Below are 42,725 nucleotides of genomic sequence, written 5' to 3' on the forward strand. Positions count from 1 at the left end.
CGGACCGCCTTCCAGCGGACCCTCCGGGCTTCGTTCTTTCGTGTTTCCAGCTTATCAGATGTTTTCCGCTCCGTTTTCCGGAGTTTCATTCATCGGATTTGGCTTTCGCCTTTCGGCGCTCCCGAACTCTACCAGAGTCTTTCGGGCCGTTTTCCGCGGCAGTTCTCGAATTCAGATTCGAGCCCGTTCCGCTGGGCCGTCCCGTGGGGCAACCCGGAGAACATTACGCACCGGGTCGCCCCACGTCAAACCGGCCTCGGCTCAGCCTCGGCCGGGGACGAACGAGCGTCAGAGCTCGACGACGACCGGCAGGATCATCGGCCGACGGCGGTAGTTGTCCGCGACCCACTTGCCGATGGTCCGGCGGACCAGCTGCTGCACCTGGCGGGGCTCCAGCACTCCGTCGCCGGCCGAGCGGTCCAGGGCTTCCTGGAGCTTGGCGACCACCGGCACGAACGCGTTGTCGTCGATGCCGGAGCCTCGCGCCTGGATGGTCGGGCCGCCGACGATCTTGCCGTTGGTCGAGTCGACCGCGACGAAGACCGAGATGAAGCCCTCCTCGCCGAGGATCTTGCGGTCCTTGAGCGAGGCCTCGGTGATGTCGCCGACCGAGGCGCCGTCCACGTAGACGTAGCCGGCCCGCACCTTGCCGACGATCCGGGCGACGCCGCCCTCCAGGTCGACGCAGACGCCGTCCTCGGCGATCACGACGCGGTTGCGCGGCACGCCGGTGGCGATGCCCAGCTCGGCGGCGGCCCGCAGGTGGCGCCATTCGCCGTGGACCGGCATCAGGTTGCGCGGCTTGCAGATGTTGAAGAAGTAGAGCAGCTCGCCTGCCGAGGCGTGCCCGGAGACGTGCACCTTGGCGTTGCCCTTGTGCACGACCTTGGCGCCCCAGCGGGTCAGGCCGTTGATCACGCGGTAGACGGCGTTCTCGTTGCCCGGGATCAGGGAGGACGCCAGGACGACGGTGTCGCCCTCGACGATGCGGATCTGGTGGTCGCGGTTGGCCATCCGGGACAGGGCGGCCATCGGCTCGCCCTGCGATCCGGTGCAGATCAGCACGACCTCCTTGTCCGGCAGGTCGTCCAGCTGCTTGACGTCGACGATCAGGTTGCCGGGCACCTTCAGGTAGCCGAGGTCGCGCGCGATGCCCATGTTGCGGACCATCGAGCGGCCGACGAAGGCGACCTTGCGCTTGTATTCGTGCGCGGCGTCCAGCACCTGCTGGATGCGGTGCACGTGGCTGGCGAAGGAGGCGACGATGATGCGCTTGTCCGCGTTCGCGAACACGTTCCGCAGGGCCGCCGAGATGTCCCGCTCGTGCGGGATGAAGCCGGGGACCTCGGCGTTGGTGGAGTCCACCAGCAGCAGGTCCATGCCCTCCTCCGCCAGCTTGGCGAAGGTCGGCAGGTCGGTCAGGCGGCCGTCGAGCGGCAGCTGGTCCATCTTGAAGTCGCCGGTGGCGACGACCATGCCGGCCGGGGTGCGGACGGCGACCGCGAGCGCGTCCGGGATGGAGTGGTTGACCGCGATGAACTCGCAGTCGAAGGGGCCGATGCGCTCGCGCTCGCCCTCCTTGACCTCCAGCACGTACGGGCGGATCCGGTGCTCGGCGAGCTTGGCCTCGATCAGGGCGAGGGTCAGCTTCGAACCGATCAGCGGGATGTCCGGGTTCTCCCGCAGGAGGAAGGGGACGGCGCCGATGTGGTCCTCGTGCCCGTGGGTGAGGACGATGCCGTCGATCTTGTCGAGGCGGTCCCGGATGTAGCTGAAGTCCGGGAGGATCAGGTCGACGCCGGGCTGCTCGTCCTCGGGGAAGAGGACACCGCAGTCGACGATCAGGATGCGGTCCCCGTACTCGAAGACCGTCATGTTGCGGCCGATCTCGCCGAGGCCGCCGAGCGGAGTGATGCGGAGGGCGCCCTCCTTGAGGGCCGGGGGCGCGCCGAGCTCGGGGTGCGGGTGGCTCAAAAGACTCTCCTCACGACGCACGCCATATGCCTGGGGTCCTCCCCCTGGAGACATATGGCGTGCGTACTCAGTGTCGTTTTCCTACTGGGTCTGTGCTTCCGCGCCTTCGGTCCGGTCCAGCGGCAGACCCCTGGAGGTCCGGCGAGCCGGGGCGCGCACGTCTTTGTCTGCTACAGGTGTACCCCGCCGGCGGCGAGATCCTGCTTCAATCGGGCAATCTCCTCGGGCGTCGCGCCCACCAGCGGCAGCCGCAGCGGGCCGGCCGGCAGTCCCCGGAGTTCCAGTGCGGCCTTGGTGAGGATCACGCCCTGGGTCCGGAACATACCGCTGAACACCGGCAGCAGGCCCTGGTGGACGGTGGTGGCCTTGGCCACATCGCCGGCGAGGTAGGCCTCGACCATGGTGCGCAGCTCGCCGGCCGCGACGTGCCCGACGACGCTGACAACGCCGACGGCTCCGACGGACAGCAGCGGCAGGTTGAGGATGTCGTCGCCGGAGTACCAGGCGAGGTCGGAGCGGGCGATCGCCCAGGCCGCGGCGCCGAGGTCGCCCTTGGCGTCCTTGTTGGCGACGATCCGCGGGTGCTCGCCGAGGCGGACCAGCGTCTCGTGGCTCAGCGCGACCCCGCTGCGGCCCGGGATGTCGTACAGCATGACCGGCAGCCCGGTCGCGTCGGCGAGGGCGACGGTGTGCCGGTACAGGCCTTCCTGCGGGGGCTTGCTGTAGTACGGCGTCACCGCCAGCAGACCGTGCGCCCCGGCCGTCTCGGCCTGGCGGGCCAGCTCGATGCTGTGGTGGGTGTCGTTGGTGCCGACGCCGGCCACCACGTGGGCGCGATCCCCGACCGCCTCCACCACGGCGCGGACCAGTCGGGCCTTCTCGGCATCGCTGGTGGTCGGGGACTCACCGGTGGTGCCGTTGACGACGAGGCCGTCGTTCCCGGAGTCGACGAGGTGCGTGGCGAGGCGCTGGGCGCCGTCGAGGTCGAGTCCGCCGTCGGCGGTGAACGGGGTGACCATCGCGGTCAGGACCCGGCCGAACGGCGTCTGGGGGGTGGAGGTCGGAGCCATGCGTCCAAAACTACTCGTAGGCGGTGGGGCGGTATCCACACCGGTCCAGGGTTCGGACAGGGTCAGCCCCGCGGGAGCGGTGGAAACAGGCGGTGAGATGGGATTCCGGTGCTGCCCGCTCGGGGGTTCGGGCAGCACCGGAATCCGTGCTCCTGAATGTAGGGAGCGGCCGGAAGAGCCGCAATCCAGACATGCCAGGCACTCTGCCCGTATGCCTGTCGTCCCAGGTCAGGGGGCGACTCGGCCGTGCTTGTCGAAGGCCGCATGGGTGAGCGGCATGAGCTGGGCCCACTGCTGTTCCATCTGTTCGGCGACCATCTCGATCTCGCGCTGCGGGAAGGACGGCACCGCCGAGTTCTCCCGCTTGGTGCGCAGCGACAGGAAGTGCATCAGCGAGCGCGAGTTGCAGGTCGCGTACATCGAGGAGAACAGGCCGACCGGCAGCACCGCGCGGGCCACCTCGCGGGCCACGCCGGCCGCCAGCATCTCCTGGTAGCGGGCGTAGGACTCGCGGTACGCGGCCTCCATCGCCCCGGTGGTGGTCCGGTGCTGCTCGGGGGTGCCCTCGTGGAACTCGTACTTGCCCGGGCGGCCCTGCTGGACCAGCTTGCGGTCCTCGGACGGGACGTAGAAGACCGGCTCCAGCTCGCGGTAGCGGCCGGACTCCTCGTTGTACGACCAGCCGCTGCGGTGCCGGTGGAACTCGCGGAACACGAAGATCGGCGCGCTGATGAAGAAGGTCATCGAGTTGTGCTCGAACGGCGTGCCGTGCCGGTCGCGCATCAGGAAGTTGATCAGGCCCCTGGACTTCTTCGGGTCCTGCCGGAGGGCCTCCAGGGACTGCTCCCCCGCGGTCGACACCCGGGCCGCCCAGATGACGTCCGAGTCCGCGGCGGCGCTGCGGACCAGCTCCACCGTCACGTCGCTGCGGAAGCTGGGGGCCGTCGGTTCGTCGCTCACGCGTTACTCCTTGCGGGTTCGGTGCTGTGCAGCTTGATGGCGTGCTGCATGGTCTTGCGGGCGCGCGGGGTGTCGCCGGCGTCGGCGTAGGCGACGGCGAGGCGGAACCAGACCCGCCAGTCGCCGGGCGCGGCCTCCGCCTCGGTCTGCCGGCGGGCGAACACCGCGTCGGCCGAGGCCCGGTCGATCCGCCCGCCGGTGGTGCGCTTCAGCTCGTCGACCGGCAGGCCGCCCTCGGCTTCCAGCTCCCGGGCGAGCTGCTCGCTGGCCCGGCCGAAGCGGACGGTCTGACGCAGGAACCAGACGCCGATCAGCGGGATCACGAAGGCGCACAGGCCGATGCCGACGCCGAGCGGCTTGCCGGTGGCGATCAGCTGGACGCCCTCCCCCACGCAGAGCAGGGCGACCAGCAGCAGCACGCCGGACAGGACGAAGAAACCGGTACGGGAGGTCATGAGGGGCTCACAGGTCCAGGAAGTGTTCGAGACCGAAGGTCAGCCCCGGGGTCTCGACGACCTTGCGCACGCCCAGCAGGATGCCCGGCATGAAGCTGCTGTGGTGCAGCGAGTCGTGCCGGATGGTGAGCGTCTCGCCGGTGTCGCCGAACATCACCTGCTGGTGGGCGAGCAGGCCGCGCAGCCGTACGGCGTGCACCGGCACGCCGTCCACGTCGGCGCCGCGCGCGCCGGGCAGGCTGTGGGTGGTCGGGTCCTGCTGCTTCGGCCGGCCGGCCTCGGCGCGGGCGGCGGCGATCAGCTGGGCGGTGCGGGTGGCGGTGCCGCTGGGGGCGTCGGCCTTGCGGTCGTGGTGCAGCTCGACCACCTCGACCGACTCGAAGTACCGGGCGGCGATCTGGGAGAACTTCATGCCGAGGATCGCGCCGATGGAGAAGTTCGGGGCGATCAGCACGCCGACGGGCAGCGGCGGCCGGCCGGTGGCCTCGGCCGGGACGAGCCAGCCCTCCAGCTCGCCCAGCCGCTCGTCCGTCCAGCCGGTGGTGCCGGTGACCACGTGGATGCCGTTGTGGACGCAGTAGTCGAGGTTGCCCATCACCGAGTCCGGGTGGGTCAGTTCGACGGCGACCTGGGCCCCGGCCTCGGTCAGCTCCTCCAGCTTCGACCCGCGGCCGAGGGTGGCGACCAGCTCCATGTCCGGCGCGGCCTCGACGGCCTTGACCGCCTCGGAGCCGATCCGTCCCCCGGCGCCGATCACGGCGACACGCAGCGTCATTGCGAAAGTCCTCTCACCAGCAGTCTCGGGCTTCACACCAGCAGATCGGCGAGCTTCGCGGCCCGCTTGTCGTTGACCGGGCCGATCAGCGCCAGCGACGGCCGGTACGCGCCCAGCACATCACGCGCCACCGCGTGGACGTCCTCCAGGGTCACGGCCGCGATCCGCTCCAGCATGTCGTCCACCGACAGGTGGTGGCCGTAGCTGAGTTCGGCCTTGCCGATCCGGTTCATCAGCGAGCCGGTGTCCTCCATGCCGAGCACGGTGGAGCCGGAGATCTGCCCGATCGCGCGCTGCAGCTCCTCCTCGGTGATGCCCTCGGCGACCACCTTGGCCAGCTCGGCGCGGCAGATCCGCAGCACCTCCTCGACCCGCTTGGGCTGGCAGCCGGCGTAGATGCCGAACAGGCCGCTGTCCGCGTAGGACGAGGAGTACGAGTAGACGGAGTACGCCAGGCCGCGCTTCTCGCGGATCTCCTGGAACAGCCGGGAGCTCATCCCGCCGCCGAGGGCCGCGTTGAGCACGCCCATCGCCCAGCGGCGCTCGTCGTGGCGCGGCACGCCGGGCACGCCCAGCACGAGGTGGGCCTGCTCGGTGGAGCGGTTGAGCACCTCGACCTTGCCGGCCGTGCGCAGCGCCTTGACCCCGCGGCGGGCCTCGGCGGGGGCCGCCGTGGAGCGGGCCAGCACCGGTGCGAAGGCCTGCTCGACCTGCTTGACCAGCTTGCGGTGGTCGAGGTTGCCGGCCGCGGCGACCACCAGGTGCTCGGGCCGGTAGCGGCGGTGGTAGAAGCCGGCGATCTGGTCCCGGGTGAGCGCCTTGATGGTCTCCTGGGTGCCGAGGATCGGGCGGCCGAGCGGGCCGCTGCCGAAGATCACCTTGGCGAACAGGTCGTGCACCACGTCGCCCGGGTCGTCCTCGGCCATCGCCATCTCCTCGAGGATGACGCCGCGTTCGGCCTCCACGTCCTCGGTGCGGATCAGCGAGCCGGTGAGCATGTCGCAGACCACGTCGACGGCCAGCGGCAGGTCGGTGTCCAGGACCCGGGCGTAGTAGCAGGTGTTCTCCTTCGCGGTGAAGGCGTTCATCTCGCCGCCGACCGCGTCCAGGGCGGCCGAGATGTCCAGCGCGCTGCGCCGCTCGGTGCCCTTGAAGAGCAGGTGCTCCAGGTAGTGGGTGGCGCCGTTGAGCTGCGGGGTCTCGTCCCGCGAACCGACGCCGACCCAGATGCCGAAGGTGGCGGAGCGCACCGTCGGCAGGGTCTCGGTGACGACCCGCAGGCCGCCGGGGAGCACGGTGCGGCGCACCGTGCCGGCGCCGTCGACGCCCTTGAGCAGGGTCCGGGTGGTGCCGGGGCGCTGCATTACCGCCGGGGCCTGCGCCACGGGGGGTACCTCCAGGGGAAACGCACGCGCGGAAGGGCACGTGCGGACGAAAGCGTGGACAACTGGGTGCGGCCCGCACGCCGCGAGGCGTACGGGCCGCAGGGAGTCAGCTAGCGGCGCTTCACTCGGAAGCGGCCTCGCCGTCTTCCTCGCCCTCGATGACCGGGATCAGGGAGAGCTTGCCGCGCGGGTCGATCTCGGCGATCTCGACCTGCACCTTGGCGCCGACGCCGAGGACGTCCTCGACGTTCTCCACGCGCTTGCCCCCGGCGAGCTTGCGGATCTGCGAGATGTGCAGCAGGCCGTCCTTGCCCGGCATCAGCGAGACGAACGCGCCGAACGTCGTGGTCTTGACCACGGTGCCCAGGTAGCGCTCGCCGACCTCCGGCATGGTCGGGTTGGCGATCTGGTTGATCGTGGTGCGGGCGGCCTCGGCGGCCGGGCCGTCGGCGGCACCGATGTAGATGGTGCCGTCGTCCTCGATCGTGATCTCGGCGCCGGTGTCCTCCTGGATCTGGTTGATCATCTTGCCCTTGGGGCCGATGACCTCGCCGATCTTGTCCACCGGGATCTTGATGGTGATGATGCGCGGCGCGTTCGGGGACATCTCGTCCGGGGAGTCGATGGCCTCGTTCATCACGTCGAGGATGTGCAGGCGGGCGTCCTTGGCCTGCTTCAGCGCGGCGGCGAGCACCGACGCCGGGATGCCGTTCAGCTTGGTGTCCAGCTGGAGGGCGGTGATGAAGTTGCGGGTACCGGCGACCTTGAAGTCCATGTCGCCGTACGCGTCCTCGGCGCCGAGGATGTCGGTCAGCGTGACGTAGTGCGTCTCACCGTCGATCTCCTGGGAGATCAGGCCCATGGCGATGCCGGCGACGGCGGCCTTCAGCGGCACACCGGCGTTCAGCAGCGACATGGTCGAGGCGCAGACCGAGCCCATCGAGGTGGACCCGTTGGAGCTGAGCGCCTCGGAGACCTGGCGGATGGCGTACGGGAACTCCTCGCGCGAGGGCAGCACGGGCAGGATGGCCCGCTCGGCCAGCGCGCCGTGGCCGATCTCGCGGCGCTTGGGCGAGCCCACGCGGCCGGTCTCGCCGACGGAGTACGGCGGGAAGTTGTAGTTGTGCATGTAGCGGCGGCGCGTCTCCGGGGAGAGCGTGTCCAGCTGCTGCTCCATGCGCAGCATGTTCAGCGTGGTGACACCCAGGATCTGGGTCTCGCCGCGCTCGAACAGGGCCGAGCCGTGCACCCGCGGGATGGCCTCGACCTCGGCGGCCAGGGTGCGGATGTCGGTGACGCCGCGGCCGTCGATGCGGACCTTGTCCGTGATGACGCGCTGGCGGACGATCTTCTTGGTCAGCGCGTTGTAGGCGGCGCTGATCTCCTTCTCGCGGCCCTCGAACTCGGGGAGCAGCTTCTCGGCGGCCAGCGCCTTGACGCGGTCCAGCTCGTTGTTGCGCTCCTGCTTGCCCGGGATGGTGAGGGCCTGGGCGAGCTCGTCCTTGACGGCGGCGGTCAGCGCGGCGAGGACGTCGTCCTGGTAGTCCAGGAACACGGAGAACTCGCCGGTCGGCTTGGCGGCCTGGGCGGCCAGCTTCGACTGCGCGGCGCAGAGGACCTTGATGAACGGCTTGGCGGCTTCCAGACCGGAGGCGACGACCTCCTCGGTCGGCGCCTCGGCGCCGCCCTCGACCAGCTTGATGGTCTTGTCGGTGGCCTCGGCCTCGACCATCATGATCGCGACGTCGCCGTCCGGCAGGACGCGACCGGCGACGACCATGTCGAAGACGGCCGACTCCAGCTCGCTGTGGGTCGGGAAGGCCACCCACTGGCCGTTGATCAGCGCGACGCGCACGCCGCCGATCGGGCCGGAGAACGGCAGGCCCGCCAGCTGGGTGGAGGCGGAGGCGGCATTGATCGCGACCACGTCGTACAGGTGGTCGGGGTTGAGCGCCATCACGGTGACGACGACCTGGACCTCGTTGCGCAGGCCCTTGACGAAGGACGGGCGCAGCGGGCGGTCGATCAGGCGGCAGGTGAGGATCGCGTCCTCGGAGGGCCGGCCCTCGCGACGGAAGAACGAGCCGGGGATGCGGCCCGCGGCGTACATCCGCTCCTCGACGTCCACGGTCAGCGGGAAGAAGTCGAAGTGCTCCTTCGGCTGCTTGGACGCGCTGGTGGCCGACAGCACCATGGTGTCGTCGTCCAGGTAGGCCACGGCGGAGCCGGCGGCCTGACGGGCCAGACGGCCGGTCTCGAAGCGGATGGTACGGGTGCCGAAGGAACCGTTGTCGATGACGGCTTCGGCGTAGAACACGTTCTCTTCCACCTGGAAGATCTCCTCTTTCGTACGTCTCCGGGAGAGCGTCCCCGCGTGCTGCTGCCTGCCGGTTGGCCCTGGGCCCTCGTCAGGGAGGGCGGCAGTCGGGCCGGTCTTCGATCGAAGCCCCCGGAGTGCCCCGCTCGGTCTGCGGGGGTTCCGACGGCCACTACCGAGGACCGGCGCCTCACGGCTGCCGGGCCGGAAGGGCGGTCCGCGTCTGGACGCTCTCTCGGATGCGGGCGGCTTCCGTTTGAAGCCTTCGTCCCGCGGGGGGTTCGGGTCCTCGTGCCCGGGTGGCGCGCTGGTGCGCCATCACCCGGCATGCCCACAACCCTACGGTGCAATCCTCGGCCACCTGGGGAGGTGCGCGCGAGTTGTTATGTGCGGGCGCCGCGGCTCAACGGCCGCGGCATACGCGCGAGGGGCGGCTCCCCGGTGTGGGGAGCCGCCCCGAGCGGCGTGGTCAGCGGGCGCCGCCGGCGGCACCGCGACGGATGCCCAGGCGGTCGACGAGCGTACGGAAGCGCTCGATGTCCTTCTTGGCCAGGTACTGCAGCAGGCGGCGGCGCTGGCCGACCAGGATCAGCAGGCCACGACGCGAGTGGTGGTCGTGCTTGTGCAGCTTGAGGTGCTCGGTCAGGTCCGAGATGCGGCGGGAGAGCATGGCCACCTGGACCTCGGGGGAGCCGGTGTCGCCCTCCTTCTGGCCGAACTCGGCGATGATCTGCTTCTTGACGTCAGAGGCGAGAGCCACTGCAACTCCTTCGGGGTCTACCGAGCGGTCCTGGTCGACAACACAGGACTCATCGAGAACTCGGTGTCGTGAGCGCGGCCCGCACTCTGCGGCCCACGAGGGGGCGGCGGGCACACGGCTGCGCTCGAAGGCCAAGCGTACCAGTGCCGCCCACCCCGCCCGTCGGCGGGTCCGGCGGGCGGCAGGAGGGCGGCACGAAGGCGACGCGGGGGGGCCGGGCGGGTCAGCCGGTGGCCCCGCGGACCAGCCGGTAGATGTCCAGGACGGCGAGCGCCAGCGGGACGAGCGAGATCAGGGTGAGGCTGTCGACCAGGTCCAGGATGCGCCCCCAGAACGGGGAGACGCCGAGCCGGGGCACCACCAGGGCGATGGCGACGAGCAGCGCGGCGCCGAACGCGATGGAGACGGTCATCCAGATGGTGCGCAGGTCGAGTTCGGTGGTGGAGCCGGCCACCCGCAGGAAGAACTGCGGGGTGTGCAGGGACAGCCCGACGATCAGCAGGCACAGGCCGAGCAGGCCGGCCACGGTGAGGCTGAGGACCTGCGCGGTGTAGCGGAACAGCCGGGCGCGCAGCATGGTGGCCAGGCCCAGGGCGAGCGCGAGCAGTTCGGGGAAGGTCTCGTCGGTGAAGCCGAGGACGGCGCAGGCGCCGACCACGACCGCGGCGCAGCCGCCGACCAGGCCGACCAGCACCTCGTGACCGCGACGGGCCTGGTGGGCGATCTTCTCGTACTGGACGGCCTCGGCGCGCTCGGCCTCCTCGTCGTAGTCGCGGCTGCGGGTGCGGGTCTGGCCGGGGGCGCTGAAGCCGACCGGCAGCCGGGCGAAGCGGGCGGAGAGGCCGGGCAGGAAGCCGACGGCGGCGACGGCGGCGACCCCGGTGACGGCCGCGATGTGGCCGGCCGGGGTGCCGGGCATCAGGACGGCGGCGAACGTGGCGAGGGCGCCGGCGGCGGCGACCAGGGCGGCGGCGACGAACGCCGCGTCCTTCTCCGGCAGCAGGCCGGACAGCAGCACGGCGACCACCAGGGCGCAGACGCAGCCGGACAGGAACTGGAGCCGGCCGGGGCCGTCCCACGGGTGGGCGACGGCGATGATGCCGCTGCCGCCGATCATGGCGTGCGGCAGCGCGCCGAGGCCGAGGGCGAGCGCGGCGTGGGCGTCCTGGTAGACCCGGGCGCGGACCCCGGCGAGCGCGGTGAGCACGACGGCGGTGACGCCGGCCAGGACGCCGGGCAGGCCGTGCATGTCGTGGCGCAGGTCGGCGAACCAGAGCGCGAAGCCGAGCAGGGTGAGCAGCACCCCGGCGCCGATCAGGCCGAAGCCGCGCATCAGCTCGGCCGTCCAGAACCGGCGGTCGGCCTCGACGGCGCTGGCGATGGCGTCGGCGACGTCGTCGTAGACGGCCGGCGGGAGGGACTCGGCGAAGGGGCGCAGCGCGAGCAGGTCGCCGTCGCGGACCTGCTGGGCTGCCAGCGGCAGGCCGCTGTCGAGGACGGTGCCGTCGCGGCGGACCAGGTGGAAGCCGGTGGGAGTGCCCTCGGGCTGGCTCTGGTTGGCCAGCCGCAGCACCTCGGGGTAGACGTCCGCGAGCGGGATGTCCTCGGGCAGGGCGACGTCGATCCGGCGGTCCGGGGCGACGACCGTCACCCGGCAGTAGCCGGTCGCGGTGGCATTGCTCATGCCCCCACCTCGATCCTTCGACGCACTTGGCGCTCCCCCTTGTTGACGGTGCCGAGGCCGGGCGGCGCTCGGTGTGGCTGTGGAACCGGCCCGGCCGGGCCGCGAGTTGGCGCGGCGTTACCCTACCGGTTCGGTCCGTGCCCGGCGCCGCTGCGGGTCGGGGTCCGGTGCCGGTGCGGCCCGGGCGCGAGGCCGGTACGGGCCGGGGCCTGGCGGGCGGTACGGGAGCGACCGTTAGGATCGGCGCCTGCGCGAAGGTGCGGGGGCTGCGCTGTGTGGGGCGTCCTCAGCCGCCGGATTCCCGTACGGACCGTACGCAGTCGCGTGAGGGCTGATGCCGAAGTGATCGATCGACGCCGCGGGGTGGATGACACATGGGTGTGATCACGGTCAAGCGACCGGCCAGGGCGTATCCGCCCACGGTGCCGGACGAGCCGGTGGAGCTGGTGAGCCCGCCCGAACTGCCTCGGCAGGGCGGCGAGGACTGGCTGATGAGCATCCTGCCGATGCTCGGCATGGGCGGTTCGGCGGTGTTCTTCTTCTCGCCCGGCGCGGCCGCCCCGATGAAGGTCATGGGCGGTCTGATGATCGCCTCGACGGTCGGCATGGTGCTGGCCCAGATCGTGCGGGCCCGCAAGGGCGGCTCGACCGCGATGGCGGACGAGCGGCGCGACTACCTGAAGTACCTGCAGCAGACGCGCCGCCAGGTGCGCCGCACGGCGGAGCGCCAGCGCGGCGCGCTGCTGTTCCTGAACCCGGCGCCGGACCAGCTGTGGTCGATCGTCGAGGACGGGCGGCGGCTGTGGGAGCGGCGCACCGGGGACGGCGACTTCGCGCAGATCCGGGTGGGCCTCGGGCCGGTGCAGCTGTCCACCCCGCTGGTGGCGCCGCAGACCGCGCCGATGGACGAGCTGGAGCCGCTGTCCTCGGCCGCGATGCACTCCTTCCTGAAGGCGCACGGCACCCTGCAGGACCTGCCGCTCGCGGTGTCGCTGCGGGCGTTCTACCACATCACGGTGTGCGGGGAGCCGGACGCGGTGTACGGCAACGTGCGCGCGATGATCGCCCAGTTGACCACCCTGCACTCGCCGGACGACCTGATGGTGGCGGTCGCCGCCGCGCCCGGCGCGGCCGAGGAGTGGGACTGGGCCAAGTGGCTTCCGCACAACCAGCACCGCAAGGAGGCCGACGGCGCGGGCTCGCGCCGGCTGTTCGCCACCGACCTGGGCGAGCTGGAGCTGCTGCTGCAGGACGAGCTGGCCGGGCGCCAGCGGTTCGTCCGGGACGCGGCCCCCGCGGCCGACCAGCCGCACCTGGTGGTGGTCATGGACGGCGCCGGGGTGCCGCACGACTCGCTGCTGGCGAGCTCGGAGGGCGTCCAGGGCGTGACGGTCATCGAGGTGGTCCCGGGCGAGGTGGACGAGCCCACCGGGCACCTGATGGTGACGGTGAACTCCGAGGAGCTGGTCCTGCGTTCGGCCTCCGGCGCGACGTACACCGGCACGCCGGACCTGCTCTCGGTGTGGCAGTCCGAGGCGCTGGCGCGGCAGTTGGCGCCGTACCGGGTCTCGGCGGGCGGGGACGACGAGCCGCTGCTGTCCAACCTCGACTTCACCGACATGATGAACTCGGGCGATCCGGGCTCCTTCGACGTGAACCGCAGCTGGCGCCAGCGGGCCCAGCACGAACGGATGCGGGTGCCGATCGGGGTCGGCGCCAACGGCGAGCACGTCTACCTGGACATCAAGGAGGCCGCGCTGGAGGGCATGGGCCCGCACGGCCTGTGCGTGGGCGCGACCGGTTCCGGCAAGTCGGAGCTGCTGCGCACCCTGGTGCTGGCGCTGGCGATGACGCACTCCTCGGAGATCCTGAACTTCGTCCTCGCCGACTTCAAGGGCGGTGCGACCTTCTCCGGCATGGCGGACATGCCGCACACCTCCGCGGTGATCACCAACCTGGAGGGCGAGCTCACCCTGGTCGACCGCATGCGCGACGCGATCGAGGGCGAGCTGCACCGCCGCCAGGAGCTGCTGCGCTCGGCGGGCAACTACGCCAACATCCACGAGTACGAGCGGGCCCGGGCCGCCGGCGCGGCGCTGGACCCGCTGCCCTCGCTGGTGCTGATCATCGACGAGTTCTCCGAACTCCTCACCGCCAAGCCCGACTTCATCGAGATGTTCATCCAGATCGGCCGGATCGGCCGTTCGCTGGGCGTGCACCTGCTGCTGGCCTCGCAGCGCCTGGAGGAGGGCAAGCTGCGCGGCCTGGACACCTATCTCTCGTACCGGATCGGCCTGCGCACCTTCTCGGCGGCCGAGTCGCGGGCCGCGATCGGCGTGCCGGACGCCTACCACCTGCCGCCGGTGCCGGGTGTCGGCTACCTCAAGTTCGGCGAGGACGTGATGGACCGGTTCAAGGCCGCCTACGTCTCGGGGCCGTACCGGGCGCCGGGGCAGCAGCGCTCGACCGGCGGGCGGCGGGTCACCGCCCGCCCGGTGGAGTTCACCGCGGCCTTCGTGGACCTGCCGGACGCGGTGGAGGAGGAGGTGCCGACGGCACCGGAGCAGGACGACGCACTGGTGGACACCGTGCTGGACGTGTTCGTCCAGCGGATGACCGGCCAGGGTCCGGCCGCGCACCAGGTGTGGCTGCCGCCCCTGGAGGAGGCGCCGAGCATGGACCACCTGCTGCCGCCGCTGCAGGTCGTGCCGGAGCGCGGGCTGACCGCCCCCGGCTACCCGGTGGGCCGGCTCCGGGTGCCGATCGGCATCGTGGACAAGCCGCGCGAGCAGAAGACGGACATCCTGGAGGTCGACTACGCGGGGGCGGCCGGCCACGGCCTGGTCGTGGGCGGCCCGCGCTCGGGCAAGTCGACCGTGGTGCGCACCACGGTGGCCTCGTTCGCGCTCACCCACACCCCGTCGGAGGTGCAGTTCTACCTGCTCGACTTCGGCGCGGGCAGCTTCCAGTCACTGGCCGGCCTGCCGCACGTCGGCGGGGTGGCGGGGCGCCTGGACGTGGACAAGGTGCGCCGGATGGTCTCCGAGGTGCACGGGGTGATGAACCGGCGCGAGGAGCTGTTCCGGGTCGCCGGGATCGACACCATCGGCACCTACCGGGCCCGCCGGGCGGCCGGGGGCCTGCCCGACGAGGCCTTCGGCGACGTGTTCCTGGTGATCGACGGCTGGAACACCTTCAAGCAGGAGTTCGAGGGCCTGGAGCCGGTGATCGGCGACATCGCGCAGCGGGGCCTGGGCTACGGCGTCCACCTGGTCGTCACCGCGGCCCGGTACGCGGAGGTCCGCCCGGCTCTGAAGGACCTGCTGCAGAACCGCACCGAGCTCAAGCTCGGCGACGCCATGGAGTCCGAGGTGGACCGCCGGGTGGCGCAGAACGTCCCGCCGCTGGCCGGGCGCGGCATCACCCCGGACCGGCTGCACTTCCTGTCCGGCCTGCCGCGCCTGGACGGCTCCTCCTCGGTGGAGGACCTGCAGGAGGGCGTGTCGGGGCTGGTCGGCGCCGTCGACGGGGCGTGGGCCGGCCCGCGCGCCCCGCAGGTGCGGATGCTGCCGGCCGTCCTGGACGGGCACGCGCTGCCGAAGGGCTTCGAGCACCCGGAGCGCGGCGTGGCCTTCGGCGTGGACGAGGCGGAGCTGTCCCCGCTGTTCGTCAACTTCGAGACCGACCCGCTGTTCATCGTCTTCGGCGACACCGAGTCGGGGAAGTCCGCACTGCTGCGGATGCTGATCAAGCAGATCACCGAGCGGTACACCCCGGACCAGGCGGGCATCGTGGTCGGCGACTACCGGCGCGCCCTGCTGGGCACGGTGCCGCCGGAGTACCTGGTCGAGTACGCGGCCGCGCAGCCGGCGATGTCGGCGATCGTGGAGATGCTCCGCGGGGCCTGCTCCCGCCGCCTGCCGGGCCCGGACGTGACCGCCGAACAGCTGCGCAACCGCAGCTGGTACAGCGGCAAGGACATGTTCGTGATCGTCGACGACTACGAGCTGGTCGCGACGAGTTCGGGCAACCCGCTGGCGCCGCTGGCCGAGTTCCTGCCGTTCGCGCGGGACATCGGTCTGCGGGTGATCGTGGCCCGCAGCGCGGGCGGTGCCGGGCGCTCGCTGTACGAGCCGGTGCTGCAGCGGATGCGGGAGCTGGGCGGCCAGGGCGTGATCCTCTCCGGCAACCGGGACGAGGGCGCGCTGCTGGGGACGGTCCGGCCGCAGGCGCTGCCGCCGGGGCGCGGGGTGTTCGTGTCACGCCGTGCGACCAACGGGCAGATGGTGCAGACGGGCTGGTTGCCGGTGGCGTAGCCGCGGGGGCCGTCACGGACGGTGATGGAAGGGGTCGGACTTTCGCGAGTCCGGCCCCTTCGGCGTCCCAGGTGCTGAAACGTTACCTAGATCTTTCCCGGCGGGTGCTGCGGTTCCCGTACCCGGCCGGGCAGTTGCGGTGGCGTTCCGGGGCGCCTGGGTGTGGCCCCGTCCACTTGGGCCGCGGCCTTTGAATGCCAGACTTCAACGCTTTGTTTACCTTTGATTCATTCGCGATGTGGCCAAGGTAACAAGTCGGACATACCGCGCAATGACCGAACGTGATCATCGGATCGCATGTTTATGCCGTTCGACGCAACGGATTCCGAAGCAGTTCCGACGTTGACGCAGTCAATACGCCCAAGGTTCCATTGCGGCCCGGGAGCGACTGGACCAGAACCCGAGCGACCAGCCAGCGGAGGCGATACCGCTCCCACTCCAGGACCGCACAGAGCCGATCGGAAGCCACATGACCGACACGCTTCGCCCGCCACAGACCGTAGCCGCCCCGGCGGCCGGGGCGGCCTCGCCCCAGCAGCTCAAGCGCTCGATCGGCGTGGTGGGCGGCACCCTGCTCACGCTGTCCTGCGTCACCCCGGCCTCGACGCTCTTCGTCATCGTGCCGGAGCTGTTCTCCAGCATCGGCAGCGCCACCGCCCTGGCCATCGCCATCGGCACCGTGCTCTGCGTCGCCGTCGCGTTCTGCTACTCCGAGCTCGGCACCCTGATCCCCAGCGCCGGCGGCGAGTACGCCATGGTCGGCACCCTGGCCGGTCGGCTGATGGGCTGGCTGGTCTTCGTGCTCTCGCTGATCGTGGTGATGATCGTCCCCTCGGTCATCGCCCTCGGCACCGCCGACTACCTCGCGCCCGTCCTGCACCTCGACAAGGCCATGACCGGCGCCGCCGTGATGCTCGCCGCCACCCTGGCCGGCCTGCTCGACCTGCGCGCCAACGCCTGGATCACCGGCGTCTTCCTGGTCCTGGAGGTCATCGCGGCCGGCGTCGTCTCGGTGCTCGGCTTCGCCCACGCCAACAGCCACGCCCCCAGCCTGCTGCACGGCGTGGTCGCCGGGGACGGCGGTGCCACCACCACGGTGAGCATCGGGGCCATCGTCGGCGCCCTCGGCATCGCCCTGTTCATCACCCAGGGCTTCTCCACCGCCGTCTACCTCTCCGAGGAACTGGAGAACCCCCGCCGCAACGTCTCGCGCACCGTGCTGTGGACGCTCGGCATCTCCTCCGCCGTCATCCTGATCCCGGTCGTCGCCATCACCGTCGGCGCCCCCGACCTGCAGACCCTCACCTCCGGCGACATCTCCGGCATGGTCACCGCGTGGAGCAACTCCGCCGTCGGCACCTTCATCAGCCTCTGCGTCGCGCTGGCCATCATCAACGCCGGCATCGTCATGGTCATCCAGAACTCCCGGGTGCTGTTCGCCTCCGCCCGCGACAAGGCCTGGCCCGAGCCGGTCAACAAGGCCTTCGCCACCCTCGGCCGGTTCGGCTCCCCGTGGGTCGCCACCCTGGCCGTCGGCCTGCCCGGCGCCGCGCTCTGCTTCGTCAAGGGCGAGCTGCTGAGCAACATCACCGGCGTCGCCGTCACCGGGATGTACCTGCTGGTCGCGATCGCCGCGCTGCTCTCCCGCCGCGCCCACCACAAGCACGCCGCCGCCTGGCGGATGCCGCTGTGGCCGGCCGTCCCGGTGGTGCTGATCGCCGTCCTGGTCTACGTGATGACCAAGCTGGACACCGAGCCCCTGCTGTGGACCGGCGGCATCACCGCCGCCGCCACCCTCTACTGGCTGTTCTACCTGCGCCCCCGACAGGACACCCACTGGGTGATCAGCCTCCCCGAGGACCAGCAGTCCTGACCCCCACCCCTCCCCCACACGGCGGTGCCCCGGGCCTCCCCCAGCCCGGGGCACCGCCACGTCCGCACCGCTACTTCTTCGCCTGCCACTCCGGGCTGGTGGCGATCGCCGACAACTGCTCCAGGGTGAGCAGCGGCTTGCCGGTCGGCCCCTGGCCGACCGTGACCTGCAGGTCCCCCCGTAGGAGCTCCGCCATCGGCTGCGCCTCCACGGTTGCCGTCCCCGGGCCGTACAGCCTGAGCCTGGCCCCGTCGGGCAGGACGGTCGCGCCCCCGGCGGTCTGCTGCGTCTTGTCGCGCGCCGCCCCGGACAGCTTCTGCACCCGCAGGAACAGCGAGCCGGCGGTACCGCCCCCGGCCAGCCGGACGTCGGCCGTGACCTCGTTGCCCTCGATCCCGGTGACGGTCACCCCGGCGGGCAGCAGCCGGGCCAGGATCGCCCGGCGGTCGTCCAGGGACAGGCCGGGGTCCGCGCTCGCGTGGTCGACCCCGTCGTACTGGACGGCGGCGACGATGCGGTCCCACGACCGGTCGGTGACGATCGCCTTCAGCTGCTCCGGGGTGAGCGGCGGGTTGGGGCGGCTGTCCGGCGCGCCCTTCTCGCGCGGCGCGCTCCACTCGTCGACCAGGATCTCCCGGCCGTCCGGCCCGGTCAGCACCGCCATCCACTCCTTGGTGTCGGCCCGGTGGTCCGGGTACTCGTAGCCCTGGCTGAGGTACAGCGAGGAGCCGTCCGCCAGGGTGGTCACCGTGCAGGAGTCGATCCGGTTGAGCTTCGGATCCGGGCAGGTGCGGGCCTGGGTCTGGCCCTTTCGGTGCTTCTGGATCGAGATCGAGACCGCCGCCGGACCGTGGCCGTCGTCGAACACCAGGTCCGCGCCCGCGAAGGACCCCTTCAGCGCCGGGTCGTCGGTGCCGCGCCCCACGGCCTCTCGGGTCTCGCCCTGGGGCAGCAGGGCCCGGAAGGCGGCCAGCACCTCGTCGCCGGTGACCACGGACGCGGACGCCGGCGCGGACCCCGCAGAGGCCCGGGCCGCCGGGCCGGTGCCGGTACCCGCCGGCGTCAGCGGGACGGACGCGGCCACCGCGCCCCGGCCCGCCGGCGCGCCGGCCAGGTACACCGCGCCGGTGCCCACCAGGGCCAGTGCGGCCGCGCCGCCCACCACCGCGGCGGTCGAACGGCGGCGCCAGCGGCCGCGGCCGCGCCGGTAGCCGCCCACGACCAGGCCGGCCTCCTCGGTGCGGAAGCCTTCACCCGTGCGGGTGAGGGCGTAGAGCAGATCTTCCTCGAACTTGTCCGGTTCGGACATGGGTGTTCACCGTCTCCTTGCGTGGAGGTTCCGAGAAGTGGTCAGCGCGCGGCGAGCTCGGCCAGCGATTCGCCGAGCAAGGTGCGCAACCGGGCCAGCGCCCGGGTCGTGCGAGTGCGGATGGCACCGGAGGAGACCCGCATGACGTCGGCGGTCTCCTCGACGCTGCGGTCCTCCCAGTAGCGCAGCACCAGGACCGCGCGGTCCTTGGGCGGCATCCGGCCCAGCGCGTCGAGGAGGGTCAGCCGCAGGCTGCTGTCGGCGTCCTGCCCCGCCGGCTCCGGCAGGGCCTCCGTGGGTCGCTCGCCGCTGGAGCGGCGCCGCTGCTGGGCCAGGAAGGCGCGCACCATGACGGTGTGGGTGTAGGCCGCCGGATTCTCGATCCGGCTCCGGCCGCCGGTGAAGGCGCTGCGCCGCCAGAGCACGTACATCCGGCTGAGGGCCTCCTGGACGAGGTCCTCGGCGTAGTGGGTGTCGCCGCTGGTCAGCAGGCAGGCCGAGCGGTACAGGTGGCCGGTGCGCCCGGCGACGAGTTCCAGGAACTCGGCATCCTTGGCCTCCCGGCCGGTCCCGATCCACCCCATGTGCGCCGCCCCCCGTGGTCCGCCCGTCCTGACACTTCATCGATGCGGTGGGCGGGCGGCGGTGTTACGGCCGTTCCGGGGGAATTCCGGTGCGCGGCGGACGGGTCCGGGTCCTGCGGCCGGTCGACGGACCGGTCACGGGGTCGGCCGCGGGACGCACGGACTCACGGACTCACGGGACTCACAGGACGCACGGGACCAGTCCCGGGATCAGTCGGCGGACTTGCGCCGGTGGTCGCGCAGCACCACACCGCCGCCGATCAGCAGGGCGACCAGCAGCACGCCGACACCGAGGACGTACGTCGCGGTGCGGCCGTCGCGGTCGGCCTGGGTCTCGCCGAGGCCCACCGGCCGCGGCACGATCGGGGCGGAGGCGAGCTGCACCGGGGCGTCCGGGGTGGGGGTGGCCGGCGCCACGTCGGGGGCCTTGGTGACGGCCTTGACCGGGTCCACCACGCCCCAGCCGACGAACCGGTCCGGGTCGCGCTGGGTGCGCTGGGCGGTCTGCTCGATCCAGGCCCGCACCTGGGCCGGCTTCCACCCCGGGTGGGCGCCGACCAGCAGCGCGGCGAGCCCGGAGACGTACGGGGCGGCGAAACTGGTGCCGTTGTCCACGCACTGGCCGCTGCCGGGCACGGTGGACAGCATGTCGACGCCGGGCGCGGCGACCTTCACGAAGGAGCCGTACTGGGAGAACGGGGCGCGCTCGTTGTTGCGGTCCGAGGCACCGACGGCCAGCACGGTCGGGAAGGCGCCCGGATAGGTGTCGCCCTCCTTGCCGTCGTTCCCGGTGGAGGCGACCACCACGACACCGGCCGCTTCCGCGGCCTCGATCTCGGCCTTGAGCTCCTGGTACCCGCCGAAGTGGGCGTCGCCCGCGCCGCGCACGTCCTGGGAGATGTTGATGACCTTGGCCTTGGCCGCGACCGCCTCGTGGACGGCCTTCACGAGCGTGGAGACGTCGCCGTTGCCGTCGCTGTCGTTCTGCCGGATCGAGAGGATCTGGGCGTCGGGGGCCAGTCCGACGAAGCCGGTCCGGTCGCTCTTGCGGGCGGCGATGATGCCGGCCACCTTGGTGCCGTGACCGACCGGGTCCTCGGTGGACTTGCCCGGGACCGGTTCCTTCGTCTCCCGGTTGACCAGCAGGTTGGAACCCTCCTGGACCTTGTCGACCGGCGGCGGGGGGTTCTTGTCGACCGCGGGGTCGGTGGCCGGCACCTGACCGGCCAGCTGCGGGTTGTTCCGGTCGACGCCGGTGTCGATGACCGCGACCTTCACGCCCTTGCCCGTGGTCCTCCCGCCCTGCCACAGCTCGTCCAGCAGCAGGCGCTGCAGCGACCACGGCACGGTCTGCACGTCGGGCGCGTTCTTGGGGCAGTCGCCCGCGGCGGCCAGCCCGGGCCCGCCGTCGGCGTACGCCGGGGCGGCGAGCGGGCCGCCCAGCACCGCCAGCGCGGCCAGTGCCGCGGCCGCCTTCCGGTACCCGCGTCCGGACACCCTGCCACCCCTCATGTCGTCCACCCGTGCCGCGCGCCGAGGGGCGGGTGCCCGGAGTCCGGGTACCCGCCCCCTGTCGTTCCCCCTGGGGAACGCGTCGTCAGTGCCAGAGCTTGGCGTTGTTGTCCTCGGTCGTCTTGTAGCTCTGCGCGGCGTTGTCCAGCGAGGTCGCGATCTGCGTGCAGACCTGCTGGAGGTCCTTGGCGCGGTCGTCCCAGACCTTCTGGTGGGCCTGGTAGCCCTCCTGGGCGACGCCCTGCCAGCTGGAGGCGATGCGCGTGACGTTGCCCCGGAGGTCGTTCAGCAGGTGGTCGATGCGGCCCGCCGAGGCCCGCACCTCCTCGGCCGCGTGGTGAACGGTCTCGAAGTTGACGAGAATGTGGTCGGACACGTTGTCTCCCTTGACGAGGGTGCGGGGCGTCCTGCGGTCAGTGGCGGACGCCCCGCCGAGCGGTGGAGCGGAACAGACCGGCGATCGGCGCGCGGGCGGCGATCAGCGCGGGTGACGGCGATCAGCGCGGTACGGCGATCAGCCCTGGGCGGTGGAGAACATCGCCTTCTGCTCTTCTTCGGTGCTCGCGTAGTGCTTGGTGGTCTGCTCGATCGCGTGCTTGATCGCGTTCAGCGACTCCTTGAGCTTCGCGATGTCGTCGTTGACCTTGTTCTGCAGGTTCGTGTACGCGGTCGCCGCCTGGCCCTGCCAGCCACCGGTGATGCCCGAGACCGTGCTGATGAGCTTGGTCCGCTCGGCCTCGATCTTGCCGATGGCCTCTTCGATCTGCTTGGCGAAAGCCAGCATCTCCTGAGCGGTCATCGTGAACTGACCCTGAGCCATGCTCCACCGTCCCCCATGAGACAACATTGCGTATGCGGAGGGCCCTGCGGGCCCCGACCGCCGCATCACCCGTGTGATGCCCAGCAGCACTGTAGTCGGCACACGCAGCTCGCCCAACACCGAGCACTGAGTAGTTACCAGACCATGACACTGCGGCCAAATCCACTGCCGCGCCTGGTCGATCGGGTGTTCTGCGTCAGGCGTTCTGCGGCTGGGCGGCGCTCTTCGCGGTCAGCGGCGGGCCCGCCGGGACCAGGTCCGACCACTCGTGCGGCACCGGCAGCGGCTGGACCCCCTGGTAGCCCAACCGGGCCTGGTTGCCGCCGGGTTCGTCCTGCTGCTGACCGGGCTGCTGGTCCGGCGCCCCGGGGGCCGCGGTGCTCGGCTGCGGCGTGGGCTGCTTCGGGGCGCCCGCCTGTCCGGGCTGCGGCGAGGCGGTGGCGTGGCCGCCGTCACCGTTGGACGGCACGGCGTAGCGCAACCCGGTCTCGGTGATCAGGTAGTCGGTGCCGGAGCCGCCGGTGCTGTTGTCCAGCGAGCGGTAGAACAGCCCGTGCCCGGGGGTCACGTACCCGGCGCCGGCGCCGTTGTTGTACGGCGCGGGGTACGAAGTCCCGGCCCAGACACTGCGCTTGGGCGTACGGCCGTCCTCGGCGACGCCGTCGAAGGTGCTGCACACGACCAGCCGGGCGTCCTGGCGGTCCTGCCAGTTGTTGACCGGCGCACCGGACTTCAGCGGCCAGTCCGCCGGCGTGTCCGGCAGTCGGACGTCGCCGCCCGCCATGGAGTTGTCGGCCGGGGTCATCTCGTCGCTGCGCGGCTTCTTGTCCTGGTCGTACTTGTAGAGCACCTGGTAGGCCGGGTTCTGCCGGATCAGCTCCGCCTGGAACGGGGTGACCAGGTAGAGCTGGTCCTTGCCGACCACGTAGTGGCGGTCCTGGTAGTGCACCAGCCGGCCGATCCGGCGGTCGGCCGCGTTCTCCAGCTTCACCGCGGAGTTGGCGCCCTGGGAGTCGGCCATGCCCTCGACCCTCGGGAAGGTGACCGGGGTGCCGCTCACCAGGGTGTCGAGCCACTCCCGCTTGACCCGCTGCGGCACCGCGTTCGGCCCGAACACCGCCGTGATCAGCGCCTTGCGCTCCTTGTCGTCCGACTGCGGGGAACCGATCTCGTGCTTGCGCCCCTGCGCGTCGACGAGGAAGACCTTCGCGCCCGCGGCAGCCGGCTGACCCGGCGCCGGCACGGCCGCCACCTGCTGCTCGTCGGCCTGCTGGACCAGCATCAGCTGGTCCGGGCCGAGCATCCGGTCCTTCGCCGACAGCGCCGCCGCGTCCGCGCCCGCCGCCACGAACACCGCCTGGTTGACGGTCTCCTGCTTCTCGTCCGAGCCGGGGCGGTCGCAGACCGCCCACTTCATCGACTGGCTCGCGTTGTCCTTGGTCGGCAGCTTGTCCGGCGCGTACGGGATGCCGATCGTCGGACCGTGGTTGGGGTACCGGTCGAGCACCCCGTCGTCGACCACCACGACCTTGGCGTCGGCCGGCAGCACCAGTCGCGCCGACGACATGTTGAGCACCTGGTGCAGCCGCTTGGTCTTGTTGTCCGGGTCGGTCAGCACCACGTAGCGGGTGGTCGACTGCTTGCCCTGGATGATGTTCTTGCCGTCGTCCCACTTCACCGGCGCACTCGGCTTGAACACCCCCCAGAGCCCGAACCCGGCCACGACCACCACCCCGGCCAGGACGCTCGGCAGCACCGCCTTCACCGGACGCGGCGCGTCCTCGTCACTGCCGCCGCCGGCGGGCAGCAGGAACGCGCCCACCGTCCGCTTGCGGGCGAAGGTGTAGGCGTTCAGCTCGTCCCGGCGCGATGCCATCCTCGTCGTCCCCCTTGTCGGACCTGTCAGACCTGTCAGCCCTCGTCGGCCGTTGCCGGACCGACCCGCCCCGTGGTCCACCCGCCGGGCACGAACCGGCGCGAACCCTCTACGATGCGGCAGCAGACGGTGAGTACGGTACGGGTACGGTCCGCGAACCAGCCAGTCGGGCCGCGACCACGGATCAGAGAGGGCCACCGGGGGATGCCAAGCCAGACCGCTCCAGGACGCCGCCGCACCACGGGAGGTGGGAGGTCGCGCCGGGCCGGTCGGGCGCAGCACGCCGGTCCGCCGCCCGCCGGGGCCGGGCCCGACCGTCCGCAGCCGGGGCCGCAGCCGGGCGCCGGCGGCGCCGTCCAGGTCCGGGTCAATCCCCGACCGGGGCTGCTCGGCGGCCGGTTGAAGCTCCAGCAGCTCGTCCTGGTCGAGGTCGCGGCGGCCCTGGTCGCGGTCGGCTGGACGATCAGCCGCCCGGCCGCGGCCGGCTTCGGCGCGGTCGCCCTGCTCCTGCTCGTCGTCGCGGTCGTCCCGCTGCGCGGGCGGACCATCCCGGAGCTGCTTCGGGTGCGCGCCGCCCTCAAGTCCCGCCGCAGGAATGCCCGGACGCTGCTGCCGCCGGCCGGCACCGACCCGGCGCTGGCACCGGCGCTGGAGCTCGAACCTGGGCTGCGCACCTGCACCCACGCCACCGAGGCCGAGTTCGGCGGCCGCCCCGTCCGCCGGGAGACCGGCATGGTCGGCGACGGCACCTTCCTCAGCTCGGTGCTGCTCGTCCAGGCCAAGGACCAGCCGCTGCGCCCGGTGCGCACCGCGCTGCCGCTGCCGCTGGACGTCGTCTGCTCGGCGCTCACGGTGGACGACATCACCCTGGAGTCGGTGCAGCTGGTCCAGCACACCCAGCCCGCCCCTGCCCCCCACCTGCCCGAGCAGTCGCTGGCCGCCCGCGCCTACCGCGAACTGCCGGACGGCACCTCCACGCCGGGGCTGCGGCTGACCTGGGTCGCCCTCAAGCTCGACCCGGAGCGCGCGGCGACCGCCGTCCGGGCCCGCGGCGGCGGCGAGGAGGGCGCCCGCAAGGCACTGCAGCGGGTGACCGACCAGCTCGCCGGGCGGCTCAACAGCGCCGGGTTCAACGCGACCGTGCTGGACGAGCGCGAACTGATCGCCGCCCTGGCCATCTCCGCCTGTGCCAACCCGATCGCGGTGGCCGGCCGCCAGGGCACCGGCAGCGGCGGCGGCACCACCCGCCGCACCCAGGAGGGCAACCGGTTCTGGCGGATCGACGACCGCTGGCACACCACCTACGGGATCTCCCGCTGGCCGCAGCTCAGCCGCCCCGGCGGCGCCCCCGGCCGGATCGCCGCGCCGGACCTGGTCAACCTGATCACCGGCTCCCCGGCCCTCGCCAGCACCTTCAGCCTGACCGCCGGGCACGGCACCGGCGGCTCGGTCACCATCAGCGGACACCTGCGGGTGACCGGGCGCAGCGAGAGCGAGGTCGGACTGGTCGGCCGCCAGGTGGAGACCAGGGCGCAGAGCGCCGGCCTCGGCCTCGTCCGGCTCGACCTGGAGCAGGCCCCCGGCATGCTCGCCACCCTGCCGCTGGGAGGAGCGTCCTGATGGCGTACCAGACCTACCCCGCCCTCGGCCCGCAGCCGGGCACCGAACAGCGCCGGCCGCGGCCGCGGATCCTGCCCGGCTTCGGCCTGCGCGGCCCCCGCCGGGAGAAGCACGTCCTGGAGCCGGCCGACCTCGCGGCCCTGGCCTTCCCGGTCGGCGACGACGGCGTGGTCATCGGCGTCGACCCGCAGGGGCTGCCCGCGGTGCTCGGCCTCTTCCGCCCCAGCGCGTACGACCTGGTCCTGGTCGGCGGCATGTGGACGGCGCAGATCATCGCGCTGCGGGCCGCCGCGATCGGCGCCCGGGTCGTGGTGGAGACCGCCCGCGGTCAGCTCTGGGGCCCGATGGCGCAGGCCGCCGGCGGCGGCCAGCCGTGCGTGACGGTCCACCAGGTCGGCCGACTGGGACCGCAGGGCGCCTCGGTGGCCTCGCCGGTGCTGGTGGTGCGCGACCTCGGCGCCCGCCCGCCGCGCAGCCGGCTCTCCGCCGCGCCCTGGCAGACCACCCTGACGCTGCTGCCGTACCTGGGCCCGAACGCCGCCCGGGTGCTGAACGCCGCCGACCTCGTCGGCGTCCAGCGGATCTCCCCGCAGGAGGCGGAGCTGACCGGCCGGGTGCTGTCGCTCCCGGCGCAGGACGTGGCCACGCTGCCCACCCTCGGCGACGACCTCACCCTGTGGGCGACCCGGATGCGGCGCCAGTACGTACGGGCCGTGGCCGGGCAGGCCGAGCAGCAGGTGCTCGGCGGTCCGCGACGGATGGACTGAGCGGCGGCTCGCCGCACCCGGCGGGCCGCCGCGGAACCGAAGCCGCCTTCAACGGGGGTTGCCGTACGGCCTAGTCTGTGATGCGGCAACGGCACCGCTGAACAAGCGGCGGCGAACACGAGGGAGCCAGAGTGAGCAGCGATCGGGACGGCGTCTACGTCGGCGACAACGCGGCAGAGGACGACGACGACTGGTCGGACGCGCCTGACTACACTCCCCCGTCCTGGTACGTGCAGACGGAGGCGGCCGCGGCCCCGGCTCCCGCTCCGGCTCCCGCTGCGTCGGCGGCCCCTCCGGTGGGGCCGCCCGTCGGCGCGCCCGCTGCGGAGGCCGTGCCGCCCGCGCAGGCGCCGGCCGCGCCGGACGCCCCGGCGCAGGAGGCGGCGCACGCCCAGGCGCCGGCTCCGGCTCCGGCCCCGGCGCACGACCAGGCCCCGGCCGAGGGCCAGGCCCCGCCGGCGGCCCCGGTGCCGCCGCCCGCGCCCGTCGCCCCGGGGCCGTCGGCGCCTCCGGTCCAGGCCGAGGCGCAGCACGTCCCGTTCCCGGCGCCGCCCCCGATGACGGCCCCCGTCCCCGTCCCCGCCGCCGAGCAGCCGCCCGCGGCCGCCCCTGCCTGGCCGCCGGCGGAGGGCTCGGTCCAGCCGCCCGCACCCCAGCCGTACCCGGCGCCCGCCCCGGCTCCCACGGCGGCCGCGCAGCCCCCGCAGCCCGGACCGCCGCAGGCCTTCGCCCAGCCGCCCGCCCAGGCCGTCCCGCAGCAGCCGCAGGACGCGCAGGCGGCGTGGGATCCGCAGGCCGCCTGGGCGGCCCAGGCCCAGGCCCAGACGGCCGCCGCCGCACAGCAGCCCGCGCAGGCCCAGCCGCCGGTCCAGCCGCAGCCGCAGGCCCAGCCCGGCCCGGTGGACCCGCGCCAGGGCGGCTGGCCGCAGCCCGCCGCGTACCAGCAGCCCGGCCAGCCCCAGCCCGCCCAGCCGCAGCAGGTCCAGCAGCCCCAGCCCCCGGCCCCCGCGCAGCAGTGGCAGCAGCCGCAGGCCCCGCAGCCCGCCGCGTTCCAGCAGTCCGCCGCCCCGCAGCAGACCGCGCACGGCGCGCCGCTCGGCTACACCGCCGCCGTCGAGCTGTCCTCGGACCGGCTGCTGCGCAGCCAGCCCAAGCAGCAGCGCCAGCAGTCGCGCTTCCAGTTCGGCGGCAAGGCGGCGGCGGCCGAGAAGGCCCGCCGGCTGGAGATCATCCGCACCCCGGTGATGAGCTGCTACCGGATCGCCGTGATCAGCCTCAAGGGCGGGGTCGGCAAGACCACGACCACCACCGCGCTCGGCGCGACCCTGGCCAGCGAGCGCCAGGACAAGGTGATCGCGATCGACGCCAACCCGGACGCCGGCACCCTGGGCCGCCGGGTCAAGCGCCAGACCGGCGCGACCATCCGCGACCTGGTGACGGCCATCCCGCACCTGCGCAGCTACATGGACATCCGTCAGTTCACCTCGCAGGACCTGAACTCGGGCCTGGAGATCCTGGCGAACGACGTCGACCCGGCGGTCTCCACCACCTTCAACGACTCGGACTACCGCCAGGTCATCGACGTGCTGGGCCGCCAGTACCCGATCATCCTGACCGACTCGGGCACCGGCCTGCTCTACAGCGCGATGCGCGGCGTGCTGGACCTCGCCGACCAGCTGATCATCGTCTCCACCCCCAGCGTGGACGGCGCCTCCAGCGCCTCGACCACCCTGGACTGGCTCTCCGCGCACGGCTACGCCGACCTGGTGCAGCGCAGCATCACGGTCGTCTCCGGAGTCCGCGAGACCAGCAAGATGATCAAGGTCGAGGACATCGTCGCGCACTTCCAGACCCGCTGCCGCGGCGTCGTCGTGGTGCCGTTCGACGAGAGCCTGGCGGCCGGCGCCGAGGTCAACCTCGACATGATGCGGCCCAAGGTCCGCGAGGCGTACTTCGAGCTGGCCACCCTGGTGGGCGAGGACATCGTCCGGGCCCAGCAGGCCGCCGCCCAGCAGTCCTCCTGGCAGCAGGCGCAGGCCCCGCAGCCGCAGCCCTACCAGGCCCAGGGCGCGCAGTCCCCGCAGCCCGCCCCGGGCGCGCCGTGGGCACCGCAGCCCGGCCAGGCCCCGCCGCCCCCGGCCGGGTACGGCTACCCGCAGCAGCAGCCGTGGGCGCCTCAGCAGGGCGCGCCCGCCCCGCAGCCGGGCCCCGACTACGGCTACCCGGCCGCCGGACCGGACGGCTACCAGCCCCCGCCGCCCGGCTACGGCTACCCGCCGCAGGCACCCCAGCAGTGACGGCACGGGAAGGGGCCGCCGACACCGGGTCGGCGGCCCCTTCCGTCGCTGCGCGGCTCAGACGCCGTCGGTCAGCTCGCGGGCGCGCTTGACGTCGTCGGCCATCCGGTCCAGCAGCGCCTCGATGGAGTCGAACTTCTCCATCCCGCGCAGGTAGGCCAGGAAGTCCACCGCGACGTGCAGCCCGTACAGGTCCAGGCCGACCCGGTCGATGGCGTACGCCTCGACGGTACGGGCGGTGCCGTCGAAGGTCGGGTTGGTGCCCACCGAGATCGCCGCCGGCATCCGCTCGCCGTCCGCCGTCAGCCAGCCCGCGTACACGCCGTCGGCGGGGATCGCGCTGTGCGGCACGGTGTCGACGTTGGCGGTCGGGTAGCCCAGCTCGCGGCCGCGCTGCGCGCCGCGCACCACCTCGCCCTCGACCCGGTGCGGACGGCCGAGCACCTCGTGGGCGCCGGCCATGTCCCCCGTCTCCACCAGCCTGCGGGTCAGGCTGGAGGAGAACGGCTCGCCGTCCCCGGCCGTGCCGCACACCTGCAGGTCGACCACCTCGACCTCGAAGTCGTCCGCCCGGCCCAGCTCGGTGAGCAGCGCGACGTCCCCGGCGGCCCGGTGCCCGAAGCGGAAGTTGGGGCCCTCGATGACGACCCGCGCGTGCAGCGCGTCCACCAGGACCTGCCGGACGAAGGTCTCCGGGGACTCCTTCGAGAACTCGGTGGTGAACGGCAGCACCAGCACCGCGTCCACCCCGAGCTCCGCGATCAGCTCGGCGCGGCGCGGGTGCGGCGCGAGCAGCGGCGGGTGGCTGCCCGGGCGGATGACCTCCCGCGGGTGCGGGTCGAAGGTCACCACGACCGCGGGGAGGCCGAGTTCGCGGGCCCGCTCGACCGCCCGCCCGATGATCAGCTGATGCCCGCGGTGGACCCCGTCGAACGAGCCGATGGTGACGACGCTGCGTCCCCAGTCACCGGGGATCTCCTCCAGGCCACGCCAGCGCTGCACCTGACCGCTCCTTGTTCCGTACGGCGCGTACCCTCTGTACGCTCAAACGCTCAAAACCCGAACCCCTATAGCGTGCCATGCGCCTGCCCGGGCTCAGGCACCGGAATGCGGGTTGAGCGCACCGGCGGCCGCGCGGCCCACCCCGGTCGCGGTCCGCTCCGCCTCGGCCGCGGCGTACTGCGGATCCCGGCCGGCCGCCGCCAGGGCCCGCATCCGGACCAGCCGGGGGCCGTCCGGAGCGGTCGGCGCGGCGTCCCGCGGCCAGCGGACCAGCAGCAGGGCGAAGGCCGCGAACCGTCCGGCGCAGCGCACCAGCAGTTCGTCGGCGTCCGGCAGGCCGGGAGCGGCGCGGGCCAGCACCGCGCGGGCGCGGGCGGGCTTCTCGGCCGCGCAGTGCTCGGCGAGCCGCTCCACGGCGGCGGTGAGCACCGCCGGGTCGGCCTCGGTGGCGAGCAGGGTGTCCAGCAGCTCGCAGCGCAGCGCGTCCGCCGCCGGGTCGGCCACGGGCCGGGACAGCACCTCGGCGAACGGCACCCGCGCCGCCGCCGTACGGGCGGCCAGGGCGGCGCCGAGCAGGACCCGCAGTTCCAGCCGGTCGGCCGGGCCGACGGCGCCGCCCCGCGCCAGCCGGCGGCCGAGGTAGTCGACGGCGACCGGGCCGGCCAGCGCCGGGTGCGCCCGCAGCAGCCGGGCGGCCAGGTCGGCGCCCCGCCGGACGGCCCCCGGGGCGGCGGCGTCGGCGAGCACCCGCAGCGTCTCGGCGGGGGCCGCGCCGGGCGCCGCCAGCCGGTCGGCGAGCGCGGCCAGGACGGCCTCCGGGTCGCTCTCCAGGGCCGGGGCGAGCGCCCTCGGGGTCAGGAAGGCGTCGCCGCCGGCCCGGTGCAGGGCGAGCGCGGCCGGGAGGTGCCCGGCCCGGGTCGCCGGGTCGCGGACCAGCAGGGCCAGCGCCGCGCCGTGCAGACCGGGCTCCTCCTCGCGGGCGAGCAGGGTCAGCGCGGCGTACCTCAGCAGCTCGGCTCCGGCGCCGGTCGCGTACGGGGCGGTCCGCAGCCCGTGCACGGCCGCGGCGACGTGCCGTTCTGGCCGCCGGTCGTGGCTCCAGCGGTCCACCGCGCGGCACAGCGCGGACGGCTCCTCGGCGGCGAGCACGGTGAGCAGCGCGTCCGCCCGCGGGTGCGCCGCGGCGGCCAGCGCGTCGGCCAACTCGTCCAGGGCGAGCCGACGGTGGGCGTACAGCAGGTCGTGGGCGAGGTCGGCGACGACTCGGCACCCGCCGGGGCCGGCGCGGCCCGGCAGGCCGCGCGGGTCGTCGAACCAGGCGCACAGCAGCGGGAACACCGCGACCGGGTCGGCCCGCAGCCGCGCGGCCACCGCGTCGAGGAAGCGCTGCCCGGGGCCGTCGGCGACCACCAGGCGGCGGAGCAGCGCGAGTTCGGTCTCGGCGGGCAGGCCGAGTCCGGTCCAGAACGCCGGGCCGAAGCGGCCGAGTCCGGCGGCCGGGAAGGCTGCCGCCCCAGCCGCCGCTCCGCCCGCCACCCCGCCTGCCGCGCCGGCCCGTTCGGCGATCCGCCCGGCCAACTGGTCGAGCAGCGCCCGGTGTTCGGTGACGTCCGGGCTGGCGGCGAGGCCGGCGGTGAGCAACCGGGCCGCCCACCAGGCGGGTTCGCTGCCGGGCGGGCGCAGGTCCAGGGCGCGCCAGATCCGGTGCAGCCACGGGTCCAGGGCGGGCGCGCCCCAGGTCTCGGCGACCCGGCTCAGTGCGGCGGCGACCGGGCCGATCCGGTGGCGGGGGACGGTGTACGCCCGGGCGGCCGCGCCGGGCCGTCCTTCTCCGCCTCCGACCCCGCCCCCGACCCCGCCCCCGGTTCCCGCCCCGGGCTCGTCACCGGACCAGGGGGGCGTGTCCTCGTCCTCGCCGAGCAGCAGCCGCAGCGCCGCGTCCAGGTCCAGGTGCAGGCCCTGCAGCCAGTCGGCGAACTCCCCGTGCGCGAAGCGGAACCCGGGGCCGGCGGGCACGAACAGGCCGTCGGCGAGCACCGCCGCGGCCCAGCCGCCGTCGGCCGGGAACAGCTCTTCGAAGGCCGCCCGGTCCAGCCCGCCCGGCTCGGTGCCGAGCATCCGCCGGGCGCCCTCGTGGACCCGCCCGGCCACCGCCGCCGCGAGTCGGCGCACCCGCCCGGGCGGCGGTGCGCCGGGCCGGGCGGCGCCCCGCCGGTGGGCGCCGGGGCGCCGCGTCCGGCCGTCCTCGGCGAGCCGCTGGGCCACCCGCAGGCAGCGCAGGTCCAGGAAGGCGCCGAACAGCTCGCCCCGGCTCGCCGTGCCGTCCCGCAGCCCCTCCGCCCACAGTTCGCCGGCCAGCCGGAGAACCAGCGGGTGCCGGGCGTCCTCGGCGGCGGTCGGCCGGTCCGGCGGCAGCCCGTACCGGCGGCGCACCCGCTCGGCGGCCTCGACGGGCAGCGGGCCCAGCCGCTGCCCGATCAGGCTGGGCGCGCCCGGGCCGCCGCCGTCCATCCGGATGGTGGGGGCGCTGCTCAGGTCGCCGTCCGGGTGCGGCTCCTGCTCCTGGCCCCGGTGGGCGCCCGGTGTGCCGCCGCCCCAGGTCTCGGCTGCCAGGCGGTCCCAGAGCTCCTCCCCGCAGGCGGTCAGCAGCCGCGCCCCGCAGCCGGTGAGCCACTGGCCGGCGCCGCGCAGCCAGCGCGCGTCCAGCGGGGCCGGGGCCTCCTCCGGGCCGTCCAGGACCACCAGCAGCGGCCGCCCGGCCGCCGCGCACAGTGCCGCCACCGGTTCCGGGGCGGGCGCCGGGATGCCGAGCCCGGCCGCCGTGGCGGCCAGTGCCCGCTCCATCGGGTCGGCGAGCGAGCGGTCCTCGGCGCGCAGGTCGGCGCCGCGCAGCCAGAGGGTGGGCAGCGGCGCGTGGGCGCCGGAGCGGCGGACGGCGAGCGCGGCGAGTTCGGTGGAGCGCCCGCTGCCGGGGGCGCCGACCAGCGCGGTGACGGTCGCGGGCGGCTCCTCCCCGGCCAGGCCGTCCGGCCGGTCCACCCGGTCCGCGGCGAGCCCGGCCACCCGTCCGGGCCCGGCCCCGGCGGCCGACAGCTGGGCGGCGGTCAGCCGCAGCACCCCGGCCAGGTTGAGCGCCGACCCGTAGGCGGGCACGGCCGCCGCGTTGCGGGCCAGCAGCCCGGCCAGCACCTCCGCGGCCTCCACCGCCCCCGCGGGGCCGGTACCGGGGCTCCCCGCCGCCACCGCCGGCAGTGCCCCGCCGTGCTGGGGCCCCCGTACGGCGGGCGCGGCCAGCGCGATCACCGCCCCGCTGCGCGCGTCCAGCACCGGCGAGCCGGCCGGCACCGTGACGCCGCCGACCACCGGCACATCCAGGAGCAGCACCCCGCCGAGCAGGTGCCCGCCGTAGGCGGCACCGGTGAGCCCGAGCAGTCCGCAGCGCAGTGCGACCGCCCGGCCGTCCTCCCCCTCCAGCGCGGGCAGCAGCACCTCGCGCCCCGCCCCGGCCGCGCCCACCGGCAGCGGCGGCACCGGGAGGCCGCCGACCCCGTCGGTGCGCAGCACCGCGAGGCCGTACTGGGGCAGCGGCAGGACGGCGTCCGGGCCCAGCACCCGGGTCTGGCCGCCGGGGGTGTGCAGGACGATCCGGTCCAGTCCGGCCACGCTCTCGTGTGCGGTGAGCACCCCGCCCTGCGGGTCGGCGACGAACCCCAAGCCGCGCAACCGCCCGTTGAGGTCGCGGATCCGCAGCAGGTAGCGCCCCGGATCGCCGTCCGGAAATCCCGGCATCTGTGTCCCCCTCGACCGTTGCTCGCCCACCGCCGGGAGCCTGCCCGCCGGGAGGGCGGTCCGACCGCGCCTGCGCCGCTCACCACGGGCGTTCACCTCGCGCGCTCCTCCGTGCGAGTGACCCTTCACGATCGAGTGACGGAGCCCCGAAAAGTGCCGGAGACCCGAAAGACGGAGACCCGAAAGACGGAGCCCCGAAAAGGGAGAACCCCCGCCGGGAGGACTCCCGACGGGGGTGGCGGAGAGACCGGGCTCAGCCGACGAAGACCGCGACCGGCTTCGCCTGCCCGTCCTTCTCCTCGACCAGCGCGAGGAAGCGCCCGTCCGGCGCGAACACCGCTATCGGCCCGTCCACGCCCATCCCGGGCGCCTTCAGCCGGGCGCCGTGCGAGAGCTTCTGCGCCGCCGCCTCGTCCAGGTCCCAGCGCGGGAAGGCCGCCGCCGCGGCCGCCGCGATCGGCAGCACCTCCAGCCCCGTCGCGGAGTCGCCGGTGACGGCGGCCTCCAACTGCTCCAGGGTGCGGGCCGACTCCACCCCGTACGGCCCGACCCTGGTGCGCCGCAGCGCCGTCAGGTGGCCGCCGACGCCCAGCCCGGCGCCCAGGTCCCGGGCCAGCGCGCGGATGTAGGTGCCGGAGGAGCACTCCACGGTGACGTCCAGGTCGATCACCGGCGTGCCGTCCTCGGCGACCGCCGCGCGCTGCGCGTGCACCGTGAAGGAGTGGATGGTGGTCGGCCGGGCCGCCAGCTCGAAGTCCTCGCCCTCGCGCACCCGCGCGTACGAGCGCTTGCCGTCGATCTTGATCGCGCTGACCTTGGACGGCACCTGCAGGATCTCGCCGGTGAGCGCCGCGATCCCGGCGTCGATCGCCTCCCGGGTGACGGCGTCGGCCGCCGTCGAGGAGGTGACCTCGCCCTCCCGGTCGTCGGTGACGGTGGTCTGGCCGAGCCGGATCGTGGCCTCGTACGTCTTGGCGGTCAGCATGAGGTGGCCGAGCAGCCGGGTGGCCCGCTCGACGCCGATCACCAGCACGCCGGTGGCCATCGGGTCCAGGGTGCCGGCGTGCCCGACCTTCCGGGTCCCGGCCAGCCACCGCAGCTTGGCGACGACCCCGTGGGAGGTGATGCCCTCGGGCTTGTCGACGATCACCAGGCCGTCCGGGCCGGTGCCTTTGCGCTTCATCGGGTTCTTTCTCTGAAAACGACATGCAGGGTGCTCAACGCAGGATGCTCAACGTACCGGCAGCAGCGCGCTCCTGAACCGCTCGACCACCGTCGCCACGTCCTCGCGGACGCTGAACCCGGCCGCGAAGACGTGCCCCCCGCCGCCCAGTCGGGCGCAGGCCGCGGCGACGTCCACCGCGCCCTTGGAGCGCGACGAGCCGCGCAGCGTGCCGTCCGGGTCCTGCTTGAGCACCAGCGCCACCTCCGCCTCGGCCGGGCGTCGCAGGACGTCGATCAGCCCCTCGATCTCCTCTACCGTGACGCTGAACAGCGCCAGGTCCTGGTACGGCACCCAGGTCCACACCAGGCCCAGCCCGCCCGCCGCCTCCGGCTCGTACACCGCCCGGTCGAGCGCGCCCGCGAGCACCTTGAGGTAGCCGAAGGAGGAGGTGTCCCACAGCTGCCGGGAGATCAGGTCGTGCCGGATGCCGGTGGCCAGCAGCCGGCCGGCGAGCTCGTGGGTGGCGGGGGTGGTCGCCCGGTACTTGAACGAGCCGGTGTCGGTGGCGACACCCGTGTAGAGGCAGGTGGCCAGGTCCTGGTCGAGTTCGACGCCGAGGCGGCGCAGCAGTTCGTCGACCAGTACGGCCGTGGCCGGCGCGGTCGGGTCGATCAACTGGTGGGTGCCGAAGCCCGGGTTGGAGGCGTGGTGGTCGAACACCACCAGGACGGGCGCGGCGAAGGCCTTGTCGTGCAGCAGGCCCAGCCGGCTCTCGGCGGCCACGTCGAAGCAGAGCACCAGCTCGGGCACCTCGGGCACCTCAGCGGCCGGCACGATCAGCTCCTGGCCGGGCAGGAAGGTCAGCGACTCGGGCACGATCTGCGGGTCGTCGCCGAAGGAGACCCGCACCTGCTTGCCGAGCGCGCGCAGCGCCAGCGCGGCGGCCAGCGAGGAGCCCAGCGCGTCGCCGTCGGGGCAGATGTGGCAGATCAGGTCGATCGACCCGGCCCGCCCGATCTCCGCCACCACCTGCTGCCAGAGCAGCTCGAAACCGCTCTCCTCGGCGCGCGGGCCGGGGAGCGCCGCGAGGGCACCCTCCACCGTGCTGGTGGAGGACGCCCCCGTGGTCGATCCGGCTCGCGAGGCGGCCTCCGCCGACTCACCCGCCATGACTACTCGTCCTCGTCGTCACGCTCGGCCGCCGGGGCCCGGTACGGGTCGACGTCGCCGGCGTAGGTCGCCCCGGCCGCCTGCGTGCGGACCTCGGCGTCGGAGAGCCGAGCCCGGTCGAGCAGGTCGTCGATGTTCCGGGCGTTGTCCGGCAGCGCGTCGGCGACGAAGGTCAGCGACGGCGTGTGGCGCACCCCGATCTTGCCGACCTCGGAGCGGATCACGCCCTTGGCGCTCTCCAGCGCGGCGGCCGTGGCCTCGCGCTCGGTCTCGTCACCGAAGACGGTGTAGAAGACGGTGGCCTCGCGCAGGTCGCCGGTCACCCGGGTGTCGGTGATGGTCACGAACCCCAGTCGCGGGTCCTTGATCCGCCGTTCCAGCGTCTGGGCGACGACCACCTGGATGCGGTCGGCGAGCTTGCGCGCCCTTGCGGTGTCGGTCACGTTGCCTCCTCGTGCAATGGGCCCGGTACCCGGGCGAAGTGCGCACCCGTCGGGGCCCATGCCCCAAAGTACCGGCCCGCGCCCGGCCTTGCGGGCGCTCTCGGTCCTGATCCGTGTGAGAACGGCGACTTCCGCCACCCTGCTCCACGGCTCTCATTCGTCGTCGTCGGTGTGGTACCTCCTCCTCGCGGAGAGGAGCTGTACCTCGGGGCGGCCGACGACCAGCCGCTCACAGCTGTCCAGGACCTCGGTGACGTACCCGGCTTCGCCGGAGACCACCGCGAGGCCGATCTCGGCCCGGCGGTGCAGGTCCTGGTTCCCGGTCTCGGCAGCGCACACGCTGTACTTGCGCTGCAGTTCGGCCACGATGGGCCGCACGATCGAACGCTTCTCCTTGAGCGAGTGGACGTCGCCCAGCAGCAGGTCGAAGGTGAGTGTTCCCACGAACATGTGTGACAGGTCTCGCCGACCTGGAAGGCCTCGGGGAGCAGCCCGGAACCGGGCTGGCGCCGCTACATCTGACTACCCCGGACCCTACACAGCGAGACCGGGGCCGGTCGACGGAAATACCACCCGTCGACCGGCCCCGGCTGTGACCGACTAGGCGCGCGGCTTCTCGCGCATCTCGTAGGTCTCGATGACGTCGTCGACCTTGATGTCGTTGAACGACCCCAGGGTGACGCCGGCCTCGAAGCCCTCGCGGACCTCGGTCGCGTCGTCCTTGAAGCGGCGCAGACCCTCGATGGTGAGGCTCTCCGCCACGACCTTGCCGTCGCGGATGAGGCGGGCCTTGGCGTTGCGGCGCAGCAGGCCCTCGCGGACCAGCACACCGGCGATGTTGCCGAACTTGGAGGAGCGGAAGACCTCGCGGATCTCCGCGGAGCCGAGGCGCACCTCCTCGTACTCGGGCTTGAGCATGCCCTTGAGGGCGTTCTCGATCTCCTCGATCGCCTGGTAGATGACCGAGTAGTACCGGACGTCCACGCCTTCCTTGTCGGCCGCCGCACGCGCACGGCCTTCGGCGCGCACGTTGAAGCCGATGATGATGGCGTCCGAGCCCATCGCCAGGTCCACGTCGGACTCGGTGATGGCACCCACACCGCGGTGCAGGACCCGGAGCTCGACCTCCTCGCCCACGTCCAGCTTGACGAGGGCGTCCTCGAGGGCCTCGACCGAACCGGAGACGTCACCCTTGATGATGAGGTTGAGCTGCTCGATGGAGCCGGCGGCGATGGCCTTGTCCAGGTCCTCCAGGGACACCCGGACCCGACGCTGCGCGAAGGCGGCGTTGCGGTCGCGGGCCGAGCGCTTCTCGGCGATCTGGCGGGCGGTGCGGTCCTCGTCGACGACGATGAAGCTGTCGCCGGCGCGGGGCACCGAGGTCAGACCGAGCAGCAGCACCGGGCGGGACGGGCCGGCCTCGGCGAGGCTGTTGCCGTTCTCGTCCAGCATCGCGCGGACGCGGCCGTAGGCGTCGCCCACGACGATCGAGTCGCCGACGCGGAGGGTACCGCGCTGCACGAGCACGGTCGCCATGGCGCCGCGGCCCTTGTCGAGGTGGGCCTCGATGGCGATGCCCTGCGCGTCCTGGTGGGGGTTGGCCCGCAGGTCGAGCGAGGCGTCCGCGGTGAGGACCACGGCCTCCAGCAGCTGGTCGATGTTGAGGCCCTGGCGCGCGGAGATGTCGACGAACATGGTGTCGCCGCCGTACTCCTCGGCCACCAGACCGAACTCGGTCAGCTGACCGCGGACCTTGGTCGGGTCGGCACCCTCGACGTCGATCTTGTTGACGGCGACCACGATCGGCACACCCGCGGCCTTGGCGTGGTTCAACGCCTCGACCGTCTGCGGCATGACACCGTCGTTGGCCGCGACCACCAGGATCGCGATGTCGGTGGACTTGGCACCACGGGCACGCATGGCGGAGAACGCCTCGTGACCCGGGGTGTCGAGGAAGGTGATCGGGCGCTCTTCGCCGTTCACCATGGTGGCCACCTGGTACGCACCGATGTGCTGGGTGATGCCACCGGCCTCGCCCGCGACCACGTTGGACTTGCGGATCGCGTCCAGCAGGCGGGTCTTGCCGTGGTCGACGTGACCCATGACGGTGACGACCGGCGGGCGCGCGGCCAGCTGGTCCTCGTCGCCCTCGTTGGCGCCGAAGTCGATGTCGAACGACTCCAGCAGCTCGCGGTCCTCGTCGTCCCGGCTGACGATCTCCAGGACGAAGCCCATCTCGTCGGCGAGCAGCTGCAGCGTCGCGTCGGAGACCGACTGCGTCGCCGTGACCATCTCACCGAGGTTGAACATGACGGAGACGAGCGCGGCCGGGTTGGCGTTGATCTTCTCCGCGAAGTCCATCAGCGAGGCGCCGCTCGACAGGCGAACGGTCTGGCCGTTGCCGCGAGGCAGCATCACACCGCCGACGGACGGGGCCTGCATGGCCTCGTACTCCTGGCGCTTCGCCCGCTTCGACTTGCGACCGCGCGCCGGGCGACCGCCCGGGCCGCGACCGAAGGCGCCCTGCGTGCCACCACGGGCACCCGGGCCACCGGGACGACCGCCGAAGCCACCGGGACGGGGGCCGAAGCCACCGCCACCACCCGGGGCACCGCCACCGGGACGCGGACCGCCGAAGCCGCCGCCACCGGCCGGGCGCGAACCCGGACCGGCCGGACGACCCTGGAAGCCCGGACGTGCGCCGCCACCGGCACCCGGACCACCCGGACGGCCACCGGGGCCACCCGGACCACGGCCACCGGGACCACCCGGACGCGGGCCGGCCGGACGCTGCGGCATCATGCCGGGGTTCGGACGCGGCATGCCGGACGGGGTCGGGCCACCGGGACGCGGCGCGGCCGGACGGGGCATGCCGTCGGGACGCGGACGGTCTCCACCGGGACGCGGCGCACCGGCACCCGGAGCACCAGCGGGACGCGGACGGTCGCCACCCGGACGCGGCGCACCGGCACCCGGAGCACCAGCGGGACGCGGACGGTCGCCACCCGGACGCGGCGCACCGGCACCCGGAGCACCGGCCGGACGCGGACGGTCGCCACCCGGACGGGGACGGTCGCCACCCGGGGCGCCCGGACCGGCCGGACGGCCACCCGGCGCGCCCTGGCGGCGGTCGCCGGGGCGACCCATGCCGGTGGCGCTGCCCGAGGTGAACGGGTTGTTGCCCGGACGCGGGCCGGCCGGGCGCGGGCCCGGACGGGCACCGCCGGCGGCCTGGCCACTCGGGCGCGGGGCCTGGGTGGACGGACGCGGGGCGGCGTCACCGGCCGGAGCCGGCGAGGAGAACTCGGCCGCGGGCGCGGCCGGGGCCGCCGGAGCGGCGGGACGCGCCGCCGGGCGCGGGCCCGGGGTCGGTCCGGCCGGCTTCGCGGCGGCGGGGGCGGGCGCGGCCGGGGCGGCGGGAGCCGCGGCGGCCGGGGTGGGACGGGGACCAGGGGTCGCGCTGGGGCGCGGACCCGGGGTCGGTGCGCCCGGCTTCGGGGAACCCGAGCCGGCGGGGGCGGGCGCCGCGGTCTTCCGCGGGCCCGGCTTGGCAGCGGAACCACCACCGGTGGGGGCCACACCAAGCGCGTCAGTCAACTTGCGTACGACCGGCGCCTCGATCGTCGAGGACGCCGAACGGACAAACTCGCCGAGCTCGGTGAGCTTGGCCATGACGGCCTTGCTCTCCAAGCCAAGCTCCTTGGCGAGTTCGTAAACCCGGACCTTAGCCACTTCACTCCTGTCTATGAGTCCGGGGGTCTCGTCCGCCGGACTGTCGCTACTTCATGGGCGTACCCATCGCGTACTCATCGCGTACTCATCGAGTGCTCATCGCAATCTCGACCTACTTCCACATCGCGAGGTACCTGACTGGTGGCACGGCGCGCGGTCGCCCGAGCGCTGTGCTTGTTGCGGTGGTTCTCCGCCGCGTGGAGCGACGGCGTCGCGGGAGGCGGCCCGACTAGGGGGCTCCGCCCGCCCGCTCCCCGATGAACCCGCGGAGCCGCTCCGTGTCGAGCGTGCCCTGGAGCCGGAAGGCCCGGGGGAACGCCCGACGGCGGACCGCGAGGTCGAGGCAGGCCGGATCGGGGTGCAGGTGAGCGCCCCGGCCCGGCAGTGCGCCACGGGGATCGGGGACGCACTCGCCCTCGACCGCCGTGACACGCAACAGCTGGTGCTTGGCCGCTCGCTTGCGGCAGCCCACGCAGGTGCGTTCCGGGCGTGCTCGGACATGCGTCCAGCCAGACGAAGGCAAGTCTACCCCTCCGAAGCGACATGGCGCCGCCCCGCTGATCCCGGAGGACCGGCGGGCACGCCCTCGACAACGCCGGCCACCGGCCGGACGATTCCCCGAGCCGTCATTCGGGACGGCCGCCGCCGTCCTCCGACGCGCCCTCGGTGTCCGGCCGGATGTCGATCCGCCAGCCCGTCAGACGAGCGGCCAGGCGGGCGTTCTGCCCCTCCTTGCCGATCGCCAGCGACAGCTGGTAGTCCGGCACGATCACCCGGGCGGAACGCTGGGCGGCATCGACGATCTCCACGCTGGTCACCCGCGCGGGGGACAGCGCGGCGGCGACCATCTCGCGGGGGTCCTCCGACCAGTCGACGATGTCGATCTTCTCGCCGTGCAGCTCGCCCATCACCGCGCGCACCCGGGAGCCCATCGGGCCGATGCAGGCGCCCTTGGCGTTCAGCCCGGCGCGGCGCGACCAGACCGCGATCTTGGTGCGGTGGCCGGCCTCGCGGGCGATGGCGGCGATCTCCACGCTGCCGTCCGCGATCTCCGGGACCTCCAGCGCGAACAGCTTCTTCACCAGGCTGGGGTGCGTGCGCGACAGCGTCACCGAGGCACCGCGAACGCCGCGGCGCACCGCCACCACGTAGCACTTCAGCCGGGTGCCGTGCCGGTAGTCCTCGCCCGGGACCTGCTCCTGCGGCGGCAGGATGGCCTCCAGCTTGCCGATGTCGACCAGCACGCTCTTCGGGTCGTTGCCCTGCTGGACGACACCGGTGACGATGTCGCCCTCCTTGCCCGCGTACTCGCCGAAGGTCTGGTCGTCCGCGGCGTCGCGCAGGCGCTGCATCATCACCTGGATGCCGATGCTGGACGCGATCCGGCCGAAGCCGCTCGGGGTGTCGTCGAACTCCTTCGGCTCGACCCCCTCGTCCAGCTCCGCCGGGTCCTCCGTCGCCCACACGGTGACGTGGCCGCTCTTGCGGTCCAGGTGCACCCGGGCGCGGCGGCGCGAGCCCTCGGTGCGGTGGTACGCGGTGAGGAGGGCGGACTCGATGGACTCGACCAGCAGGTCGAAGGGGATGTTCTTCTCGTTGACCAGCGTGCGCAGGGCACTCATGTCGATGTCCACGGCTACGCCTCCTCGTCTTTCGTCACGTTCGTCATGGTCGTACGGCACCGGAGGGTCACTCGGCGCCGTCGTCCCCCTCGTCGAAGTCGGCGGCCTCGTCCAGGAGCTCGTCGTCCTTGCGGTTGAACTCGACCTGGACGCGCGCCCGGGCCACCTCGGCGTACGCCAGACGGCGCTCCTTCGGGCGGCCGCGCCCCTTCACCGGCTGCACCTCGACCAGCGCGCCGTCCTCGTCGGCCTCCAGCACCCGGGCGACCAGCTCCCCGCCGTCCACCAGGTGGATCTTGGCCAGCCGACCTTCGGCGCGCTGCCAGTGCCGGGGCAGGACCAGCGGACGCTCCGCGCCCGGCGAGCCGACCTCCAGCAGGTACGCCTCGTCCCCCATCAGGTCCGACTCGTCCAGGGCCTCGCCGACCAGCCGGCTGAACTCCGCGATGGCGTCCATGTCCACGCCGTCTTCGGTGTCGACGTCGATCTGCACCTGCCGGCGGCTGCCCGCCCTGGTGACCCTGACGTCTTCCAAGTCCAGTCCGGCCTGCGCGGCCAGCGGCTCCAGCAACGCTCGCAGCCGGTCGGTGTGGGTGGTGCTCATCCGGGTGGACTCCTCGGCCGCGTCTGCTGTTGTCAGAAGGTCGCCGCGCGCCCTCGGCGCCACACCGGGTCACGGCAGCTCGGCCCAAAGCCTATCCGGTGAAGCACCCAACCACCGATTCCGGACCTCTCGCGACCGCTCGCACACCATCCACTGCGAGCAAGCTCACACCGGCCGGTCCGGGGCCCGGCGCGCCCGAACCGTGCCCGGGATCGTGCGGATTCTGTAATCATTCACGCCAACGAGGGCAGCCGGGGGGGCCGTCCTCCCGTACACGCCCCGGAGTGACCCCGATGCAGCCGCCCAGCCGACGGACCTTCCTGGCCCTCGGACTGCTCACCCTGACCGCCTGCACCGCCGGTCCCACCGGCCCGGCCCCCGGCAGCACCGGCCCCCGACCCGACCCGGACGTCGCCGTCCGGCTCCGCGCGATCGCCGCGACCGACACCCTGCTCGCCGGCTACGACGCCCTGCCCTCGGCCCCGGCCGCCCTCCGCGCCGAGAACGCCCTGCACCGCGCGGCCCTCGCCGAAGGCCTGCCCGCCTCCGCCGTCCCGTCCCCGCCCGCGACGTCCTCCGCGACACCGCCCGCGCCACCGACCGCGACGTCCTCCACGACGCCGCCCGCGTCCCCCACCCCCGTCGGCCTGGCCGCGCTGGAACGCCGGACCGCCGACTCCCACCTCGCCGACCTCGACGCCGCCGGCCCGCCCCTGGCCCGGCTGCTCGCCTCCGTCGCCGCCGCCCACGCCCTGCACGCGGCCACCCTCGGCGACCCCGCCCCGCCGACGGCCGGCCAGCCCACCGCTTCCCCCGCCCCCACCCCCGGCGCCACCCCGACACC

General features: G+C 73.4%; 31 protein-coding genes. 6 read left to right on the top strand and 25 right to left on the bottom strand.

What is annotated here, in order from left to right; all coding sequences use genetic code 11:
* Positions 1-288: 288 nt before the first annotated feature.
* The 9 genes from IF30_RS0133145 to eccD form a co-directional block, all read right to left on the bottom strand.
* Complete coding sequence (locus tag IF30_RS0133145; protein WP_030245425.1) at positions 289-1,974, bottom strand: ribonuclease J; 1,686 nt, start codon at positions 1,972-1,974, stop codon at positions 289-291.
* A 170-nt stretch (positions 1,975-2,144) separates the two neighbouring features.
* On the bottom strand, positions 2,145-3,044 hold the full coding sequence (gene dapA, locus IF30_RS0133150) for a 4-hydroxy-tetrahydrodipicolinate synthase (RefSeq protein WP_030245427.1): 900 nt from the start codon (positions 3,042-3,044) through the stop codon (positions 2,145-2,147).
* A gap of 228 nt (positions 3,045-3,272) precedes the next feature.
* On the bottom strand, positions 3,273-4,004 hold the full coding sequence (thyX, locus tag IF30_RS0133155; RefSeq protein ID WP_030245429.1) for an FAD-dependent thymidylate synthase: 732 nt from the start codon (positions 4,002-4,004) through the stop codon (positions 3,273-3,275).
* On the bottom strand, positions 4,001-4,459 hold the full coding sequence (locus IF30_RS0133160) for a tetratricopeptide repeat protein (RefSeq protein ID WP_030245431.1): 459 nt from the start codon (positions 4,457-4,459) through the stop codon (positions 4,001-4,003). The genes thyX and IF30_RS0133160 overlap by 4 nt, the downstream gene beginning before the upstream one ends.
* Before the next feature lie 7 nt (positions 4,460-4,466).
* The gene (gene dapB, locus IF30_RS0133165; protein WP_030245434.1) at positions 4,467-5,234 is read right to left on the bottom strand and encodes a 4-hydroxy-tetrahydrodipicolinate reductase; all 768 of its coding nucleotides are present in this window, start codon (positions 5,232-5,234) and stop codon (positions 4,467-4,469) included.
* A gap of 32 nt (positions 5,235-5,266) precedes the next feature.
* Positions 5,267-6,598, bottom strand: coding sequence for a M16 family metallopeptidase (locus IF30_RS0133170; protein ID WP_078891891.1), 1,332 nt, complete (start codon positions 6,596-6,598; stop codon positions 5,267-5,269).
* 142 nt (positions 6,599-6,740) lie between these two features.
* Entirely contained in the window at positions 6,741-8,948 is a 2,208-nt protein-coding gene (locus IF30_RS0133175; RefSeq protein WP_030245439.1) for a polyribonucleotide nucleotidyltransferase, read from the bottom strand.
* A 457-nt stretch (positions 8,949-9,405) separates the two neighbouring features.
* Positions 9,406-9,696, bottom strand: coding sequence for a 30S ribosomal protein S15 (rpsO, locus tag IF30_RS0133180; protein ID WP_030245440.1), 291 nt, complete (start codon positions 9,694-9,696; stop codon positions 9,406-9,408).
* A 223-nt stretch (positions 9,697-9,919) separates the two neighbouring features.
* Positions 9,920-11,380: a type VII secretion integral membrane protein EccD gene (eccD, locus tag IF30_RS0133185; protein ID WP_030245443.1), complete on the bottom strand. Its 1,461-nt coding sequence runs from the start codon at positions 11,378-11,380 to the stop codon at positions 9,920-9,922.
* A gap of 374 nt (positions 11,381-11,754) precedes the next feature.
* Here eccD and IF30_RS0133190 point away from each other — a divergent pair, with 374 nt between their 5' ends.
* The gene (locus tag IF30_RS0133190; RefSeq protein WP_030245445.1) at positions 11,755-15,696 is read left to right on the top strand and encodes a type VII secretion protein EccC; all 3,942 of its coding nucleotides are present in this window, start codon (positions 11,755-11,757) and stop codon (positions 15,694-15,696) included.
* Positions 15,697-16,165: 469 nt separating this feature from the next.
* Positions 16,166-17,569 carry an APC family permease gene (locus IF30_RS0133195; protein ID WP_030245447.1) on the top strand — a complete coding sequence of 468 codons (1,404 nt, stop codon included), beginning with the start codon at positions 16,166-16,168 and terminating at the stop codon, positions 17,567-17,569.
* A 70-nt stretch (positions 17,570-17,639) separates the two neighbouring features.
* Here the strand turns inward: IF30_RS0133195 and IF30_RS0133200 are convergent, their stop codons facing one another.
* From IF30_RS0133200 to eccB, 6 genes are all read right to left on the bottom strand, one after another.
* Positions 17,640-18,878 (bottom strand): hypothetical protein, encoded by a 1,239-nt coding sequence (locus IF30_RS0133200; protein ID WP_051711741.1) that lies wholly within the window; start codon positions 18,876-18,878, stop codon positions 17,640-17,642.
* Between the two features lie 41 nt (positions 18,879-18,919).
* Positions 18,920-19,462 carry a SigE family RNA polymerase sigma factor gene (locus tag IF30_RS0133205; protein ID WP_030245450.1) on the bottom strand — a complete coding sequence of 181 codons (543 nt, stop codon included), beginning with the start codon at positions 19,460-19,462 and terminating at the stop codon, positions 18,920-18,922.
* 210 nt (positions 19,463-19,672) lie between these two features.
* Positions 19,673-20,959, bottom strand: a complete 1,287-nt coding sequence (gene mycP, locus IF30_RS0133210; protein ID WP_324605673.1) for a type VII secretion-associated serine protease mycosin — start codon at positions 20,957-20,959, stop codon at positions 19,673-19,675.
* Positions 20,960-21,059: 100 nt separating this feature from the next.
* Complete coding sequence (locus IF30_RS0133215; protein WP_030245454.1) at positions 21,060-21,350, bottom strand: WXG100 family type VII secretion target; 291 nt, start codon at positions 21,348-21,350, stop codon at positions 21,060-21,062.
* Between the two features lie 138 nt (positions 21,351-21,488).
* On the bottom strand, positions 21,489-21,794 hold the full coding sequence (locus IF30_RS0133220) for a WXG100 family type VII secretion target (protein ID WP_030062514.1): 306 nt from the start codon (positions 21,792-21,794) through the stop codon (positions 21,489-21,491).
* A 196-nt stretch (positions 21,795-21,990) separates the two neighbouring features.
* Positions 21,991-23,670 (bottom strand): type VII secretion protein EccB, encoded by a 1,680-nt coding sequence (gene eccB / locus IF30_RS0133225; protein WP_030245455.1) that lies wholly within the window; start codon positions 23,668-23,670, stop codon positions 21,991-21,993.
* A 204-nt stretch (positions 23,671-23,874) separates the two neighbouring features.
* Here eccB and eccE point away from each other — a divergent pair, with 204 nt between their 5' ends.
* From eccE to IF30_RS0133240, 3 genes are all read left to right on the top strand, one after another.
* Positions 23,875-25,290, top strand: a complete 1,416-nt coding sequence (eccE, locus tag IF30_RS0133230; RefSeq protein WP_078891892.1) for a type VII secretion protein EccE — start codon at positions 23,875-23,877, stop codon at positions 25,288-25,290.
* Complete coding sequence (locus tag IF30_RS0133235; protein ID WP_051711745.1) at positions 25,290-26,057, top strand: hypothetical protein; 768 nt, start codon at positions 25,290-25,292, stop codon at positions 26,055-26,057. The genes eccE and IF30_RS0133235 overlap by 1 nt, the downstream gene beginning before the upstream one ends.
* Positions 26,058-26,188: 131 nt before the next feature.
* Positions 26,189-28,354, top strand: coding sequence for a MinD/ParA family ATP-binding protein (locus IF30_RS0133240; protein WP_030245460.1), 2,166 nt, complete (start codon positions 26,189-26,191; stop codon positions 28,352-28,354).
* A gap of 57 nt (positions 28,355-28,411) precedes the next feature.
* On the opposite strand, the gene IF30_RS0133245 is transcribed toward IF30_RS0133240, so the two are convergent.
* From IF30_RS0133245 to rimP, 10 genes are all read right to left on the bottom strand, one after another.
* Positions 28,412-29,356, bottom strand: a complete 945-nt coding sequence (locus IF30_RS0133245; RefSeq protein ID WP_030245462.1) for a bifunctional riboflavin kinase/FAD synthetase — start codon at positions 29,354-29,356, stop codon at positions 28,412-28,414.
* Between the two features lie 93 nt (positions 29,357-29,449).
* Positions 29,450-33,145 carry a hypothetical protein gene (locus IF30_RS42350; protein WP_051711747.1) on the bottom strand — a complete coding sequence of 1,232 codons (3,696 nt, stop codon included), beginning with the start codon at positions 33,143-33,145 and terminating at the stop codon, positions 29,450-29,452.
* A 253-nt stretch (positions 33,146-33,398) separates the two neighbouring features.
* Positions 33,399-34,328 (bottom strand): tRNA pseudouridine(55) synthase TruB, encoded by a 930-nt coding sequence (gene truB, locus IF30_RS0133255; RefSeq protein ID WP_030245465.1) that lies wholly within the window; start codon positions 34,326-34,328, stop codon positions 33,399-33,401.
* A 48-nt stretch (positions 34,329-34,376) separates the two neighbouring features.
* Complete coding sequence (locus tag IF30_RS0133260; RefSeq protein ID WP_078891893.1) at positions 34,377-35,480, bottom strand: DHH family phosphoesterase; 1,104 nt, start codon at positions 35,478-35,480, stop codon at positions 34,377-34,379.
* Positions 35,481-35,482: 2 nt separating this feature from the next.
* Positions 35,483-35,923, bottom strand: a complete 441-nt coding sequence (gene rbfA, locus IF30_RS0133265; RefSeq protein WP_030245468.1) for a 30S ribosome-binding factor RbfA — start codon at positions 35,921-35,923, stop codon at positions 35,483-35,485.
* Positions 35,924-36,076: 153 nt separating this feature from the next.
* Positions 36,077-36,373: a DUF503 domain-containing protein gene (locus IF30_RS0133270; protein ID WP_030245470.1), complete on the bottom strand. Its 297-nt coding sequence runs from the start codon at positions 36,371-36,373 to the stop codon at positions 36,077-36,079.
* Between the two features lie 150 nt (positions 36,374-36,523).
* Entirely contained in the window at positions 36,524-39,655 is a 3,132-nt protein-coding gene (gene infB, locus IF30_RS45845) for a translation initiation factor IF-2 (protein ID WP_078891894.1), read from the bottom strand.
* Between the two features lie 229 nt (positions 39,656-39,884).
* On the bottom strand, positions 39,885-40,178 hold the full coding sequence (locus IF30_RS0133285; protein WP_078891895.1) for a YlxR family protein: 294 nt from the start codon (positions 40,176-40,178) through the stop codon (positions 39,885-39,887).
* A gap of 103 nt (positions 40,179-40,281) precedes the next feature.
* Positions 40,282-41,289 carry a transcription termination factor NusA gene (gene nusA, locus IF30_RS0133290; RefSeq protein ID WP_030245479.1) on the bottom strand — a complete coding sequence of 336 codons (1,008 nt, stop codon included), beginning with the start codon at positions 41,287-41,289 and terminating at the stop codon, positions 40,282-40,284.
* A 55-nt stretch (positions 41,290-41,344) separates the two neighbouring features.
* Complete coding sequence (gene rimP, locus IF30_RS0133295) at positions 41,345-41,881, bottom strand: ribosome maturation factor RimP (RefSeq protein ID WP_030245480.1); 537 nt, start codon at positions 41,879-41,881, stop codon at positions 41,345-41,347.
* A gap of 284 nt (positions 41,882-42,165) precedes the next feature.
* Here rimP and IF30_RS0133300 point away from each other — a divergent pair.
* A partial coding sequence (locus tag IF30_RS0133300) for a hypothetical protein (RefSeq protein WP_158835662.1) occupies positions 42,166-42,725 on the top strand: 560 nt, incomplete at its 3' end.

The sequence above is a fragment of the Streptomyces sp. NRRL S-350 genome (assembly GCF_000719705.1).
Lineage (GTDB): Bacteria > Actinomycetota > Actinomycetes > Streptomycetales > Streptomycetaceae > Kitasatospora.

What these genes read in the sequence shown, in the direction of transcription:
- IF30_RS0133205 (WP_030245450.1), bottom strand. Translation starts at nt 19,462, where the DNA reads ATGGGGTGGATCGGGACCGGCCGGGAGGCCAAGGATGCCGAGTTCCTG.
- eccB (WP_030245455.1), bottom strand. Translation starts at nt 23,670, where the DNA reads ATGGCATCGCGCCGGGACGAGCTGAACGCCTACACCTTCGCCCGCAAG.
- IF30_RS0133160 (WP_030245431.1), bottom strand. Translation starts at nt 4,459, where the DNA reads ATGACCTCCCGTACCGGTTTCTTCGTCCTGTCCGGCGTGCTGCTGCTG.
- IF30_RS0133190 (WP_030245445.1), top strand. Translation starts at nt 11,755, where the DNA reads ATGGGTGTGATCACGGTCAAGCGACCGGCCAGGGCGTATCCGCCCACG.
- IF30_RS0133270 (WP_030245470.1), bottom strand. Translation starts at nt 36,373, where the DNA reads ATGTTCGTGGGAACACTCACCTTCGACCTGCTGCTGGGCGACGTCCAC.
- truB (WP_030245465.1), bottom strand. Translation starts at nt 34,328, where the DNA reads ATGAAGCGCAAAGGCACCGGCCCGGACGGCCTGGTGATCGTCGACAAG.
- eccE (WP_078891892.1), top strand. Translation starts at nt 23,875, where the DNA reads ATGCCAAGCCAGACCGCTCCAGGACGCCGCCGCACCACGGGAGGTGGG.
- dapB (WP_030245434.1), bottom strand. Translation starts at nt 5,234, where the DNA reads ATGACGCTGCGTGTCGCCGTGATCGGCGCCGGGGGACGGATCGGCTCC.
- IF30_RS42350 (WP_051711747.1), bottom strand. Translation starts at nt 33,145, where the DNA reads ATGCCGGGATTTCCGGACGGCGATCCGGGGCGCTACCTGCTGCGGATC.
- eccD (WP_030245443.1), bottom strand. Translation starts at nt 11,380, where the DNA reads ATGAGCAATGCCACCGCGACCGGCTACTGCCGGGTGACGGTCGTCGCC.
- IF30_RS0133195 (WP_030245447.1), top strand. Translation starts at nt 16,166, where the DNA reads ATGACCGACACGCTTCGCCCGCCACAGACCGTAGCCGCCCCGGCGGCC.
- IF30_RS0133170 (WP_078891891.1), bottom strand. Translation starts at nt 6,598, where the DNA reads ATGCAGCGCCCCGGCACCACCCGGACCCTGCTCAAGGGCGTCGACGGC.
- IF30_RS0133200 (WP_051711741.1), bottom strand. Translation starts at nt 18,878, where the DNA reads ATGTCCGAACCGGACAAGTTCGAGGAAGATCTGCTCTACGCCCTCACC.
- dapA (WP_030245427.1), bottom strand. Translation starts at nt 3,044, where the DNA reads ATGGCTCCGACCTCCACCCCCCAGACGCCGTTCGGCCGGGTCCTGACC.
- IF30_RS0133220 (WP_030062514.1), bottom strand. Translation starts at nt 21,794, where the DNA reads ATGGCTCAGGGTCAGTTCACGATGACCGCTCAGGAGATGCTGGCTTTC.
- rimP (WP_030245480.1), bottom strand. Translation starts at nt 41,881, where the DNA reads ATGAGCACCACCCACACCGACCGGCTGCGAGCGTTGCTGGAGCCGCTG.
- IF30_RS0133235 (WP_051711745.1), top strand. Translation starts at nt 25,290, where the DNA reads ATGGCGTACCAGACCTACCCCGCCCTCGGCCCGCAGCCGGGCACCGAA.
- IF30_RS0133260 (WP_078891893.1), bottom strand. Translation starts at nt 35,480, where the DNA reads ATGGCGGGTGAGTCGGCGGAGGCCGCCTCGCGAGCCGGATCGACCACG.